Here is a 55,998-nt window from a genome sequence, read left to right as displayed (position 1 = left end):
CCGATGCCAACCACCCCGAGGAGCTGCCGTGGGGCTTCCGCTCCTTCTGCCTGATGCGCAACAAGGAATTCGCGGTGGTTGAAAACGCCAAGAATGAAGTGGTGCAGGCCGGCACCGCCTACGTGGTCATCCGCGAAACCGACCTGGTGGAGCTGGTGAAGAAAATCCGCCAGACCAGCTACCTGCTGGGCCGCGAAGTGGGCATCATTTCCTTCAACGAAACGCCCCTGAAAGAGCTGCTGAACATGACGGTGATTACCACCGACTTCGTGGCCATGGGCAAAACCGCCGCTACCCTGCTGCTGGAAAAGCAGCGCGTGAAGGTGAAGAACCCGTTCTACACCATTCGGCGCGGGTCGCTGTAGGAACGATGTAGAGACGCGACACTTCGCGTCTCGTCGTTGCTGACGTTATTATCACTGCGCAACGGTTCTGGTCGTTCAACGAGGAGACGCGAAGTATCGCGTCTCTACATCGTTCAGACCTCACCCAAACTTTCCCTCACAAACAGGAGAGACCAGAACAGTTCCCGCTAATAGGAACGGGTAATTTGTTCTACCCATTCAATACCGGACAATATTCCCCAGCCACCTATGTTCTCTGACCAACGCCTTGCCGAACTCAACCAGCCGCTGCTGGCCGACCATAAAACGAATTTCCAGCATCTCGCCGAGTCGCCGGGCTTGCGCCATGCCGACGTGGCGGCGGTGGTCAAAAAGCTGATTGATTTTCAGGTGGCCATTCCGAGTTGGGCGCTGGGCACGGGCGGCACGCGTTTTGGCCGGTTCGCGGCCGGCGGCGAGCCCGCCACGCTGGAAGACAAAATCAGCGACGTGGGCATTCTCCAGGCGCTGAACCGCTCGTCGAACTCCATCTCGCTGCACATTCCGTGGGATATTCCGCAGGACATTCCCGGCCTGCAGCAGCTGCTGAAGGAAAAAGGGCTGGTGATTGATTCGGTGAATTCCAACACCTTCCAGGACCAGAAAGACCAGCCGCAGTCCTACAAGTTCGGCTCGCTGAGCCACACCGATAAGGCCGTGCGCGAGCAGGCCATTCAGCACAACATCGACTGCGTACGCTACGGCCGCGAGCTCGACGCCAAAACGCTGACCATCTGGCTGGCCGACGGCTCCAACTTCCCCGGCCAGTCGCACCTGCGCCGCGCGTTTCTGCGCACGCAGGAGTCGCTGGCGGCCATTTACGAGGCCATGCCGAGCGACTGGACCATGCTGGTGGAATACAAGCCCTACGAGCCCAACTTCTACTCGATGGTGATTCCCGACTGGGGCACCTCGCTGGCGCTGTGCCAGGCGCTGGGCCAGCAGGCGCAAGTATTGGTTGACCTCGGCCACCACCTCCCCAACACCAACATCGAGCAGATTGTGGGCCGCCTGCGGCAGTTCGGCCGCCTGGGCGGCTTCCACTTCAACGGCTCGATGTACGGCGACGACGACCTCACCACCGGCAGCATCAAGCCCTTCCAGCTGTTCCTGATTTTCAACGAATTGGTGGATGCCGCGCTTGACCAATCGGTGCCCGCCGAGGCCGTGGCCTATATGATTGACGCCAGCCACAACGTGAAAGACCCGCTGGAAGACCTCCTGCAATCGGTCGACAACATCCTCTCGGCCTACGCCAAAGCCCTGCTCGTGGACCGCGACGCCCTGGCCGAAGCCCAGGACGCCAACGACGTGGTGCGCGCCGAGGAAATCCTGCGCGACGCCTTCCTCACCGACGTGCGCCCGCTGGTGTCGGAAGCCTACCTGCGCGCCGGCGGCGCCATCCGGCCCCTCGCGGCCTTCCGCGCCGAGGGCGTGCGCGGAAAACTCATTCAGCAACGCGGCAAGCACAGCGTATCGACCGGGCTATGAATCCGACCATTAAAAAGTCAGTCTACGCCGTTTTCGACATCGGCAAGACAAATAAGAAGCTGATTCTCTTCGACGAGGACCAGCAGATTATCAACGAAGAGCTGCACATCTGCACCGATGTGCTGGATGACGACGGCTACCCCTGCGACCACCTGCCCCGCCTCACCGAGTGGGTGCAAACGCACTGGAAGCAGCTCCGCAACCACCCGCACTACACCGTGAAGGGCGTGAACTTCACGGCCTACGGCGCCAGCTGGGTGCACCTCGGGGCCGACGGCCAGCCCATGCTGCCGCTCTACAACTACCTCAAGCCGATGCCGGCCGACATCGAGGCGCAGTTCTATGCCAGCCTGAGTCAGTCGCCGGAAGAATTCGCGGCCGACACCTGCTCGCCGCGCCTGGGTTTGCTCAATTCGGGCCTGCAGCTGTACTGGCTGAAATACGCCAAGCCGGAGAAGTACGCCCAGATTCACACCTCGCTGCACCTGCCGAACTACCTCTCCTACCTGATTTCGGGCGAGAAATTCAGCGACTTCACCTCCATCGGCTGCCATACGGCGCTGTGGGACTACAAGCGCGGCGACTATCACGAGTGGGTGTACCGCGAGGGCATCGACGAGAAGCTAGCGCCCCTCACCCGCGACTCCATCGCCTCGGTGGTCGATGGCATTATGGTGGGCGTGGGTTTGCACGACAGCACCTCCGCCGTGATGCCCTACCTGGCCGAAAATGACGAGCCCTTCGTGCTGGTATCTACCGGCACCTGGTCGGTCACCATCAACCCGTTCAACAGCAACCCGCTCACGCCGGAGCTGCTGCGCCGCGACTGCCTCAGCTTCATGACGCCACGGGGCGAGGCCACCCGCGCGGCCCGCGTATTCCTAGGCCGCGAGCACGACTATCAGGTGGAGCGCATTGCTGCCCACTTCCACGTCAAGCCCGATTTTTACCGCTCCATCGTGCTGGCCCGGCCCTACGACGAGGCTTCGGCCGATTTCCGCCCGGCCTGCATGGCCGGCACCGGCCCCTTCCCCGACCAGCCGGCCGCCGAGTGGGACCTGAGCGGCTTCCGCACCGCGTCGGACGCCTACCAGCACCTCATGCACGGGCTGATTAACATCCTGCTCGAATCCATCCACCTCGTGTGGCAGGGCGAGAAAACCATCTTCGTCGATGGCGGTTTTGCCCGTAATCCGCTCTTCATGCAGACGCTGAGCTGGAACTTCCCGAAGGCGGAAATCCGCACGCTGGAAGTGCCGCAGGCCACGGCGCTGGGTGCCCTGGTGCACCTGGAGCAGGGCGAGGCGCTGAAGAAAACCCAGCCGCTGTTTACCGATGAGGATGACATGCCATTAACGGCAGTGCGGAACGACGTTGCGCCCGTGAGCAAGTAGAATAAGCCGTCTGCGATGTAGAGACGCGACACTTCGCGTCTCCGCGTTACACGACTCTAAAACGTTAGTTGCCATAACTTAACGGCGCTAACGAGGAGACGCGAAGTGTCGCGTCTCTACACCGTTGAGGAGGAAACCGCTAGAATGAAAGTTGCCCTATTCGTCCCCTGCTACATCGACCAGTTCTACCCGCAGGTCGGCATCGCCACGCTGCAGCTGCTGGAAAAGCTGGGCGTGCAGGCGCACTTCCCAGCCCAGCAAACCTGCTGCGGCCAGCCCCTGGCCAACAGCGGCTGCGAGCGCGACGCGCTGCCCATCTACAAGCACTTCGTGGAAACGTTCAGCGACTACGACTACGTGGTGGCTCCGTCGGGGAGCTGCGTGTACCACGTCCGCAAGCACTTCGACAAGCTGGACCAGACGGCCGAGGTGCAGCACGTGCGCGGCGCGGCCTACGACCTGATTGACTTCATCAGCACGGTGCTGAAAGTGGAGGAAATTCCGGGCGCCTTTCCGCACAAAGTGGGCCTACACCTGAGCTGCCACGGCCAGCGCGGCCTGCACCAGGCCAACGAATCGGAAATGACGCCGGTGCGCGACGGCCAGCTCAGCCGCCTGCTGCGCTCCCTCGACGGCCTCGAGCTGACCAACCTCAACCGCAACGACGAGTGCTGCGGCTTCGGCGGCACCTTCTGCGTGAGCGAGGCCGGCATCTCGGCCCGCATGGGCCAGGACCGCGTGGCCGACCACGTCCGCAACGGCACGGAGGTGCTGACGGGCAGCGACATGTCGTGCCTGATGCACCTCGAAGGCATTGTGCGCCGTGCCAAGCTGCCCATCAAAGTGATGCACGCCGCCGAAATTCTGAATGGGGTGCTGGTCAATGGGTGAATGGGCGAATGGCTGAATGGGTGAATGAATTGTTTCGATTGCAAGTATCGAATTAATTCATCCTTTCGGCTCCTCGCCCGATAAACTCATTCACCTATTCAGCCATTCGCCCATTCACCTATTGTTACTATGAACCACGCCACCCGCGCCGACAAGTTTTTGCTGGATGCCGACCGCACCACCTGGCACGACGAAACCCTGTGGTTTGTGCGCGAAAAGCGCGACCGCGCCGCCTACGGCGTGCCCGAGTTTCAGGAGCTGCGCGCGCTGGCGTCCGGCATCAAAGACCACACCCTGAGCCGGCTCGACCTGTATTTGCAGGAGTTTGAAGCCGCTGCCAAGGCCAATGGCGTGCACGTACACTGGGCCGCCGACGCGGCCGAGCACAACGCCATTATTCTCGACATCATTCAGCAGCAGGGCGCCACGCGCATCGTCAAAAGCAAGTCGATGCTGACCGAGGAATGCCACCTGAACCCCTACCTGATAAAGCACGGCATTGAGGTGGTGGATACGGACTTGGGTGAGCGGATTATTCAATTTCGGGACGAGCCGCCGAGCCACATTGTGCTGCCCGCCATTCACCTGAAAAAGGAGGATGTAGGCGATACCTTTTACACGCACTTGGGTACCGATAAGGGCGAAAGCGACCCGCAACGCCTCACCGAGGCAGCACGGCAGCACCTGCGGGCCAAGTTCATTGCGGGCGAAGTGGCCATTTCGGGCGTCAATTTCGCCATTGCCGAAACGGGTGCCGTGGTGGTGTGCACCAACGAGGGCAACGCCGATTTGGGCGTGAATCTGGCCAAGGTGCACATCGCGGCGATGGGCATCGAGAAGATTATTCCGCGCCTCACGGACCTGGGCGTGTTCACGCGGCTGCTGGCGCGGAGTGCCACCGGCCAGCCGGTCACCACCTATACCTCGCATTTCGCCAGGCCGCTGCCGGGCAAGGAAATGCACATTGTCATCGTGGACAATGGCCGCACGCAGCAGCTGGGCCGGCCCGATTTCCGGGCTTCGCTGAAGTGCATCCGCTGTGGGGCCTGCATGAATACCTGCCCGGTGTACCGGCGCAGCGGCGGCCACAGCTACGATTTCACCGTGCCCGGCCCGATTGGGGCCATCCTGTCGCCCAACATCGACATGAAAAAGCACGCCTCGCTGCCGTTTGCCAGCACGCTGTGCGGCTCGTGTACCGACGTGTGCCCGGTCAAAATCGACATTCACACCCAACTTTATAAGTGGCGGCAGGTATTGGGCGAAGCCAACGAAATCCCGGCTTCGAAGAAGTGGAGCATGAAATTCATGGGCCGCGTGCTGGCCAGCACCCGCGTGTACGGCCTCGGCGGGCAGTTTGCGCGCAGGGCGCTGCGCCTGCTGCCGCACGGCCTCACCCACGCCAAATCCATGAACGCCTGGGCCGTGGCCCGCGAGCTGCCCGAAGCGCCCAAGCAAAGCTTCCGCGAGTGGTACGAGAAGCAGCCCAAACCCGCCGCGCAACCAAAAACGACCGCATGAGCACCACTTCCCGCGAACGAATTCTAGCCGCCGCCAAGGCCAACAAGCCGGAAGAGCTACCCCTGCCCACCGTGCCCGATTTCGGCGGCGAGGCCACCGTGGAGCGCTTTACGACCGTACTCACCGGCATCGGCGGCACGGTGGTGCGCATGGCGGGCCTGCATGAGCTGACGGCCACGCTCCAGCAGCTTTTCCCCGATGCGCGGCAAACGGCCTCGGCCCTGTTCGCCGCCACCGTGCGCATTGATGCCCAGACGCCCACCGCCGTGCTGGCCGATATCGACCTGGCCGTGCTGCAGGGCGAAATCGGGGTGGCCGAAAATGGCTGCGTGTGGCTGCCCGAGGCGAATATGCTCCACCGGGCGCTGCCCACCATCACCCAGCACCTGGCGCTGGTGCTCGACCAGCGCCGCCTGGTGGCCACCATGCACCAGGCCTACGCGCAGCTGCCGAACACGGGCGGCTACGGCAAATTCGTGGCGGGCCCCTCCAAAACGGCCGATATCGAGCAGTCGCTGGTGATTGGGGCGCACGGGGCGCGCAGCCTGGTGGTGCTGGTGTATTGATTTTGAAGCACGGGCAAAAAAAGAAGCGGCTTCCAAGGGAAGCCGCCTCTTCGGCGTGTTTTGTTTCACTAAAACTCACTAAAGACGCATCGTCCGAGGGTTTGGCTGAATGCGCAAACCGGACTGTTTAATCGTCATCAAACTGCTAATTATCAGCAGTATTTGAGCGCACAACCTGACGTGGCGCGCGGCAAAATCATGAAGAGAGAGGACTCCCACCCATCTTGTCTCCACCAGGCCGCGTGCCCGTCAGGTTGTTTTCACTCACAACTCAAAGTTGGGGATTGAGGACACACTAACTTTCCCGTACCTTCCTGCTCGGCGCATATTTTTCTTCTGACGCCCACCGTACTAATCCAGATGAAAAACGGGCGTCAGGGGCTGCACCACTGGTGAGCTGTCCGGATTGGTTTCCATTAAATCGGCCATGTAGGCCCACCAGCGCTGCATGATGGCGGTGGCCGGCAAGGCATCCGCCGTATGGCCCGGCAGACGCTTCTGCACGGCAAACAACCGGCCGGTTGCAGCATCCAGATAGATGGAATAATCCCGAATGCCGGCCTCGTGCAGCAAGGCGGCTAATTCGGGCCAGATGGCATCGTGGCGGCGTTGGTACTCCCCGGCTACGCCGGGCCTGAGCTGCATGGTGAAGGCTACTTCCTGCATATATAAGTAAGGGACAAGGGGATGTGCCTCATGGCGCGTTTGCGCGGGGCCAGCATCCCTAGCCGATGCCACCCCTGCCAAAAGCCCTGAAGCTGCCAAATGGCCGCAAGAAATACCGGCCGCTCCCCCCAACTCTCCTGCGCCCTTCGGCTCAGGGGCAGTTTCGCCCGCTGCTGGTAGCCGCCGCCTTACCTGCCCGGCAGATGGCGGTTGAAATGATTCTTCAGCACGTCGTTTATTTTGTTTTCCGTCAACGGCTTGTTGAGAAAACCGGCAATGTTGAGCTTTTGCACTCGCTCGACATCCTGCGGGTGGAGCGAAGTGGTGAGCATGACGATGATGATGGCCTGCTTCTCAGGCAGGGGCAGGCGGTTGTAAGCCTCAAGGAAAGCAAAGCCGTCCATGACGGGCATTTTCACGTCGAGCAGAATCAGCGCCGGGCAGTCGGGAGTAGCTTGCCGGCAATGAATCTGAAGCAGGTCCAGCGCTTCCTGGCCGTTGAGCGCGACCAGAATCTTATCGGTCACGCTCAGGCGCTTCAGCAGCAGCTGGTTGAGGTAGTTGGTCGTTTGGTCGTCATCGACCAGCAGGGCACAGGTTAGCTTTTGCATAAAAACTCAGCCGATGCGCCCAACGGCCAGGAGTGGCGCAGGATATACAGCGGTAAATGTGGAATTTATCGGGGAAAGTACACCAGAAACGTGGTTCCCACGCCCAGCTCGGAACGAACCGAAATGCGCCCGCCGGCATTTTCCACCATTTTCTTCACCATGTAAAGCCCGATGCCCGAGCCCTCCACGTGGTCGTGAAAGCGCTGAAACATGCCAAACAGCCGGCGCTTGCTGTTCGCGTCCAGGCCCAGGCCGTTGTCTTCTATCTCGAGGACGGTGAACTCCCCCTCGGCACGGGTGCGCAGGGCAATGTGCGGCGGCCGACCGGGAGAACGGTATTTCAGGCCATTGCTGAGGAGGTTGAACACTACCGAGCGCAGGTTTTTTTCGGAAAACAGCACGGTGGGGACGGCAGCGACATCCACCGTCAGCTCGGCGCCGGTGCTCTGAATCAGGGGTTCCAAATCGAGGCGCACGTCGTGTACCACCGCCGCCACCTCAACCGATGCGGTGGGGCGGCCGTGCTCTTTTTGCAGCTTGCTCACATCGGTGAGCTGCTCAATGGTGCGTTTGAAGCGGTTCACGGAATCCTGCATCAGGTGCAGCAGGGGCTGCACGGGCTCGCTCTGCACGGTGGCGGCCGGCAGCTCTACCAGCAGCGCATCGAGCAGGCCTTCGATGTTGCTGATGGGCGCTTTGAGGTCGTGCGAGGCCGTATAAATGAAATTGTCCAGGTCTACGTTGACGCGGGTAAGCTGGGCATTGTTTTCACGCAGCATTCGCTGGGCCAAATCGATACGCTCCAGCGCCAGGCGATGCTCGTGAATATCGGTGCAGGTGCCCAGCCATTGCATAATGCCGCCCATGGCGTTGCGCGAGGGCAGGGCCCGGCCCAGCATCCAGCGGTAGGTGCCGGCGTGGTCGCGGAAGCGAAACTCAATCTCGAAGGCATCGCCGGTGGCCAGGCAGTGCGCGAAGTGCAGGCTGGTGCCTTCGGCGTCGGCGGGGTGCAGGTAGAGCAGCCACTGCTCGGGCAAGGGCAGGGCGGCGGTGTGGCCGGTGTAGTCGTACCAGCGGCGGTTGAAGTAGGTGATGTCGCCCTGCTGATTGGCCGTCCAGGCAATGTGCGGGATGCCTTCGAGCATCCGATGGGCTTCGGCGGCGGCACGCTCCACCTCCTGGCGAACGGTTTCCTGCTGGCGCAGCTCTTCGTTTTTGCGGCCGATTATCCGGTTTTGCTCGGCCACCTGCGCCTCGATGGCCGTTATTTCGCGCTGTGCCGAGAGGTCGGTCACAATCACGGCCAGCACGGGGGTATCGTCGAAAACCAGCTTATTGGTGCTCACCGAAAACGGCACCAGCGGCCCGTCCTGGGTTTGCAGCGGCAGCTCACCTTTGCTCTTGCCGGTCCAGCCCTTCAGCACCAGGCCGGCCCAGTATTCCTGAAAAGCAGCGGGCACAAAGCGGTCGAAGGCACTGCCAATCACCTCGCTCAGGTCGCGGCCCAGCAGGCCGGCCAGGCAGGCATTGGCGTAGAGCACGGTGCTGTCGTCGCTGAGCAGCAGGGCCCCTTCGTTCATCTGCTCGATGAGGGTGCGGTAGCCCTCGTCGGCGCCTTGCAGGGTGAAGATGCGCGGCCCCTCGGCCCCGTGCACGGCTAGGGCATCCACGGCCCCGGTCCGAATGGCCTGAATCAGCTCGTGCGCCTCTTCCAGCTGGTAGCGCAGCTCCTCGTTTTCGCGGGCCAGGGCTTCAGTTGTCGAAATCGGGCTGCTCATGGCCCTAAAGGTCGTCAGGGTGTTGCGTTATTCCCAAGGCTTTCAGCACCCGCTCGTGGTTCGACAGGTCGCCCACCAGCCGGCGCACCAGCCCGGGCCGCCGCTTGATGAGCGTGGGCACGCCAATGAGGTCTTCCTGCTGGGCCAGCTCGGGCTGCTGGTAAATGTCCACAATCACCAGCTCATAGCGCCCCTTCAGGTGCAGCTCGCAGATGTCCTTGATGTTGCGCACGGCCCGCGTCGAGTTAGGCGTGGCCCCGGTGATGTACAGGTGCAGCAGGTACTCGGGTTCGGCGGGCTCCAGCAGGCCCGGGAGGTCCGGAAAGATTTCCATGGTCCTCGGCGGTTACTGGGCAGCGGGGCGCACGTCGAGCCCGACCAGCACCCGCTCCTCGTTCGAGAGGTCGCCGATGATTTTGCGGATGGGCTCGGGCACTTTGCGCACCAGCGTCGGAATGGCCAGAATCTGGTCGCCTTCGGCCAGCTGCGGGTGCACCAGCAGGTCGATAACCTCCAGCTTGTAGCGGCCTTTGAGGTGCTGCTCGCAGTGCTTTTTCAGGTTGGCCAGGGCCTTTACCGACTTGGGGGTCTGGCCGGCCACATACAAACGCAACTCCCAGGTTTCCGCCGGGATTTCTTCTTCGATTACTTCAGCCATGAAAAGGGGTACTGGGGCGGGTGGCCGGGGGCAACTCAGGCCTACGGATTACCGGCCGCTGGGGTTGTCAGCGGGCGGGTTTTGATTGGGTGGGTTGGCGGCGGCAATGCGCTGTTTGCCGCTTTGCAGCGTTTGCTGGCGGGTTTGCTCGTGCGTAGTTATTTGCCGCAGCTCCTCTTCCACGCTCTCAAACTCGGTGCGCAGGTTGGCAATATTGGCTTCGAGCATCCGGCGGCGGCGCTCCAGCTCGCGGTCGCGGCGCTCGGCTTCCTGGCGGGTGGCCAGGTCCTGGGCGTGCTCGGCCATCTGCTGGGTGAGGCGGCTGGCCCCGGTCACGATGCCGGAGGGTCCCAGCACCACTTCCAGCAGCTCAATGCCGTGGTCCGTCACCAGAAACTCGCGCACCTGGTTGGAATGCGCCATGCCGCGCGATTTCAGAATGCTCAGGCCCCGGTTGCGCTCGCCGATGCCTTCGAGGTCGCGCACCGAAATCCAGGTATCGACCAAGGACGATACCCCTTCTTCGGTCATTTCGCTGCGGCCCATGCCGGTGTTTACCAGCGCCGTAAACAAGGCCGTGATGTTATTCACCTTCAGGAAATCAATCAGGCGGGTGAGCATGCTGCGGACCTCGCCGAGGTTGCCCACCGAAATCAGGTTGGTGATGGGGTCGATAACCACGGCGTAGGGGTCGAACTCCTTCACCAGCTTGTGAATGGTGACGAGGTGGCGCTCCAGGCCGTTGAGCGTGGGCCGCGAGGCCTCAATGCGCAGCAGGCCCTGCTCTACCCACGGGGCCAGGTCGATGCCCACCGAGCGCATGTTGCGAATGAGCTGCTGGGGCGACTCTTCGAACACGAACAGCAGGCAGCGCTTGCCTTCGCTGCAGGTTTTGTGCGCGAAGGAAGCTCCCAGGGTGGTTTTGGCGGTGCCGGCCGTGCCGGTTATCAGCACGCTGCTGCCGTGGTAGAAGCCGCGGCGGCCAAACATCTCGTCCAGGGCCGGGATGCCGCTGGAGTCAATCTGGTCCGAAACGGTGTGGTTGAGCTGCAGGGAGGTGACGGGCAGCACCGAAATGCCGTCCTCGGTGATGAGGTAGGGGTATTCGTTGGTGCCGTGGGTGCTGCCGCGATACTTCACAATGCGCAGCCGGCGCGTGGTAATCTGGTCAATCACGCGGTTGTCGAGCAGAATCACGCAGTCCGACACGTACTCTTCCAGGCCCTGGCGGGTCAGGGTGCCATCGCCGCGCTCGGCGGTGATGATGGTGGTCACGCCCTTGTCTTTCAGCCAGCGAAACAGGCGGCGGATTTCGGAGCGCAGCACCGATTGGTTGGGGAAGCCCGAAAACAGCGACTCGATGGTGTCGAGCACTACGCGTTTGGCGCCAATGGAGTCGATGGCGTAGCCCAGGCGAATGAAAAGCCCATCCAAATCGTACTCCCCGGTTTCCTCAATCTCGGAGCGGTCAACGTGCACGTGGTCCACGCGCAGCATTTTGCGCGCTTGCAAATCGTTCAGGTCGAAGCCCAGCGAGGCCACGTTGGCGGCCAGCTCCGGGCCGGTTTCCTCAAAAGCCATGAGCACGCCCGGCTCATCGTAGTTCTGAATGCCGCGCACCAGAAACTCGATGCCCATCAGGGTTTTGCCACAGCCGGCGCTGCCGCAAATCAGCGTGGGCCGGCCCAGCGGCAGGCCGCCTTCGGTAATTTCATCCAGCCCATCGATGCCGGTTGGGGATTTGGGCAATGGGGGCAATGAGGACGTTGCAACAGGAGAATGGTCGTGCATGAAGAGGCGCTGGTGGCAGGTAAAGGTAGCTGGTGAAATAAAAATGCCCGGCAGCGTGGAAGTTGCAACCGGGCATTCAGACGCACATAAGCAGGATTCAAATCCCGGGGCAGGGCATTATCAGCGGCGGCCGGCCTCAAAATCGAGCCAGCCGGCGCGGTGCTCCTCCATCTCGGCGGGGCTGATGCCGTAGGCGGCGCAGGCTTCGTCGGTGCTCATCAGGCCCTGTTCCACGGCATTGAGCACGGCCCACACCTTCAGCTTGCGCTCGGCAAGGGCATCGGCGGCGGGCGCGGGGCGGCCGTCGGTGTCGAAGAAGTCGGGCGGTGATTGGCTCATAGCTGTTGCAAGATAGGGCGCATACCATTAACGCAGGGTGAACCCTGAACGGATTTAGCGCATCCCGACGCGGCTTATTTCCAGCGGCTGAAGAACTGGTCGAAGGCCTCGCGGTAGCCGTCGCTCACGGGCAGGGTTTCGCCGGCAATCTGCACGGTGCCGCGCCCCACGGCCTGAATATGGTTCAGGCCCACAATGTAGCTGCGGTGGATGCGCATAAACTTGCCGGAAGGCAGCTTCTCTTCCATGCTGCGCAGGCTGGTGAGCGAGAGCAGCGGCCGGGTCTGGCTGGCCAGGTGCACCTTCACGTAGTCCTTCAGGCCCTCCACGTACACGATGTCGGCCAGGGCCACGCGCACCAGCTGGTACTCCACTTTCAGATAAATGTGGTCCTGCTCCGGCTCGGCGGGGGCGGTGGGGGCCGGCGCGGCCGGCGGCGCATCGTGGGCCTGCTTCAGCTCGAAGTAGGTTTTGGCCTTGAGGGCGGCCCGCAGAAACTCCTCGTAGTTGAAGGGCTTAAGCAGGTAGTCCAGCGCATCGACGCGGAAGCCTTCGAGCGCATACTGGTTGAAGGCGGTGGTGAAGATGACGCGCGGGCCTTTTTGCAGCACCCGGGCCAGCTCCAGGCCGCTGAGGTCGGGCATCTTGATGTCGAGAAACAGCAGCTGAATCTCGGGCTGCTCGTGCAGGGCGCGCAGGGCGGCCACGGCGCTTTCGTGGCGGCCGGCCAGGCGCAGGAACGGCGTTTGCTCGATGAAGGCGCACACCAGGCCCAGGGCCAGCGGCTCGTCGTCGACGGCCATGCAGTTGATAACCAGCGGGGCTACAGATTCAGATGGAGACATACTTCGTACTCATTGGAAGGATTACGGGGAATGACCCGCACGGTGTGGGCCTGCGGGTAAAGTAAATCGAGGCGGCGCTGGGTGTTGGCCAGGCCGATGCCGCCGGGCTCGTCGTCATCGTCGGGCCGCTCGGGAAATACGGTGTTGCGCACGCACAGCTCCACGGTGTGGGCGGTGGGCTGGCGCAATTCGATGGTGATGTTGCTGGGCGCGGTGGCGCTCACACCGTGCTTGAACGCATTCTCGACGAAGGGCTGGAACAGCATGGGCGCGATGAACGGGTCGGGGCTGAGCGGGTCGGGCCGCTCGAAATGCACCTGCACCTTGTTGGTCAGGCGCAGGTGCATCAGCTCGATGTAGTCCTGCAGAAAGCTGATTTCCTGGCTGAGCCGCGTGTGGCCGGCCGGCGACTCGTAGAGCACGTAGCGCATCATGCGCGAGAGGCGGTGCAGCGCGGCGCGGGCCTGGTCGGCGTTGAGCAGCGTGAGGGCGTAGATGTTGTTGAGGGTGTTGAAGAAGAAGTGCGGATTGATTTGGGCTTTGAGCAAGCTGAGCTCGGTGGCTACCTGGCGGCGCTCCAGCTCCAGGCGGCTTTCGGCGTCGCGCTGGCTTTTTTGCATGGCCGCGAGGCTGGTAGCAATACCGAGCACCAGCAGCGTGATGAGCAGCACGCCGGTGTTGACGAGCGGGCGGCCCTCGTCGGGGCCGAGCTGCGGGTGCGGGCGCGGGCCCGACCACGGGTTGGGCGGGTTGAGCACGGCCTCGCGGGCGGTGGCCACCAGCTCGGGCACGCCCAGGCGGCTTTCTACCTGCTGATGAATGGCCAGCACCCCGGCCACGGCGCCGACGTTGAGCAGCACGTAGGCCCAGGCCTTGTGGCCGTAGAGCAGGCGCGGCGCGGCCCAGCCCACGTTCAGGTAGAACACGGCCACCAGCAAGCCGAAAACGGTGGCCTGCGTCAGCCAGAATTCGGTGGGTTTGGGGCCGGGGTAGTCGGGCTGCTGGGCCCACAGCAGCACCGCCACCAGCCCCCACACCAGGGCGTGCTGCAGCAGCGTGGAAGCCGAACGGAGTAGCGGTAAGGGCATGAAAGGCGAAAGGCTAATTGCTTCGCAAGCTACAACCCGCGCCGGAGCCGCAGGTGCGGTATCGGCCGGCGGGGCACGGGCATCGGCCAGCCGGGCATTTGGGCCGCCGGTGGGGCAAACGAGGACATTACACAAACTGCATTACCCACTTAGCCCCTCAAACCGGCCAATGGGCGACGCCCACCCGTCACTCGGCGATTGGGAGTGGAAACAGCGCATGCTACCCAACAAATTTGAGTTAACCCAGCGCCCCGGCCAAACGGCGGGCGGCTGTTTTCCCGCCCTCTTTCTGTTGCGCTGCATGGCCGCTTCTTTACTTCCACGAATTGCTTCGATGCTAACCGCCGCAGCCGTGCTGGTGGTAGTGGCGTGCCAGAAGCAGAACCCCGACCCCAACGCCACCGACCTGGCCACGCTGCAGGCCCTGCCGCTGGTGGCGCCCGCGCCGGCCACCAACGTGAGCAGCCCGGCCAAAATCGCGCTGGGCCGGGCCCTGTTCTGGGACCCGGTGCTCTCCGGCGGCCGGGACGTGAGCTGCGCCAGCTGCCACCACCCCGCCACCGGCTACGCCGACGCCCTCGACCTGAGCATCGGGGCCAACGGCCAGGGGCTGGGCACGGCCCGCCACTTCCGCGCGCCCAACGACATTCCCTTTGTCAAGCGCAACTCGCCGACGGTTCTGAATACAGCCTTCAACGGCCTGACGGCCAACGGCTCCGTCGACCCCACCACGGCCGCCATGTTCTGGGACAACCGGGCGCAGTCGCTCGAAGCGCAGTCGCTGCTGCCCATTGCCACACTGGAGGAAATGCGCGGCCACCAATGCACCGAAGCCACCGCGCTGGATTCGGTAGTGGCGCGGCTGCGGCACATTCCGGCGTATGCCACGCTGTTCAGTGCCGCTTTCGCTGAGACTACGCCCATCACGGCCACCAACATCGGCAAGGCCATTGCTTGCTTCGAGCGCACGCTGCTGGCTACCGATGCGCCGTTTGACCAGTACATGCGCGGCAACAAGGCCGCGCTGAGCTCGTTGGAAGTACAGGGCCTCAATGCCTTCGTGGCCAGTGGCTGCGCTAAGTGCCACAGCGGCCCCATGCTCAGCGACTACAAAACCCACGTGCTGGGCGTGGCCGACAACGCCAAGAACGCCGCTTCCGACGCCGGGGTGAACGGCACCTACGCTTTTCGCACGCCCAGCCTGCGCAACGTGGCCCGCACCGCGCCCTACATGCACAGCGGCACCATCCCCACCCTGCAGGGCGTGCTCAATTTCTACGACCCTGGCCGCGGCGCGCCGCCTTCAGCCAACCCGCACGTGCCCACCAGCCAGCGCGACCCGCTCTTTCCCGGCCGCGTGACCGACCCGCAGGCCATTATCGCCTTCCTGGGCACGCTCACGGCCACCAGCTACGACCGCACCGTGCCCGCCAGCGTGCCTAGCGGACTGCCCGTGGGCGGAAATATTCACTAGCCTTCCCTTCGCAAGTTTTCTGTTTTTCAACCCTTTTTCCCAAACCAATTTTTATGCGCCTGACCAATTTCCTACGCTTTGCCAGCGCCGCCGCGCTGCTGTGCTCCATGAGCAGCTTCTCGGGCTGCGAGAAAGACAACGTGGCCCCGAACGGCGGCTGCCAGTCGAAGAAAACCAACACCACGACGACCACCACCACCACAACCACCACTTCGGGCAGCAACACCCCCGGCGGGGCTAGCTAAGCGGCAGCCGTAGCCTCACCCCCGCCCTTTTTTTAGGAAACAGGCCCGCCTTTCGTTCCCACCAAGGCAGAGAACCGGTGCCCCCTCTCCCAAAGGAGAGGGGGTCAGGGGGTGAGGTGAACCGCCCGCCCCGGTCTTTATTCCTTATCTTAAAGCCATGATACTCTCCCGCTTATCCCGCCTTATGCTGCTGCTGGCCCTGCTGCTGCCGCTGGGGGCCTCGGCTACGCACATTGTGGGCGGCGAGCTGGACTTGCAGCACACCACCGGCAGCAATTATACCCTCACGCTCAACCTGTATTTCGACGCCATCAACGGCAGTGCCGGGGCGCTCGACCAAAGCCTGACGGCGGGCATCTTCGACAAAGCCACCAACCAGCGGCTGGCCCTCGTGACCCTGCCGCTCACCAGCAACACCTTTGTGCAGTACACCAACCCGGCCTGCGCCGTGGGCACCTTGAGCACCCGCAAGCTGGTGTACACCAAAGACATTGTGCTCGACGCCGCCACCTACGCCAACCCCACCGGCTACTACGTGGCCGTGGAGCGCTGCTGCCGCAACCTGAGCATCACCAACATTGTGAACCCGGGCGGGGCGGCCCAGACCTTTTACCTCGAATTTCCGGCCGTTGTCCGCTCGGGCGCGGCTTTCATTGACTCGACGCCGCGCATTTTCCCGCCGCTGGGCGACTATGCCTGCCGGGGCGAGCTGTTTTACTACGATTTCGGCGGCGTGGACCCCGACGGCGACTCGCTCAGCTACGACATGGTGACGCCGCTCAACGGCCACGCCACCGCCGCGGCCACCAACACGGCCCCGCTGCCCACGGCCGCGCCTTACATTCCCATTACCTGGAACGCGGGCCTCAGCACCAGCAACCAGATTCCGGGCGCGCCGGCGCTGGGCATCGACGCGCACACCGGCCGCCTCACGGTGCGGGCCAGCAGCCTGGGCCTGTTCGTGTTTGGGGTGCGCTGCTCGGAATACCGGCGCGGCGTGAAGATTGGCGAAACGCGGCGCGACTTCCAGCTCTACGTGCTGAACTGCCCCACCAACACCGCCCCGACGCTGCAAATGCACCTGGCCGGCAGCACCGGCAACTACCGGCCGGGCCGCGACACGCTGCGCCTGGTGCCCGGCGGCCCGCGCTGCCTTACCATCCGCTACACCGACCCCGACGCCAACTCGACGCTGACCATGACCAGCCGGCCGGTCAACTTCACGGTGCCGGCCGTCGCGTTCAGCACCACGGCCACGGGCACGGTGCGCTCGGCCACCGATACGCTGACCACCACGCTCTGTTTTCCGGAATGCACCGACACCAGGGGCAAGGTGTATCTGCTCGACCTCATCGTGGCCGACAACGGCTGCAGCCTGCCCAAGCACGACACGCTGCGCGTGGCCTTCACCGCCACCCAGCCGCCCAATGCCGCGCCGGTGCTCACCACCAGCTTCCCGCCCGCCCCGCTGCCCATCTCCGACAATGCGCCCGCCGTGGTGCGCGTGCCCATGGGCCAGCGCTACACCGCCACCCTGGCCGGCCTCGACGCCGACCGCAACGCCCTGGCCCTGAGCGCCACCGGCGCGGGCTTCGACCTGGCCGCCGTGGGCATGCAGTTCGCGGCCCAAAACGGCACGGGGCAGGCCAGCGCCACCTTCAGCTGGGAGCCCGGCTGCGATGCCGTGACGGCAGCCGGCGCGGGCGGCGGCTTGCTGGTGCACTTCGTGCTGGCCGAAACCGGGCCGTGCGTGCCGCTGCCCCAGACCCGCGCCGTGCGTTTCGAGGTGGTGCCGGTGAGCGACTCGGTGGCCTTCAAGCCGGCCAACGTCATCACGCCTAACGGCGACGGCCTGAACGACTTCCTCTACATGCCCGACCTGCCGCTGGACTTCTGCGACCGGAAGTTTGCCAGCATCCGCATCTTCTCGCGCTGGGGCCAGCAGGTGTTTTCATCCTCGGAGCGCGGCTTCCGCTGGGGCGGCATGGGCGCGGGCGGGCTGTACTACTACCTCGTCACGTATACCGATGGCCGCAAGTTCAAGGGCTGGGTGGAGGTGATTCCGTAGGAACGCGCCACGGCGCGTTCTGACGCGAGGCAAGTATTCCCGTAGGAACGCGCCATGGCGCGTTCCGGCGCGAGGCTCGTATTCCCGTACGCGCCACGGCGCGTTCCGGCGCGAGGCACGTATTTCTGTTCCGGCACCGCCGTCGCATAAAGAGCCTTTCAATACCTAAAAGAACCGTCCAACGATTGAACGCGCCGTGGCGCGTTCCTACCTTTCCGCATGCAGCCCTAATGCCGAACGCGCCGGGGCGCGTTCCGACCACATGAAACTCAAACCCAACATTGCCACCAGCGACGCCGGCTTCATCTTCAACCCGGCCACCGGCGACTCCTTCGCGGCCAACCCGCTGGCGGCCGACATTCTGGCCCGCGCCAAGGCCGGGCAGGATGCCGCCGCCATCAAGGCCGACATGCTGGAGCGCTACGACGTGGCGCCCGGCCAGCTGGAAAAGGACTGGGACGACCTGCTGGCCCAGCTGCGCGATTTCAACCTGTTAGCCTAACGCACCGTGCCTGCTTCTACCCTTCCCCGCCTCACCGTGGCCGTGACCGGCCTCAACGCCACCGACAGCCCCGGCCCGGGCGTGGCCGTCATCCGCGCCCTGCGCGAAAGCCCGGACTTTGATTTGCGCGTTATCGGGCTCAGCTACGAAGCGCTGGAGCCGGGCATCTACCTGCGCGAGCTGGTGGACAAGACCTACCAGCTGCCCTACCCCTCGGCCGGCACGGCGGCGCTGCTGGAGCGGCTGGCCCACATCCGGCAGCAGGAAGCAGTGGCGGTGCTCATTCCGAACTTCGACGCGGAGCTCTACAACTTCATCAAGCTGGGGCCGCAGCTGCGGGCGCTGGGCATCCATACCTTTCTGCCCACGCTGGCGCAGCTCGAAGCCCGCGACAAGCTTAACCTGGCCGCCTTCGGCACTGCGCACAGGCTGCGCGTGCCCGCCAGCCGCCCGCTGCACAGCGCCACGGAGCTGCTGGCCGCCGCCGAAACCCTGGGCTGGCCGCTGGTGCTGAAGGGCCGCTACTACGATGCCGCCGTGGTGCACTCGCTGGCGCAGGCCGAGCAGGCATTTGCGCGGCTGGCCGGGCAGTGGGGCGTGCCGCTGATTGCGCAGCAGTACGTGACGGGGCAGGAAATCAACATTGCCGGGCTGGGCGACGGGCACGGCCGCGCCCTGAGCGTGGTGCCCATGCGCAAGCTCACCATCACCGACCGGGGCAAGGCCTGGGCCGGCATCACGCTGGAAGATGAAACCCTGCTGGCCCTGGCCCGCCGCTTCGCGGAGGCCACCAGCTGGCGCGGCGGCTTCGAGCTGGAAATCATGCGGACGGCGACGGGCGAGCTGTTCATCATGGAAATCAACCCGCGCTTCCCGGCTTGGATATACCTCACGGCCGCCGCCGGCCAGAACCAGCCCGCCGCCCTGCTGCGCCTGGCGCTGGGCCTGCCGGTGATGGAGATGGAGGACTACGCCGTGGGCAAGATGTTCGTGCGCTACGCCTGGGACCTGATAACGGACCACACCGAGTTCCAGCAAGTGGCCGCCCTGGGCGAACTTTGAGGCTCCCCTCCTCAGCTGAGGAGGGGATGTTGCCGCAACGCGGCAACGGGGGTGGTTGACCTCGTTGAACGATACCCGCACGTTGCGGGGACGAATCGTTCCGGGTTCGTTCAACGAAGCAACCACCCCAGCTGCCGCTTCGCGTCAGCGTCCCCTCCTTGGTAAGGAGGGGAGTTATTTGCCTGCTTTCCCTGCATCCCACCCATGAAACTCCCCTACGAACGTCCGACCATCCGCAAGCTCACGGCCGGGGCGCTGAATAAGTTTGGGCCGCGCCCCGGCGTGCCGGCCGTGACGGCCCTCGACGGGGTGCCGGTGGCGGAGCTGGTGGCCCGGTTCGGCTCGCCGCTGTTTGTGCTGAGCGAGCGGCAGCTGCGGCGCAGCTACCAGGCGGCCGTGCGGGCCTTTGGCACGCGCTACCCGGCGGTGCAGCTGGCGTGGTCGTACAAGACGAACTACCTGAGCGCCGTGTGCCGCACCTTCCACCAGGAGGGCGCGTGGGCCGAGGTGGTGAGCGGCATGGAGCTGGAAAAGGCGCTGCTGAACGGCGTGCCCGGCCCGCACATCCTCTTCAACGGGCCGGGGAAGAAGCGGGCCGACCTGGAGTGCGCCTGCGCGGTCGATGCCGTGATTCACCTCGACAACGCCGACGAGCTGCACCTGCTGCTGGACGTGGCCGCCGGCCGCCCCGCCCGGCCCCGCGTGGCCCTGCGCGTGAACCTCGACGCGGGCATCTACCCGCAGTGGGACCGGTTCGGCTTCAACCTGGAGAACGGCGAGGCCTGGCAGGCGCTGGGCCGCATCGTGGCCTCGGGCCGGCTGGAGCTGGTGGGGCTGCACTGCCACATCGGCACCTACGTGCTGCAGCCGGCGGCCTACGCCACGGCGGCCGGCAAGCTGGCGGCGCTGGCCCTGCGCTGCGGGCGGGAGCTGAAAACGCCCGTTCAGTACCTCGACCTGGGGGGCGGCTTCCCTTCGACCAACACCCTGAAAGGCGCCTACCTGCCCGCCACCGACACCGTGCCCGGCCTCGATGCCTACGCCGAAGCCATTGCCGGGGCGCTGCTCTCGGCGGGCTTCCCCCCCGGCGAGCTGCCGCTGCTGGTGCTGGAAGCCGGCCGGGCGCTGGTCGATGACGCGGGCTCGCTCATCGGCACGGTACTGGCCACCAAGCGGCTGGCCGACGGCCGCCGCGCCACCATCCTCGACTTCGGCGTGAACCTGCTCTTTACCTCCTTCTGGTACGACCACCACATCAGCCCCGCCCGCCAGTTCTCCGACCAAACCGAGCCCACCGTGCTCTACGGCCCGCTGTGCATGAACATCGACCTGCTGCGCGAGAGCGTGGCCCTGCCCCTGCTCGCGCCCGGCGACCAGGTGGTGGTGCACAAAGTGGGCGCCTACAACATGAGCCAGTGGCAGCAGTTCATCAACCTGCGGCCCAACGTGGTGCTGGTGGACGAGGCCGGCCAGGTGCATCTCATCAGAGCCGCCGAGACGCTGGAGTACCTGCAGCAGCTGGAGCAGGTGCCGGCGCATCTGCAACCGTAATTACTAACGTCCTTCCCGAAAACCTCACCCCCCGGCCCCCTCTCCCGCGGAGAGGGGGAGCCAGTCACTTGTAGCACATGCTTTAGCTTGTGCCTTGATACCATCGACCTACTCCAACGCCGCACAAGCTAAAGCATGTGCTACATCTGCACCGCCTTGGTGCCCCCTCTCCCCAGGCAGAGGGAGCCGGGGGTGAGGTTAGCCGCCCGAACGATGAATACCTACTTCCGCGCCGTCCTACACAGCTACAGCATGCTGTTCTTCTCGCAGCATCGCGGGCTGGGCGGGTTGTTGCTGCTGGTGTCGTTTGCGCACCCGCTGGTGGGCGCGGCGGGGCTGGCCAGCACGGCGGTGGCGGTGGCCGGGGCCCGGCTGGGCGGCTTCAACCGGGAGTGGACCGATGCCGGGGCCTACAGCTTCAACTCCCTGCTGACGGGGCTGGCGCTGGCCTCGTTCTACGCGCCGGGGCCGGCACTGGCGGGGCTGGTGCTGGTGGGCGCGGGCGTGGCCCTGCTGCTGAGCGTGGCGCTGGGTGGCTGGCTGAGCGGGCGCGGGCTGCCGGCCCTGTCGCTGCCCTTCGTGGGCACGGTGTGGGCCCTGATGCTCGGCAGCGCGACCCTGCTGCACCTGCCGCCGGCCGAGGCCGGCATCTACTGGCTGAACGAGGCCTACGCGCTGGGCGGCCCCCGGCTGGTGGCCGTGGCGCAGTGGGTGGGCGACTGGCCCTGGCCGCCGCTGCTGGCCACCTACCTGCGGGCGCTGGGCTCGGTGCTGTTTCAGGACAATGCGCTGGCCGGGCTGCTGGTGGCGGTGGGGCTGCTGTGGCACTCGCGCATTGCGTTTTCGCTGTCGGTGCTGGGCTACCTGGGGGCGTATGGGCTGCTGTGGCTGACGGGGCCGGCCGGCAGCGGGCCGCTGGAATACAACCTGGGGGCCAACTACATGGTGGCAGCCGTGGCGGTGGGCAGCGTGTTCGTCATCCCTTCGGCGGCCAGCTACGGCTGGGCCCTGCTGAGCGTGCCCGTGACGGTGGTGGCGCTGGCCGGCGTCACCACGGTGCTCAACACCTTCGGGCTGCCGGCCCTGTCGCTGCCCTACTGCGCCACGGCGCTGCTGTTCCTGTATGTGCTGCTGCTGCGCGAGCGGCCGGGCGCGGGCCTGGTCCTCACGCCCGTGCAGCGCTACTCGCCCGAGCGCAACCTCTACGCCTACACCACCGACCGCGTGCGCCTGGCCCACCAGGGCACGGTGGCCTTCACCCTGCCCTTTCTGGGCAGCTGGACGTGCACGCAGGGCTACGCCAGCGGCGGCCCCACGCACCTCGGCGACTGGAGCCAGGCGCTGGACTTTGTGGTGGCCGATGCCGATGGCCAAACCTACCACGGCACCGGCCTCGCCCTGAGCGACTACTACGCCTACAACAAGCCCGTGCTGGCCCCCGCCGATGGCGTGGTGGAGGAGGTCATTCAGCACATCGAAGACAATGCCATTGGCGAAGTGAACACCCGCGAGAACTGGGGCAACACCGTTGTTATTCGCCACGCGCCCGGCCTCTATTCCCAGCTTTCGCACCTGCGGGCCCACTCCGTGCCCGTGAAACCCGGCGACTACGTGCGGCGCGGCGAGGTGGTGGGCACCTGCGGCAGCTCGGGCCGCTCGCCGGAGCCGCACCTTCACTTTCAGGTGCAGGCCACGCCCTACGTGGGGTCGCGCACGGTGGCTTGGCCGCTGGCGTATTTCATGGCCCAGGGCGGCGCGGCAACGCCTGCCGGCAATGCCGAAACAGCTGCCGGCTTCATTGAATCCTTATCCGGCATCGCCCAAACCACTGCCGGCGTCGGTCAAACCCGTGCCGGCTCCGCCCAAACGGCGCCCGGCTCCGCTCAAACGCTCCCCGGCAAGCCCGCAAAGCCGCAGCTGCGCCACTTCAGCGTGCCCGTGGCGGGCGAAACCGTGAGCCCGCCCGCCTTCAACCACACCCTCCGCCAGGCCCTGCGCCTGCCGCCCGGCTACGCCCTGGACGTGCGCGATGCCGACGCGCCCGAGGCCCCGGCCCAGCGCTGGGAAGTATTCACCGATGCCTACAACCTGCCCTACCTGCGCTGCCAGGCCACCGGGGCCGTGGCCTACTTCGGGGGTGATGAGTCGGTGTTCTACTTCACGGCGTTTTACGGGTCCGAGGCTTCCTGGCTCTACCTCTTGTACCAGGCCGCCTACCGGGTGCCGCTGGTGAGCCTGCCGGGCCAGCTCACCCACGATGCCTTCCCGCTCTCCATCGTGCGCAACGCGGCCCTGACCTGGGCGCAGGATGTGCTGGCCCCGTTCTACCGCTTCATCAAGCCCACGTTTGCCCTGGAATGGGCCGGCGATGCCGAAGCCGCCTGGCCCGGCCGGCCGGTGCGCCTGCGCAGCCGCGTGCGCGTGGGCTACTTCGGCAGGGAGCACACGGAGCAAACCGCCGAGCTCACCTTCCGCGACGGCCGGCTGGCCGCCCTGCACGTGCAGCGGGCGGCCCAGGCCATAACCCTGACCTGCTCAGTAGCCGGCGCATGATGAAACACCTTCGCTGCCTTCTGCTCCTGTCCCTGCTCCTGCTAAGCGCCGCCGCCCGCGCCCAGCAGCCCGATTTCCAAGCCACCGACAGCCTGATTCACGCCCTCGCCAACCAGTACCGCTGGGCCGAGCTCGATTCCGTGGGCCGCGCCCAGCTGCGCCTGGGCACCGACTACCCCGCCCTGCGCCGCCGCCTGGGCCAGGCCGCCCTCGCCCTCGACCGCCCGGCCGCGGCCATCAACCACTACGGCCGGGCCCTGCGCGAAAACCCGCTCGACACCACCGCCCGCTACGGCCTAGCCCTGGCCTACCTCGGGCTGAACCAGCCCAACCCCGCGGCCCTGCTGGGGCGCGGCCTGCCCGATTCGCTGCGCCGCCCGCTGCACCTCAACGGCTTCCAGCTCATCAGCCGGGTCGAGGTGGAGGGCAGCGCCCAGTTTCCCAATACCATTCACCGGGGCACGGCGGGCTTCTTCCGGCTGGGGCTGGGCACCCGCCTCAGCCCGCGCTTCACCCTCGGCCAGAACCTGAGCTTCTTCGGGCAGGACATTGAGCTGCCCGGCTTTCAGCAGCGGCGGCGCGGCGAAAGCTACCCCGTGCGCCAGACCCAGTACCACGCCCTGCTGGGCACCCAGCTGGCCCCGCGCTGGCGCGTGCTGCTCGGCTACCACTACCTCAACAGCGACTTTGGCCGCACCGAGAACACCCACAACTACCTCGCCTACGCCGCCCTGGCCTATGCCCGCCCCTACTGGGCCATTCAGCTCGGCCAGTACGCCGGCCAGCTCACCGACACCGCCCGCTACCAGGCCGACCTGCGCCTGACCCTCTACCCGCTGGGCAGCCTGCGGCTCTACGGTTTCGGGCAGGCCAGCGTGGTGCGCTCGGGCGGGCGCAGCTTTCCGCACGGGCTGCTGGGCGCGGGCGGGCGGCTGCACCGCCGCGTGTGGCTCGAAGCCTACGGGGGCGCGGGGCAGGTGCCGGTACTGGCTGAGCTCGACGGGCTTTATGTTTACAACCTTTTCGACCCCCTGCGCGCTCGTGCCGGAGCCGGCCTGCTACTTTTGCTGCCCCGGCAGCTCTCGCTTCGCCTCGGCTACGGGGCCGAGCGCCGCCGCGATGCCATCTCCGGCAGCCGCTATACCTTGCAATCCCTAAGTACCGCCCTCGCATGGACCTGGTAAAGCTGACCTTTGCTACTGCCGCCCTGGTGTACGCCACGCCGGCCGCCGCCCAGGCTCCGGACCAGGCGGCGGCCTTCGCCACCAGCTACGCCGCGGAGGCCAAAGCCGACTACGGCGATGCCATCGCCCCCATCAGGTCCATCTACACCGGCACCTACGAGCAGAACCTGCGCCTGGGCTGGCTCTATTTCCTGGCCAAAAACTACACCGCCGCCGCCGCCCACTACCAGAAGGCCGTGGAGCAGCGCCCCTACGCCATCGAGCCCAAGTTCGGCCTCATCAAGCCCCTCAACGCGCTGGGCCAGATTGAGAAGATGCTCAGTACCTACGAAACCATCCTCAAAATCGACCCCCAGAACACCCAGGCCAACTACTGGACCGGCGTCATCTTCCTCAACCGCAAAACCTACGCCCAGGCCGCCCGCTACTTCGAGCGCGTCGTCAACCTCTACCCGTTCGACTACGATTCCACCATCTCGCTGGCCTGGGCCTACCTCAACCTCAACAAGAAAGCCGAAGCCCGCGCCCTCTACACCAAGGCCCTGCTCATTCGGCCCGGCGATGCCGCCGCCACCGCCGGCCTCAAGCGCCTCTAAATAAGTAAGCCGCGCCCGGCGTAGGGCGGCGCGGCGCGCCACAGCGCCCGCCGGCAGCCAACGGCGCGGCAGACAGTGGCCGCGCTCTTTATCTGGTGGCGAATGTGTCTGCGCTCATCGACTTTTTAAACCATACCGTCGATTACCTGTCCCACAACCGGACATTCATTCCCATCTTCGGAACACCAAGCAAATCTTTTTTCTGTCCCGTTTATTTGTTCTACCTTTTCTTCAATCTCATCATCCCATTGCCACATGACTGATGCCCCCGGCTCCGTCAAGCTTGCTCGTTTTTCGTTCGATATGCCCAATAGTGGCTGTGCTGTTACCCCCGATGTTCTTTTGCCGGCGCCAGATACAACCGGGCTGCGCTTTGCCGACCGGGCCACGGGCGGCCAGTTTGTACTAGGGCAGAATTACCCCAACCCGCACAATGGCGAAACCACCGTGCCCTTCACGCTGGTCAACCCGGCCGATGTGCGCCTCGACATCCTCGACCTGGCCGGCCGCAAGGTGGCCGGTGTGGTGCGTAAGGGCCGCAGCCCCGGCCCCCAAAGCATCAAGCTAAATCTGACCGGCCTCGGCCTGCCGCCCGGCGATTACGTATATGAGCTGCAGGTTACGACCCGGCACGGCGTGTACCGCCAGTCGCGGCTGATGACCACCGAATAGAAAACCGAGCAGCCCGGATAACTACCGTGCCACTCCGAGGCTGACCGCTGCAACGGTCAGCCTCTTTTTTTTTGGGCCAAAGCAAGCAGGCAGCCAACTCCGCCAGGCAAGTTCTTTCAGAGAAGGCGGCGGCAGCCGTACTTTCGCTGCCGGAGCCGCCGCGCCGGTGGCCACCTCGCTCTGCTGCTTTCACATCCCACCGCGGCCCTGCCGCACAACTTTTTTTTATGGCTGACCAAACCCTTACCGGCCTGCGCGCCGGTGTGCTGCACGGCGACGAAGTGCAGGCCCTTTTCAAAAATGCCAAAGCCAACGGCTACGCCCTGCCCGCCGTGAACGTGACCGGCACCAACACCGTGAACGGCGTGCTCGAAACCGCCAAGGCGGTGAACTCGCCGGTGATGATTCAGTTTTCGAACGGCGGCGCGCAATTCTTCGCCGGCAAGTCGGTGCCGAACGACAAGCAGCAGGCCAGCATTGCGGGCGGCATTTCGGGGGCGCACCACGTGCACCTCATGGCCGCGCTCTACGACGTGCCCGTGGTGCTGCACACCGACCACGCCGCCAAAAAGCTCCTGCCCTGGATTGACGGCCTGCTCGATGCCGGTGAGAAATACTACGCCCAGCACGGCCAGCCATTGTTCAGCTCGCACATGCTCGACTTGTCGGAGGAGCCGATTGAGGAGAACATCGAAATCTGCAAGCGCTACCTCGAGCGCATGGCCAAAATTGGCATGACGCTGGAGATTGAGCTCGGCGTGACCGGCGGCGAGGAAGACGGCGTGGACAACTCCGACGTGGATTCCTCGAAGCTCTACACCCAGCCCGAGGAAGTGGCCTACGCCTACGAGCAGCTGAGCGAAATCAGCCCGCGCTTCACCATCGCGGCCGCGTTCGGCAACGTGCACGGCGTGTACAAGCCCGGCAACGTGAAGCTGCAGCCCAAAATCCTGCACAACTCGCAGGAATTCCTGCGCCAGAAGCACAACATCGAAGAGGCGCTGCCCATCGACTTCGTGTTCCACGGTGGCTCGGGCTCGTCGCAGGAGGAAATCCGCGAGGCCATCAGCTACGGCGCCATCAAGATGAACATCGACACCGACCTGCAGTGGGCGTTCTGGGAAGGCATCAAGAACTACTACGTGAAAAACGAAGGCTTCCTGCAGGGCCAGATTGGCAACCCCACCGGCGCCGACTCGCCCAACAAGAAATACTACGACCCGCGCGTGTGGCTGCGCAAAGGCGAAGAAACCTTCGTGGCGCGCCTGAAACAGGCTTTTGAGGATTTGAACTGCATCAACCGCCGCTACTAGCGCTGCGCCTTCGGCTTCGCTTAATGAAGAATGAGGAGTGAGGAATGAAGAATTGAGCGCACATTTGCTCGTTCTTCATTCCTCATTCTTCATTAAGCGCCAGCGTAATGTACCAGCCCAGCTTCACCCGCTACCAGGACATGACCTACCGCCGCTGCGGCCGTAGCGGCCTGAAACTGCCGGCCCTCTCGCTGGGCCTGTGGCACAACTTCGGCGGCGTGGACGTGCTCGAAAACGGCCGCGCCATCCTGCGCCGGGCCTTCGACCGGGGCATCACGCACTTCGACCTGGCCAACAACTACGGCCCGCCGCCCGGCTCGGCCGAAACGAATTTCGGGCGCATCCTGCGCGAGGATTTCGCCGCCCACCGCGACGAGCTCATTATCTCGACCAAGGCCGGCTACACCATGTGGGACGGCCCCTACGGCGACTGGGGCTCGAAGAAATACCTGGTTTCCAGCCTCGACCAGAGCCTGCGGCGCCTGGGCCTCGAATACGTGGACATCTTCTACCACCACCGCCCCGACCCCGACACGCCCCTGGCCGAAACCATGGCCGCGCTCGACCTTATCGTGCGCCAGGGCAAGGCGCTCTACATCGGCCTGAGTAACTACCGCCCCGCCGAAGCGGCCGAAGCCTTCGGGCTGCTGCGCCAGCTGGGCACGCCCTGCCTCATCCACCAGCCCAAGTATTCGATGTTCGAGCGCTGGGTGGAAGGCGACCTGCTCGACCTGCTGGCCGACGAAGGCGTGGGCTGCATCCCCTTTTCGCCCCTAGCGCAAGGGTTATTGACCAATAAATACCTGCACGGCATTCCCGACGACTCGCGCGTGGCCAAAGGCGTGGGCTTTCTGAAGGAAAGCAACCTCACGCCCGAGCGCCTTTCGCAGGTCCGTCGCCTCAACGACCTCGCCCAAACCCGCAATCAAAGCCTCGCCCAAATGGCGCTTTCCTGGCTGCTAAAAGATGAACGGGTAACCTCCGTTCTCATCGGTGCCAGCAAACCCGAGCAACTGGACGACTCCTTGCGCTGCCTGGAAAACCTGGCGTTCAGCGCGGAGGAACTGGCGGGAATAGAGGGAATTTTAAAAAGCTAGGAAGACGCAAATAAAACGTCATGCTGAGCGCAGTCGAAGCATCTCTACCACAATACTAAAATTGATTAGTTACGCGGTAGAGATGCTTCGACTGCGCTCAGCATGACGTTCTGCTTTATCCTTATTCCTATTTCCCAATCGAGCCAATCTTGGGCTGAATCTGGATGATGAAACGCTTATTCAGCGCCTCCTGGCTGCCGGTGTAGCGCCCGGCCCCGCGGAAGCCGCTGCCGGCGGCCACCACTTCCAGGTTGGCGGGAAAACGCAGGCCGGCCTGCTCCCAGAGGCGAATCACGCTCAGGGCGCGGCTGTAGCTGAGCTGGCGCACGGCGGGGCCGTCGAGGTTGTGCGGGTCGTTGGCGGGGTAGCGCAGGTCTTTGGCGGCGCGGCCCTCCACCACGATGAGGTACTGCACCTTGTCGTCGTTTTTTATCGACTGCATCTGGCTGAGCAGGAAGCGGCCGGCTTTCACCAGCGGGGCCTGCGCGTCGTAGGGCAGCACGTCGCTCTTGGGGGCGAAGGTGACCGGGAATTTCAGCTCGTAGCGCTTGTAGGTGGCGTTGTACTCGAAGTAGTTGCTTTCGAGCCGTTTGAGCGCCGCCTTTATTTCGTCGAGCTTGCGCTTTTCCTGCACCTGCACTTTCAGGTCGTAGATGAGCTTGTCGTTGTCGCGCTGCTTGTCTTTGAACAGCTTGTAGCTGAGCACGAACAGCACGAGCATGGTCAGGAACAAGGCCGTCATAAGGTCCACGTAGCTGGGCCAGAAGAAGTCCTTGTCTTTGCTCATGGTGGTTGGTTAATCAGAACGATGTAAGAATTATTAGCACGTCATGCTGAGCGCAGCCGAAGCATCTCTACCGCAGTAGTAATTATTTACTCTCGCGGTAGAGATGCCTCGGCTGCGCTCAGCATGACGTTCTTTTGGGGTTCAATAGTCACTCATTTCTTCCCCAACAGCGTGCGCTGAAACCAGTTGGGTTTGGTCAGTTCTTCCAGCACCTTGTTGGTGCGGTCCACCTGCTTCAGCAGTTCCTGCTGAAGCTGCGAATCGACCAGCAGGCGGCCTTCGAGGCGTTGCATGGCCTGGGCCGTTTGCTGCGCCTGGCGCTCCTGCAGCGCGTTGAGGTCCTTCTGCTGGGCCGGAAGCTGGGTGAAGGGGTTGAGGTACTCGGTGATTTTCTGGTAGATGTTGTCCTGGTTGAGGCGGCGGAAGTGCTGCTGCCACTGCTCGTGGGCGGCGCTGGCCTCCTTTTGCAGCTCCTGCAAGCGGCCGTCGAGCTCGGCATCCATGCGGTGCACGCCCTCGCTCACGCCCTGGCGGATTTGCGCGCCCAAATCGGCCAGCAGTTTGCCGTGCTGGCTGAAGAAGGCCACCTGCTGGCGCAGGGCATCGTCGTGCTGCTGCAGGTACTGCGGCACGCTGGCCAGCCCTTGCTCCAGCGCCGTGAGGCGGTTGAGCAGCGCGCCGATGGTCTGGGCAGCCTCGTTGCTGTTGTTAACGGTGGTGTTGAGCGCCTGCTGGTAGCCCAGGAATTTATCAAACGTCTGGGCACTCTCGTCCACCCTATCGAACACCTTGATGGTGGCGTTGGCCAGCTCCGAGTAGCCGATTTTCTCCAGCTGCTCAAGGAAGCGTTTCTGGATGCTCACGTTCTCCGTGATGCTGGCGATGAGTGGTGTGAACTCGTGAATCTTACTAAAAAAGTCGTTCTGAATCTGGCTGAAAAACTCGGCGTTGAACGAGTCGAGCACGGCTTTCAGGTTGCTCATGCCTGCCTGCATGTCGGAGTTCAGCTTGGGCAGCAGGGCCTTCTGTAGGAAGGTGTAATAGGCGTTTTTGTGGCGGTCGCGCACGGCGCGGGCCTGCTTCAGCAGCTGGTTGCCGGCCAGCGTGAAGGCCAGCCCGAACAGGCTGCCAATCATAGCGATAAGCACGCCACCGAGGAAGTGCTGCACGTCGCCGTTGCTGAACGAGGTATCCGTATTCGGGTTGGCCGTGGCGTCGGCAAACGGGTTGCCCACCAGCGACACCAGCCCGATAATGGCGCCGGTGAACGTGCCCAGCAGGCCCAGGTAGAGCGGCGTGGTTATCTGGGCCTGAATCTCGTCGTCCAGCGCTTCGGCGTGGCGTTCCGAGATGTCTTTCAGAATGCCGAAATCGGCCGCCGCGCCGCGGTTATTCAGCAGGTATTCGTTGGTGTCGGTGATAATCTGGCCGAACTCGGGCGAGGCGTCGCGGGTGATGAGGGCGTCGTACTGCACCTCAAAGTTTTTCTCGGGCTGCGCGGCGGTGTAGGGAATGGGCTGCACGCCCACCGCACCCGCCACCGGGTACATGTTGTTAATCTGCCCGATAAGCTGGCGGTTGCGAAGGAATACCACCGCCTGCCACGCCACCAGGGCCAGAATCAACAGAATTTCGAGTAAGAGCATAGCACAGATTTACAGCGAAGGTATCGCCCTAACGGCAACCTCACCCCCGACCCCTCTCCCGCGGAGAGGGGAGCCAAATGTCAGCGGCCGAACCGGTGCCCCCTCTCCGCGGGAGAGGGGGTCAGGGGGTGAGGTTTCGGCTCAGGGCTTAGCTCAGTGCGATTTCGGCTTTCTGCACCACGTGCCAGGCATCGTCGCGCTTTTCCAGCTTGCCGGCCGACAGGTTTTTGATGGCCGTGAACTGCTCCGTCGGCGGCAGCTCAAACTGAAAAAACTCCTTCAATTCCCGCACGCCGTTGCCGATAATGCGCGACTGGTCGGCTTGCGGGCTGAACGAGAACTGCGCCGTGGTGGCCTCCACTGAAGGCAGCGTGATGAGCACCGGCATCTGCGGCAGCGGGTTGGGGCTGAGCTTGCGGTGCTCGATGCTGGGCACGTCGGGGGCCGGGCCGTAGTAGTGTACCGGGCCAGTGGCAGGCGGTTCTGCGGGAGCCCCGGCAGCCGATGTTTCGGGCACAACGGGCACCTCACCCGCCGCAATCAGCTCCTGAATGGCGGGCGGCGTGGACGTTGGCGCAGCCCACTCGATGGTCTGGCCAGGCTCCAGGGGCTGGTCAGTAGGAAGGGCGGGCACGGGCGGTTGCGTTGGGTTCATAGCGGCGGGGCGGTGGGGCACCGTCCAGTCCTGCATGGATTGGTCGGCAGAATTTTTACGGGTTTGATTGCCTGACTTTCCTTTGTTTCCCGAAGATTTTGATGAAGATTTCGAATCGGCGGCGGGACGCGGCTCACGGCCCTGCAGCTGGCTCATCGACTTGGCCGATGCGCCCCTCACTACATTCCCGGCCGGAGCAGCGGGTGGTGCGGCACCAGGCACTTTCGGCACGTTTGCCGCTGGCTTCTTCACAACCGGCTCAGTGGCCGAAACCGGTTCGGGCAGCGCGACGCGACGACCAGTCGACGAAGATTTCCGGCTCCGCAGCCGCGCTACCAACATGCCCAGTACAATGCCAATCAACAGCACCCCCAGCATCCATGGCCAGCTAGAAGCCGGAGCCGCCGGAGCCGGAGCCGGAACAACTTCCGCCACCGAAGCCTTCTTCGGCCCAACGGGAGCTGCCGCCGGAGCAGCGCCGGAATCGGCAGCGGGCGGCCCCGTGGGCTGCGTGGCCATCACCGGCCCTGGCTGCGCGGCCGGCTGCGCAAGCACTACCGGCCCGCTGCCCAGCGCCAGCAGGAGCAGCACCGCCCACTGCCCACGTCGGCTAGTTGAGCGGCTGCGCGTCATGAAGCACCTTGGATAGCTCATACAGGGCGTTTTTGAACGGCAGGAAGAACAGGGTTTCGGGCACGGTGTCGCCGTCACGAAGCACGTCGGCGTACTGCTGGCGATAGAGATTGAAGGAGTCGCCGAGGCTGCGCTCCAGCGTGTTCATTACCAGGCCGGGGTCGTTTTTCACGCCCAGGTCGGCCTGCACGCGCTTCAGCTCGGGGTCTTCGAGCAGCAGCTTGAGGCAGGCGCGGGCGTTGGCCAGTACCGACTGCTTGATTTCGTCGGTCACGGCCGTGGCTTCGAGGTGGTGTTCGCCTTTATCGGCTTGCGGGTTTTCGGGGTCGGGCAGGCCGCCGACGGGGCGCACCATGGGCGGGTCCTGGGGCATCTGGCCGGTGGCGAGCACGCCGCCGTTGGCAGTGGTTTGCTTGGGGTCGTCGGCCAGCTTGATGCGGAAATCGGCCGGTACGGGCTGCCCGGTGGCTTTCTCCATGATGAGGCGGGCCAGCTTTTCCACCGGCTGCAGGTTGGCGCCGGCCGCCAGCAGGCGCACGTAGAGGCTGCCGCGCCCGGTGAAGCACAGGTAGCGCGGCAGCTGCTGGCCGTTGGCCACCGTCACCTGCGCCACGTGGTAAATCAGGGCGCCGAAGTGCAGGTAGAACAGTACCCGCAGGTGTTCGGCCCGCAGCAGCCGCTCGCTGAAGCCCAGCAACTGGTCGTAGTTGAACAGGAAGCTGGCCACGTCCTCCGAGCCGAAGTTGTCGGTGCTTTCGGCCACCAGCACGTATTCGCGGGCCCGGCGGGCGGCGGGGCTCAGCACCGCGCTCTGCACCCCGGCCACCCCGAAACGCACGAGGCCGTTGTCTTTCGAGCCGCGCACTTCGGCGCCGCCGTCGCCCCACAGGTCGTTGCCGGCAAAGCGGAACGAGGTGCTCAGCACCGGCTTGCGGTCAGCGTAGAGCAGCACGTCGGTGGTGCCGCCGCCGATGTCGATGAAGGCCGCGTTTTCGCCCGGTCCCAGCGTCACGATGTTGCGGCGGGTGAGGTAGTAGTACGGCGCCGTCGATTCCACCATGCAGGGCATGGAGTTGCTGGTGTGGAAAACGCTATGGAACAGCGTATCCCACTCGCGCTGGTACAGGTTGCGCTGGTAGGTCGAGAAGCTCAGCGGGGCAAACCAGGTGATTTGCGTGGCCGCGAGGTTGCCGCCGTTCAGGGCGACTTTGGCGCGGCACAGCAGCAGGATTTCCTTGAAAAACGCCCGCACGCGGTTGGTATTGGCGATGTTCAGCGAGTTGTCCCACTTCAGATTGGTGTGGTAGTTGGGCCGGCGCTGCTCCTCGGTGATGATGCCGAATGCCACGTTGATGTTGCCGAGCACGCTCAGCTCCTGGGTGGCATAATTGGCCGCCTCATAGGTGGCAGTGCGGGCCGGGAAGGCGTAGGGCGAGCTGTCGGCGCCAATAATCGGCGGCACGAACTCACGCTCCTGGTACTGCTGCCAGCGCTTGATTTGCACGAAGTTAGCCGGGTCGTCGTCGATGCCCCGGTACAGGCGCTCGTACACGGTGCGGTCGGGCTCGGCGGTGGCTTTCTTAAGCAGGGCCACGGGCGAGTCGGCCACGCCGAAGCTGAACGGCTTGGGCTCCTGGCCGGGGCTGTCCTGCATGGCCACGTGGGTGTTGGTGGTGCCGAAGTCGATGGCAAAACGGTACTCCTTCGTGCCCTGGCGCTGCTCGGGCCAGCGCGGGATGATGAGCGCGCGGCCCTCGGCCGGGGCCGGGTTCAGCACTTCGAGGTAGTCGAAATGGGTGCCGCGCACCTCGTAGTAGGTGCTGCCCTCGTCCTGGCTGGTTTTGGGAGTGCGCTCGTAGCGGGTGGCGCTCTGGTCGGTGCCGGTTTCGCTCAGCTGGTGGCCGCCTGCCCAGAATTTCAGGTCGACTTTCTTAGTCACCATGCTGGGGTCGATGTTGTTGGCATCCACCAGCATCACCTTGTAGAAGTCGTTGTACTGCGGCGCGTCGGTCACCTTCACGAAGGGGAACACCGACAGCGCCACGTTGGTCACGCGCAGCTGGCCCACGCCCTCGCCCTGGGGGTTGGGGTAGTAGGCGCGCTCGTAGTCCACGTAGTCGCCGCCGCTCACCGGCACCCGCAGCTTCACCCGGATGCAGGCCGATTCCAGCTCCAGCGTCAGGTGCTCGGCCAAATCGGTCTGCGTAAAATAGTCGAAATACAGCGGCTTGATGGGCAGCAGCGGCCAGTTGCTGGGCTTGTAGCCGGGCGCGATTTTCAGGTTGCCGCAGAAGAACTTGGCTTCGTCCACCTCGTAGGGCACGGCCAGCAGGGTTTCTTCCAGCAAGTCGTTCACCGTCAGGTACGGGTACGGCAGCTCCGGGCCGGGCAGGGTGCGCTCCTTCAGCGGGCGGGCGTCGGCGGCGGGCACGGTGGCCCCACTGTCGGCAAACAGGGTTTCGTTGTAATACTTCTTGCCCACGGCCTTCAACCCCGGGCGCAGCACGATGGGCAGCGGCCCCGCCACCCCCGCCCGCGTGGGCCGGATGAACAGGTCGGAGCCGCGTACGGTACCCTCGTCGGGGCGCACGCGCAGCAGCACGCCGGCCACGTCAATCTGGTTGTTGGAAGCGTCGGTGAGGATGGGGAAGTTGCTCAGGCTGGCGGTGCCGTCCATGGCCCACTTCTGCAGCTGGCCCCGGTCGAGGGTGTCGCGCACCAGCGGGGCCATGGCCGTCAGGGCCGGGTCGCCCACGAACTCCTGGTACACGTAGTCGCGGAAGGCGGCTTCACGATTGGCCAGTGGCACGTATTGGTTATCAAAATAATAGCCCCCACCCTGCGGGCGCTGCACCGGCAGCGGCTTCACATTCGGGGCCGGGAAAAACAGCGTGAGCGGCGAGGTACCGCCGATGAGCTGCGGCACGCCGTTGGCGCCGGGGAAGTAGATGAGGTGCATCTCGGTCAGCTTCGCAAAGCGGCCGTCGAGGTACAGGGCCAGCACGTCGGCCAGCGGGCGGGTGGCGGGGTTCTGGCGCAGCTTGGCCAGCTCCTCGTCCTTGCGCCAGGCCCGGATTTGCAGGCGCTGGCTGGCCAGCTTGCGCTGGTGGAAGTTGAAGACCATCTCCCACACGTCCCAGAAGTGGCTGACGAGCTGGTGGTACACCGAGTCCTGGGCCGCGCCGCCCTGCGTCACAAAGCGCAGCGCGGTTTCGACCAGGTGCATGCGGGCGAAGGGCGAGGGAATCGAAACCGCCACCTTGGCGGCGCGGCCGCCTTGCGGGTCGAGCAGGCGCTCCACTTCGTGGGGGCCGATTTTACCAGTCGGCCCCCAGCCCTCGTGGGTGCTGGAGCCGGTGTCGTGTAATCGCAGGATTTTAGCCATTGGATGAGTTGCGAGAGGAGCGGCCGGGTCACCTCACCCCCGGCCCCTCTCCCGAGGAGAGGGGAGCCACGGCGGCGCGATGATATTGGCCGAAAAAGGCCTCTGATGTTATTTCAAGTTTGTTTTAAGCAGAGTTTCGTCAGGCTCCCCCTCTCCGCGGGAGAGGGGATTGGGGGGTGAGGTGACCCGTTAGGAATACTGCAGCTTCTTGTCCAGAATCTCGCCCGTCGCGTCCTCAAACGCCTTTACCACCCAGCGCAGCGCCTCGTTCTCCGTCGGGTTGCTCAGCGTGGCTTTGCCCACGGCTTTGGTCAGCTCGTCGCGGAAATAGCCGGGGGTGATGCCTTTGCTGAAAATGCCGGTTTCCACGGTTTTGTCGGCCACCATTCTGTTAAAATCAGCTTCGTCGGCGCGCAGGGCGGTGTAGCGGCGCTGGTTCACGCCCAGTTCGCGGAGCCACTCGTTGTATTCGCCGAAAAAGTCCGTCAGCTCGCGCAGGGCGCGGTTGTTGCGCAGCTGGGCCGCGAGGTCGCCGGCCTCGTAGTAAGGGGCTTTGGCATCGCCAGGGGTATGCTGGAGGAAGTAGCGGGCGAAGTAGTGCAGCTGGATGAGTGGGCGGGCCACTTCCTGGCGCAGGTCGGTGGGCAGCTGGCCGAAATCGATGTCGGGGCTGTCGGCTTTCAGGCCGTACTCGTGGTAGAGCGGCTGGTGGCCATCGAGCTGGTTGTCGGGCACTTCCATGAAGTGCGGCACGGCCAGGGCGCCCAGCAGCTCGAGCAGGTGGGCCTGGTTGCGCTGCTCGGCCCGGCCGGGGTGGTTGGCCAGCGGCTGGCCGGGCTGGTCGCCGAGGTAGTACATGGCTTCGAGCCCCTGCAGGTTGTCGGCGTAGTACGAGAGGGCCGTTTTGGTCTTCGTAATGAAGGTGTTCGAGTCGATGAAGTCCTGGCCGCCGGCTTTCTCATCGGCCGAAGGGTCGGCGAGCTTGAAGTAGGGCAGCATTACCAGCGCGCCGGCCTTGAGGCGGCGGCGGATTTCGGGGTGGGCCAGCGGGGAATTGGCGTCGCGCAGGTTTTTCACCAGCAGCGGGAAGCCGGCCGCGCCCGTCCCGCCAAAAATCGAGCTGATGAAAAACGCCCGGTCGCCGTCCTGCAGGCTCTGGGCGAGGTAGCGCATTTCCTTGCTCTGCACCACGGCATTCAGCACCACCGAGCCCACGTTGGGCGAGCCGCGGAAGCCCACGTCGAGGTTGGCGGCGAGGCTGTCCTGGGTGAACAGCAAATCGACCAGGCCCTGGGTTTCCACCGAGAGGTCGTTGTATTTGAGGTAGTCGCGGAAGGGCTGGCTGATGCCGCCGAAGTCATACACGAACGAGTCGCGCAGCTCCTCGCCGCCGCCGCTGGTGTTGAGGTGGGCCAGCGTGTTCAGGGGTTGGCTGAAGAAGCCGGTTTTTTCCTTCTGGCCATCGCCGTACAGGGCCTCGTGGATGCGGGCGTAGCGCTTGAGCAGCGCCACGGTGCGCGTTACGTCGCCGTTCTGGGTGTCGGGGTCGATGAGGACGGGCACTACCTGGTCGCAGTTGGGGATGCGCACGCCCGCGGCCAGCAGCATGGTGAGGGAGCGCAGCACGCGGGCCCCGGTGCCGCCCACGGCGAAGATGAATAGCTTCATTTTTAATGATTAATGGTTAGTGATTAATGGTTAATAGTGAACGGTAAATGAGTCGTGAGCAGGGCCAAATCAACACCTGCTATTAATCATTAACCGTTAATCATTACCCATTAACTAAAATGGCCCCACGAACGGCGTGGTGCGTGCGTAGGTGCTCCAGCGCTTCAGCAGCACCGAAAAGAGCAGGAACCACAGGGCGGCCACAATCATATTCACGACCATGAAATAGCCCAGATAGCTGCTTACCTCCGCGCCGTGGCCTTTGCTGAGGCTGTTGGCCAAGAACACGCCCAGGCCGGCGGCCAGCGCCAGCGTGGCGGCCCAGTGCGGCGTGCGGAACATGCCAGTGCGCAGCGCCGAGTTGAACACGTAGTAAAACGCCAGCACCAGCAGCAGGCTCACGCCCAGCGTGCTCCAGCCCACGAGCGAAAACAGGTCCGTTTTGTAGAGGCCGTAGTCGGCCGGGCGCTGGCTCTGGAAGATGGAAATCAGGGCCGAGTATAGGCTGGTGAAGAAGGTTTGCATAGAGGAGGGTGAGATGTGAGACTATGAGACATGGGACTATGGGAAGCGAGGGGAAAGCGAAAAGAATGGCTGTCTTTTATCTCACTTCCCGAAGTCTCGTGTCTCAAGTTATTTATCGTTTTTGAGCGGAAGCTGAACCGTAAATACGGCCGGCAGCGTGGTTGGATACGATTGCCGCACGCCGGTCAGAATCTGGTCGAGGCCAAACGTGCGGGGGGCGGGCGTATTGTCGTTGGTGGTGCTCCAGGCCGAAACCCAGTCCGGCGTTTCCGGGGCGGGCAGGCTCACGGTGAGCGTGGCGGTGGGGGCCGCCAGCTTGCTCACCCGCAGGCGCACCACATGGGTGTAGGGCGCCAGCACCGGCTGGCCGCTCTGCTCCTCATCGGTGAGCGGGCGCACCGAGTTGGGCAGCAGGCTGGCCTGGCCGTTGGGGAGGCGCACTTGCAGATGTTGGGCCAAAAACGCCGGCTGCTGCCAAGCGGCGGGTAATTCCTTCAAATCCAGCCCCACCGAAAAGTCCACCGGGTCGTCCGAAGGGTTCAGGGTCAGGCCGTTGTTTTCGGCATACACGGTGCCGCCACTCGACTTTAATTTCGGGTCGGTGAGCTTGGTGAGCAGCGGGGCATGGGCCGGCGTTTTGGTTTTCAGGCCGAAAAACGCCTGTTGGGCCGGCGCATTCCGAAACACCTCGGCGGCGTAGCGCGCCACCTGCGCGGGCGGCCCGATTACCCACACGTAGTACGGCACCTTCTCGCCGTTCAGGGTGCGTTTCTGCACCGGCGTTTTCACGGCCGGGAAGTAGCTGCCGTAAAAATGCGAGGTTTCGCCAAACACGGCCACGGCCAGCTGCTGCCGGCTCACGGGCGCGATGGACGTGCGAATGAGGTTCGGCAGCTGCGAGAAATCAGACTTGCGGGCCGGACCATAGATGAAGTCCGAAATCACCACGCTCACCTCCTCCCCCGCTTTGGGGCGGTTGAGAATGCCTTCGAGCATCTGCGGCAGCTCGGTGCCGAGGGCGGCCTGGCTCACCTCGCCCTGCACCACGTCGCGCAGCTCCTCGAACTTCACGGGGCGCGGCGCGGCGTTTTCGCAGAGGTAATACTTGCGCCCGGCCACGGCGCCGTTCACCTGCGTTTCGGTGATGAGCGCGCCGATGCGCTGCTGGAATTCGGTGGCCGGCTTATCGGCCCCGCCGCGCGGCACGAAGCCCTTCATGCCGCCCGAATACTCCAGAAAAACGCTCACGTGCAGCGGCGCAGCTTCGGGTGCGGCGGGCGTTTCGGCGGTAGCTTTGGGGCCTTTGGCGGGCTTGCTGGCGGTGGTTTCGGTCGGCTCCGAGCCGCAGGCTGCCAGCAGCGAAAGCGCCCCCAAAAGCACGCTGGCCAGCCCGAAACGATGAAAAAGACGCGGCGCGGGCACGCCCACGGAAACGGAATTCGGCATAGAGGAAACGCTAGGCAAGGTTTTGGGGCGAAGTATAGGCATTACGCAGCGAACTACCAGCCGGCCGAAAACCACGGCCATTTAAACGCGCCCCGCGCCCTGCTATTACACGCCCGCCGGCCAATGACCCACTTTTCGGGCCTGCGCTGCATCTCAAACCAAGCCCGATAACGCGGCGCAACCGGCTTTTCAGTCAACGTTTCCGGCCGCCCTCCTGTTATAAAGCCGGGTGTGGATTGGCGGCCCCAACCCCGAACCGTACCTTTGCGCCAACGGCCTCCTACGTTGTGGCCGCTTCAAAGCCGACGCCCGGTTAAAGGCACTTATTACCCTTATGTCCACACCCATTTCCACCGATATCTGCATCATCGGGGCCGGCCCGGTCGGCTTGTTTGCAGTATTTGAGGCGGGCTTGCTCAAGCTCCGCTGCCACGTTGTTGATGCCCTGCCGCAGCCCGGCGGGCAGTTGTCGGAAATTTATCCGAAGAAGCCGATTTACGACATTCCGGGCTTTCCCGAAGTGCTGGCCGGCGACTTGGTCGATAATCTGATGAAGCAGATTGAGCCCTTCCACCCCACCTTCACGCTGGGCGAACGGGTTGAGCATTTCAAAAAGCTCGACGACGGCTCCTTCCAGCTCTTCACCACCGACGGCACCGAAATTCACTGCAAAGCCGTGGCCATCGCCGGCGGCCTGGGCTCGTTCGAGCCCCGCAAGCCGGCCGTCGAAAACCTGGAGCATTTCGAGGGCGGCAAAGGCGTGCACTACATGGTGCGCGACCCCGAGCACTTCCGCGACAAGAAAATTGTCATCGCCGGCGGCGGCGACTCGGCCCTCGACTGGACCAACTTCCTCGCCAACGTGGCCTCCGACGTTACGCTCGTGCACCGCGGCACCACCTTCCGCGGCGCCGCCGACTCGGCCGAGAAAGTGCAGAAGCTGGCCGAAGCCGGCAAAATCAAGCTCGTGCTCAGCTCCAACGTCACGCACCTGCACGGCAACGGCGAGCTGAAGGAAGTCACCATCACCGGCAACAACGGCCAGGCCGAAACCGTCCCGCTCGACTGCTTCATTCCGCTGTTCGGCCTCACGCCCAAGCTCGGCCCCATCGGCGAGTGGGGCCTGGAAATCGAGAACGATGCCGTGAAAGTGGACACCCTGGACTACAGCACCTCGCTGCCCGGCGTGTACGCCATCGGCGACATCAACACGTACCCCGGCAAGCTGAAACTCATCCTCTGCGGCTTCCACGAAGCCGCGCTCATGTGCCAGGGCGCGTTCAAGTACATTTTCCCCGACAAGAAGTACACCCTGAAATACACAACGGTCAACGGGGCACCATCCATGTGAATGCGTGAATGGGTGAATGAGTGAATGACTCCGATAGTCGTTACTTACTCACCGCCCATTCACTCATTCACTCATTTACCCATTCACGCATTGGAAAACGACATCCGCGTTTACGTCGAGGAAGCCCCCGGCCAGCGCACCGAACTCACCGGCCCTACCGACATGGGCCTCAGCCTGATGGAGCTGCTGAAAGCCAGCGGCTACGACATTCAGGCCACCTGCGGCGGCATGGCCCTCTGCGCCACCTGCCACGTGGAGGTGCTGGCCGGCCCCGCCCTGCCCGAGCCCGAAGACGCCGAGCTTGATATGCTCGAAACCCTGCCCGTGGTCCACGAAGGCTCCCGCCTGAGCTGCCAGATTCGCCTTACGCCCCGCACCGACGGGCTGGTGGTGCGCCTCGTTCCGACGGGCGCGTAGGACACCGCCTGTCAGAGCGAGGCAATCCGTCTCGTTCTCCGCGCTCAACTGCACTAAGCAAAAAGCCCCGATTCTGACTGGAATCGGGGCTTTTGCGTTAAAGACAGCGTTAGCTCGTCGCAGGGCTGGTCGCGCCCGGGACTCGCATTGCGGCGCGGCGCTGGCAACGACAGCCGATTACCCGGCGGCAGCCAGGCGCTCCCGCATCCGCTGTTTAGCGGCTTCGGACAAGGCCAAATCCGAGCCGGCCCGGCTGGCTGCCGCCGCCCGCGCCCACTCGGCAATCAGCACGGTTTGCTTGGCGTAGCGGTTGCAATAGGGGCAGTAGCGCAGGTGCAGCCACAGGCTGGCGGGCATCGATTTGCCGGCCGGCTGGTCGGCCTGCTGTTCCAGCAGCAGGGTGGCGTTCTGGCAGGTAATAAGACGTAGCATAGCGAATAGTTAGTTTTTTCCGAGGCCGTGCTTTTCGAGGCAGCGGCGCAGCTGCAGCTTGGCCCGGTGAATGATAACCCAATAATTGGCCGAGCTCAAACCCAGCTCCTGACAAATTTCTTCGGCCGATAATTCCTCCACGAAGCGCATGGCGAACACGGCTCCCTGCTGCGGCGGCAGCCGCTCCTGGCAGCGCTGCAGAATCTCGTGCAGCTCCTGCTGCTCCAGAGCGGCATCGGCATTGAGCCAGCTCACGGGGGTTTGGGCGTCGGCCCAGTGGCCATTCTCGGGGTTAAAGAAATCGGCTTCCGTGGGCCCGCCTTCTCCGATTTCATCCAGCCCGACGCGGGTGACGCGGGCCTGGCGCCGGTAGTGGTCGATGATTTTGCGGCGCAGAATAACGAACAGCCAGGTGCGCTCCGACGCCTCGGCCCGAAAGGTGGCCAGGCCGTCGAGGGCGCTCAGGAAGGTTTCCTGCACCAGCTCTTCGGCGGTTTCGGCATCGGAAACGCGGCTCAGGGCAAAGCGGTACAGCTCGTCGCCGTAGCGGTCGGGCCACTGGGCCGGAATGGGAATGGAGGGGGTCATGTGGGGCGACAGCGCTAGACTGGCAAAGGCCGCACTACAAGATTACGCCAGCCTTGCGAAAGAAAGCAACGCCGCAACGCTACAGTGCCGCCGCCGCCACGCCCACAATGCGGCGCGAGGCCACCTCCTGCACCAGCACCACGGCCCGCAGGTTGGGTCGCTTCCAGGCGGCATTGAGCGGCACCCTGGTACTGGCTGCGAACGTGCCATCGGCACCGATTTTGCCCAGCGGAATCAGCTGCCGCACCACGGCGGCATGGCGCAGCAGACGGCCCGCATTTTCGCCCCGCCCCACCTGCGAGGCCAGGCCGCTTTCGGTAATGGCCAGCACCACTTCGGCCGCCGCCGTACCGGCCGGCACGCTGGCCACGCGCACCTGCGTCGCGCCCTCGCTGGCGCTCACAGACACGGCTGCCTGCGGGGTCTTGGCCGCTTTGGCCACGGCTTGGGCCAGCTCGCCGGTGCGGCTGCCCACCAGCTCGTAGCGGCCGTTCACCACCGCCTGCGGCGTGTAGGAGCCCGTGCCGAAGCCCGTCGCGTACTGCCGCTGGCGCTCGGTGTAGGCCGCCGAGGAAAAGCCGTCCTTCCAGCCCAGCCGGTTCCAATAGTCGACGTGCTCGCCCAGGGCAATAACCTCCACGCCGGGCACCGATTGGGCCGCTTCCAGCTCGCGCAGGGCGGCATCGGCCGCCGGGCAGCTGGAGCAGCCTTCGGAAGTGAACAGCTCGACCACCACCGGCACCCGCACGGGCAGCGAAACCGCCGGCCGGGGCGGCGCGAATGTTGCCAGGCTGCCCGCCAGGGGCAGCGCCAGCCAGAAAAAGGCTTTCATATACGAAACGAAAAAAGGAACAGAAAACGAAGCGCAGCCAACTCAAAAACCGCTACCCCGCCAGACGCGCTGCTCCCGTGCGCCTTACAAGCGCCCACGAAAAAGCCCTTACCGCAAGGGCGGCAAGGGCTTTACTGGTCAGTCCGTTTCGGCGGCGGTGGCTTAGTGGGGCACGTTGGCCGTGGCCATTACCTCGGGCATGAGGTTGAACATCTCCAGCACGATGCGCCAGCCGGCATCGGCTTCGCGGCGCCAGATGCGCAGGTAGGTGCCGTTTTCTTCGGGGTGCTTGCCGCTGGCCGGGCGGTGCAGCGAGCCCACCACGTAGCCCAGGTCGCCGGCGGCAGCCAGGTAGCCGGTGCTGGCCACGAAGAGGTAGCCGCCGTCGAGGTTTTTCATATTGGCCACGGCCGCTGCGCCGTGCATCATCGACAGGCCGGGGCGGTAGAGGCGGGCTTCGGCGCTCAGGCTTTGCTGGTAGGCCGCGCCGGGCTTCATGAGCTCGGCGGCGGCAAACTTGCTGTCCACGTCGAGCACGATGTTGGACGGCGCGGTGCTGGGCACGGCCACGGCGGGCATGAGCTTGGGCTGCGGCACTTCGGCCGGCTGCGCGGGGGCAGCCCCGATGCGCTCAATGGTCATGTTCACGGCAAATTTCCAGCGGCCATCCAGCTGCTTGCGCCACACGGTGACGTATTCGCCGGCCAGGTCGGGGCGGCCGTTCTGCAGCTGCGTCCAGGGGCCGGTGGTGTAGCCCAGCTCGCCCGACTGGGCGGCATCGGCCAGCACGGGGTACCAGGTCATTTTGCGGCCGGGCTTGCTGGGGCGGGCGCGCCACACGTTCTGGGCGTTGGCCAGCTTGCCGTTGTCGGTGGCCAGCGAGGTAGGGGTGCTGTTGGCGAGCAACGCGGCTTCGGTGCTGGTTTGGGTGGCCTGGGCGGCAAAAGCCGCTTCGGCGGCCACCACCTGCTGCACCAATTTGGACTGCGCCTGGGCGGCGGCCGGTATCAATAAGGCGACCGTAGCGCCGATAGTCAAGTAATTCTTCATAATATACTAGCAAAATTGATTCCTGCTACTAAGGTAGGTGCTACGGTATAATTATACTTTCGGTGCAAAACGAAATTCCCGTCTTCGTGCCGAACTTGCGGCCGGATTGGCCCCTTCGGGCCGGTTTTGAATCCTCCTTCTTTCAGGGCTCGCCGCCCTTCGCCTTGCTTTTATGAAACTAGCCGACCTCACCGCCCGCGCCCGCCGCATTCGCCTGGTACTCACCGACTGCGACGGCGTCCTCACCGATGGCGGGGTGTACTACTCGGAGCGCGGCGAGGAAATGAAGCGCTTCAATATCCGCGACGGCATGGGCGTGGAGCGCCTGCGCAACCACGGCATTGCCACCGGCATCATGACGGGCGAGGTTTCGCCTTCCGTTCGCACGCGCGCCGCCAAGCTGAAAATTGAGGAGCTGCACCTCGGCATCAAGGACAAGGCCACCTGCCTGCACGAGATTCTGGCCCGCACCGGCCTCACGGCCGAGGAAGTGGCCTTCATCGGCGACGACACCAACGACCTGGAAATTCTGGCGCTGGTGGGCTTTTCGGCCTGCCCCGGCGATGCCACGTCGTTTGCCCGCGCCGCGGCTCATTTTCATTGCCAGACGGCCGGCGGCCACGGCTGCTTCCGCGAGCTGGCCGAGTTCATCATTGCCGCGCAGGCTGGATAGGCCGGGGCCGGCTTTTCCTACTCCGGCAGCAGCCCTTGCCGCGCGGCCAGCTTGATAAGCGCGGCGGTGTTGCGGGTCTGGGTTTTCTCCATGATGTTCTGGCGGTGGGTTTCGATGGTGCGCTTGCTGGTGAACAGGCGCCCGGCAATCTCGGCATTGGTGAGGCCCTCGGCCACCAGGCTCAGCACCTCCATCTCGCGCTTGCTCAGGCCCAGCGCCAGGCGGGCGGCCGCGCCGTCGGGCATGGGCTTATCGGTGTAGAGGCGGCCCAGCAGCGCCAGCCCAATGGCCGAGCACAGAAACGGCCGGCCGGCCGCCACGGTGCCCAGCCCGTGCAGCAATTCCGAAAGCAGGGAGCTTTTGAGCACGTAGCCGTGCGCGCCCAGGTCGAAGGCGCGGGCCACGTAGTGCTCGTTGGTGAGCTCGCCCCGGGCCAGGATGCGCAGCTGCGGGTATTGCTCGCGCAGCGTGGGCAGCGCGGCCAGCACGTCGGGGCCGGGCAGGGTCAAATCGAGTAGCACTACCGTGGGCACCACGGCGGCGGCCACGGCCAGCAGCTCGGCGCTGCCGCCTGCTTCGCCCACTACCTCCAGGCCCACTGCTGCTCCAAGCCCGATACGTAATGCCTGTCGCGTAGCACTGTCACTGTCGGTAAGTAGCAGTCGAATCATATTATCAAGTGGTAGAGCAGGAAATGGATGCAGTGGCTAACCCGGGCGCTAACCAAAATAATAACTTTTAAGATTCCAAAACTACCATTATGGGGAAGCTCAACTGTGGAATCAGCAATAAAAGCCGTATTAATTCCTTAAAAAGCGGCAGTCCGGCGGCCCGATAGCGTAGAAATACGGAGAGGCGAAACTCGTATACCTATTCAGCCCAACCTTGTTGCCGGCTGGCCGTTTCGACTATCTTACTCTCCCCCTAGCTATGACTCGCATAATACTTGCTGACGACCACGCCATCCTGCGCGATGGCATCCGGGCGCTCCTCTCTGCCGAACCCGACCTTGATGTGGTGGGCGAGGCCAGCAACGGAGCCGAAGTGCTTGCCATGCTCGAAACCACGCCCGCCGACGTGGTGCTCATGGATGTGCAGATGCCCGTGCTGGATGGCTTTGCCACCATGCCCGAGCTGCGGCAGCGCTTTCCCGAGGTGCGGGTGCTGGTGCTCACCATGCTCGACCACGAAAACTACGTTGCCCGCATGCTGGAAGCCGGGGCCATGGGCTACGTGCTCAAGAACGCGGCCATCAGCGAAATCACGCACGCCATCCGGACGGTATCGACGGGCAGCCCTTTTCTGTGTACCGAAATTGGGCTTAACATGCTGTACAAGGCCGTGGCGCAGTCCAGCAGCCAGTCTCAGGACGAAGCCGCCCACGCCGGGGCCGACCTCACGGCCCGCGAGCTGGAGGTGCTCAAGCTCATTGCCGAGGGCCTCACCAATGCGGAAATCTCCGACAAGCTCTTCACCAGCAAGCGCACCATCGAAACCCACCGCCAGAACATCATCGCCAAGACCCAGGCCAAGAACACGGCCGCCCTCATCAAGCTGGCCGTGAGCCGGGGGCTGATTTCGTGATGGTTAATGATTAACGGTTAGTGGATAATTCGGCTGTCAATTCCATCATTGACCACTAACCGTTCACCCCCACCCATTAATTCAGCATGCCGCCGATGGTGCCGATGGTGAGGGCCACGATGGCCGTGTTGAACAGGAAGGCAATGAGCCCGTGCAGCAGCGCCGTGCCCCGAATGGTGCGGCTGCTGATGCCGATGTCGGCGGTTTGGGCGGTCATGCCTATCACGAAGGAGAAGTAGGCAAAGTCGAGGTAATTGGGCTCCAGCGGGGGCTCGCCATCGGCTTTGCTGGCGTCGTCGGGGAAGGTGAGGCCGCCGCAGTCGTGGCCCTGGTCGTTGGTGTCGTAGTAGGAATGGGCGTAGCGGAGCGTGAACACGCAGTGCACCAGCGTCCAGGCCAGGGCCACGGCCCCGATGCCCAGGCTCAGGTGCAGGGCTTTGGCTTGCTGGGGCAGGCTTTTGAGGGTGCCGAGCAGGCCCACCACGGCCACCAGGCTGGCCAGTGCCCCGGCAATGACAACCGTGGAAGCGGCGGCACGGGTGAAGTCCTCACTGGCCGCCACGCGGCGAATGTCTTCCACATCGGCCAGGCGCATGTTCAGCACCAGCAGGCTGAGGGTGACCAGGGCAAAGCCGTCCCAGCCGGCCACGGCGCGGGTCAGCCAGCCCATCCCGACCGGCGAGAGCCCGGCAACCAGCGCGCCGGCCGTCAGGCCCAGGCCCAGCCGCCACGGCAGGCTCAGAAAGCGGCTGAAGAAGGAAGCTTGCAAACGGGTGGCTGGGCTGGGCGTGGGCATAGGGGCAAGGTAGTACCGACGGGCCGGCGGCGGGCCCGGCAACGGATATTCCGTTTCTTTGCCGGCATGAACGCAGCCCCTCTTTCCGGCCTCTACGCGCCCTCCCTCGCCCTCGTTACCGACCTCTATCAGCTCACCATGGCCTATGGCTACTGGCAACAGGGCCTGCAGGACCGCGAGGCGGTATTTCACCTCTACTTCCGCAAGGCCCCGTTTCAGGGCGGCTACGCGGTGGCGGCCGGCCTAGCCCTGGCCGTGGACTGGGTGGAAAACCTGAAATTCTCGGACGATGACCTCGCCTACCTCGGCAGCCTGCGCGGCAGCAAGGGCACGGCCATGTTCCCCCCGGAGTTTCTGAACTACCTGCGGGAGCTGAAGTTCACCTGCGACATCGACGCCATTGCCGAAGGCACGGTGGTGTTCGGCAACGAGCCGCTGCTGCGGGTGCGCGGCCCGCTGCTGCAGGCCCAGCTGCTGGAAACGGCCCTGCTCACGCTCATCAATTTCCAGACCCTGGTGGCCACCAAGGCCGCCCGCATCCGCGAAGCGGCCGGGCCGGCGGACCAGATTCTGGAGTTTGGCCTGCGCCGCGCCCAGGGCTTCGACGGGGGCCTGGGGGCCAGCCGGGCGGCCTTTTTGGGCGGGGCCGATGCGACCTCCAACGTGCTGGCGGGCCAGCGCTACGGCATTCCGGTGCGGGGCACGCACGCCCACAGCTGGGTGATGTCGTTTGCCGATGAGGGGACGGCGTTTTCGGCGTATGCCAAGGCGTTTCCCGACGACTCGGTGTTTCTCGTCGATACCTACGACACCATTGAGGGCGTGCGGCAGGCCATTAAAGTAGCTCGCGAGATGCGCGCCAACGGCCACGAGCTGGCCGGCATCCGGCTCGATTCGGGCGACCTGGCCTACCTCAGCCGGGAGGCGCGGGCGGTGCTCGACGAAGCGGGCTTTACCAACACGCGCATCGTGGCCAGCAACGATTTGGAGGAAAACCTCATCACCAGCCTCAAGCAGCAGGGCGCCCGCATCGACACCTGGGGCGTGGGCACGCAGCTCGTGACGGCCTACAACCAGGCCGCGCTGGGGGGCGTGTACAAGCTGGCCGCGCTGCGCAAGGCCGACGACTCGGGCTGGGACTTCACCATCAAGCTCTCGGAGCAGGTGGCCAAAACCAGCATCCCGGGCATTTTGCAGGTGCGCCGCTACCTGAACGAGTACGGCAAGCCCCGGGCCGACATGCTCTACAACACCGCCGAGCCCCTACCCGACACCATTACGCTGGTCGACCCGCTCGACATCACGCGCCGCCTCGCCATCAAGCCCGAAACCAAATTCCGCGAGCTGCTGGAGCCGGTATTCCGCGCCGGCCAGCGGGTGCTGGAGCTGCCCACGCTGGCCGAAAGCCGCGCCCACGCCCAGCGCGAGGTGCAGAGCCTCGACCCCAGCATCCGCCGCTTCCTCAACCCCCACACCTTCCCGGTGGGCCTCGAAAAAGGCCTCTACGACTACCGCACGCAGCTTATTCTGGACAAGCGCCCGGTGCGCCCGGCGTAGGGAGAAACAGGACAAATTGTAAACGCCCGTCATGCAGAGCGCAGCGAAGCATCTTGCCCGCCACCATTAATCCTGTTGATTGGATTGCGTTGAGCGGTAAAGATGCTTCGCTGCGCTCTGCATGACAGGCGTTTTACGGGCTTTCTCCCCCTGCCCTACCGTCCCTACTCCACCGGCCGGGCCGGCGGCACCTCGCAGCGGCCGATGGCCAGCAGCCAGTCTTCGCCCCAGCGGGTGAGGCGGTAGATGCGGCGCGGGCCCTCGTAGGCCCAGCGGAGCAGGCCGGCGCGCACCAGCCCGGTGGTGGCGCGGCCACCTGCCACGCGCTCCACGTTGGCGGCATCGGCCAGGTTGCGGGCCGTGAGGGCTTCGTGGGCAAAGAACCGGTAGAGCATCCGGGCCTGCACGGTACGGCCGCGTTGGTTGCGGCCCGGTACCAATGGCGCCAGCGCGACAAGCAGGCGCTGCATCACCTGTTCGGGCGCGTAGGAGTCGGCCTGGGTCAGGGCGGGCTGGTCGCGGCGGGCAATGCGTTCGGCCAGCCCACTGAGCAGGGCCTCCGCGTTGGGGTCTGGCATTGGATTCATGGGGAGCAGGGCCCGAAAGGCGGACCGGCGCCCTAAGCTACAGCACAAAGCACTACCGATTGCACCATTTCCTGGCGTAGTTGCGCCAATACCAACTCAGGATGGGTCATAACATCTTTCCGATGCCCCCATTCTTATAGTAAGATGCACCATTACACACTGTGACTGTTCCAACAACGACAACCATTTGCACCATAACACAAGCGCGCTGTGCGATAATTCCATATCAGTTGCGCCATAACTCCCGCCGGATGCACCACAACTGCCAGCCGCTGGGCTATGCCTGCCCGCCGCTACGCGTAGCGCAGTTCGCCCGCGCTCACGCGCAGCGTCACGCCGGGCTCGGCGGTGAGGCGGCCGGCTACTTGCGCATCGTAGCCGCTGGCTTGCAGCGAGGCCACTACGGCAGCGGCGCTGGCTTCTTCCGTCACCACCAGCATACCGGTGCCCATGTTCCAGTAGAGGTAGGCCGTTTCGGCGCTGATGTCGCCAATTTCGCAAAGGCGCTGCATGGCGGGCAGGGGCGCAAACAGGTTGTCGAGCACCGCGCCGAGGCCGTTTTTCAGCACCCGCGAGAAGTTGTCGGCCACGCCGCCGCCCGTGATGTGGGCCACGCCGTGCAGCGGCAACCCGGCATCGAGCAGGGCCGAAATGCCGGGCGAATATATGAGCGAGGGCGCGAGCATGGCCTCGCCCCAGGTCTTTGGCGCTGCGCTTAATGAGGAATGAGGAGTGAGGAATGAGGAATTCTCAGTTTTCCCCAATTCTTCATTCTTCATTCCTAATTCTTCATTAAGCGCAGCGTCAGTGCCGTCGTAAGCGGCCTCGTGCCAGTTCTCGCCGAAGAGGCGCGTCAGCGTCTTGCGGGCCAGCGAGTAGCCGTTGGAGCGGAACGAGGGCGAGCGCAGGGCCACCACCGCGTGGCCGGCCTGGGCCGTTTTGCCGCTCAGGGGCTGGGCCAGGCTAGGGTGCAGCACCCCAATGGCCGTGGAGCACCAGTTGAAGTTCATTTTGGCGCCCGGCCAGCCGCCGATGCGGTTGCCCAGCTCCGCGATTTCGCCGCCCGTGATGGCCACCTGAGCGAAGTTGGCGGCATCGTGCAGGCCGCGCATCATCTGGTCCACCACGTCGTAGTCGAGGTGGTTCACGTCGATGATGTTGGAGAGGTTGGTGGGCACGAAGCCGGCGGCGATGAGGTCGTCGGCCGTCATGGCAATGAGGTCGTAGCCGAGGGTATCGTACTTGTTCAGGCGCTCGGCCACTTCAATCTTGGTCCCGATGCCGTCGGAGCTGATGCCGAGGCGCTCCTGGCCGAAGCGGATTTCGTTGGAGAAGCCGCCGTCGAGGTCCTGGGCGGGCTCGCCGGGCTTGCCTGCGCGGTTGGCAAAGGTTTTTTTCGCCCAGCTGTAGGCGTTGCGCGAGGCAGCGTTGCCTTCTTCGATGGAGTAGCCGGCGGGGTTTTCGGGGGTGTTGCTCATCTGGAGAACCTCACCCCCCGGCCCCCTCTCCTTGGGGAGAGGGGGAGCCGAGAAGGCGCGGGTGAGTTTAATTCTTGGTTGGAATGTCTTGATAATTCGTCTGGCTCCCCTCTCCTGGGGAGAGGGGCCGGGGGTGAGGTTCCCCGCGTCAGGCTTAATGCTTAATGCTCCGTCGGCTCGGGCGCTTTGGAGCTTACCGACTTCTTGTCCTTCTTCTTGTCATTGCGGTGGCTGGCGCGCTCCTCCTGAATGTGGCGCAGGTAGTGCGTCACGTCGCCCGTCGGGTACTTGCCCGAGAAGCAGGCGAAGCAGCTGCCGCCGTGGCCGCGCTCCTCCGAAAACAGCTCGTACAAGTCCTGCAAATCCTGGTAAATCACCTTGTCGGCCTCGATGTAGCGGCAGATTTCGTCCTCCGTGTAGTTGGCCGCAATCAGCTCGGTGCTCATGGCCATGTCGATGCCGTAAATGCAGGGCGACACGATGGGCGGGGCGCTCGAAATGAAGTACACTTCGGTGGCGCCGGCCTCGCGCAGCAGCCGCACGATGCGGCGCGAGGTGGTGCCGCGCACGATGCTGTCGTCCACCACGGCCACCTTTTTGCCCTGCACAAACTCCCGAATGGGGTTCAGCTTTTTCTTCACCACGTCCTCGCGCCCGGCCTGGGTGGGCACAATGAAGGAGCGGCCCATGTGGTTGTTTTTCACCAGCGCCCGGCGGTAGGGCACCCCAATGGCCTCGGCCAGCCCGGAGGCCGAGAAGTAGCCCGAGGAGGGCACGTCAATCACCATATCGGGCTTGATGCCGGCATTGACCAGCTTGCGGGCAATGATTTTGCCCAGCCGCACCCGCTCCCGCGCCACCAGCCGGCCGTGAATCACGGAGTCTTCGCGGGCGAAGTAAATCTGCTCGAACACGCAGAAATTCTTCGGCAGCTCGGGCTGGTTTTTGCGGTGCACCTGGTAGTTGTTGTCGATGAAAATGGCCTGGCCGGGGCCCACGTTTTCAATAAACTCGAAGTCCAAGTAGTCGAAGCAGGTGCTTTCCGACACGAAGGCGTAGACCGGCCCAGCCGGCGTGTTGCGGCGCCCCAGCGCCAGCGGCCGAATGCCCAGCGGGTCGGTGAAGGCCAGCAGGCCATGCCCGGCAATGACGGTGATGGTGGCGTAAGCGCCTTCCACCAGCTCCTGCGTCGTCTCCACGGCATCGAAGATGTCCACCACCGAAATATGGTCCAGGTCTTTCACGCGCAGCTCCGAGGCGAAGGTGTACATGATGAGCTCCAGGTCGTTGGTGGTTTTGGGCAGCACGTGGTACTTATCGTGCAGGCGCTTGGCCACGTCGCGGAAGTTGATGACGTTGCCGTTGTGCACCATGGCCAGCCCGAAGGGGTAGCTGGTGGTGAAGGGCTGGGCCAGGTCGGAGTCGTTGGCGCCCTGGGTGGTGTAGCGCACGTGCCCGATGCCGATGTTGCCCTTGAGCTTCTTCACGTGCTTGGGCTTGAACACGTCGTTGACGAGGCCCTGGCCCTTGCAGAGGTGAAACGAGTCGTCGAACGTGGCGATGCCGGCCGCATCCTGCCCGCGGTGCTGCAGGGCGGTGAGGCCAATTATCATGTCGCCTACGACGTTATCGGGACCGTGAAAACCTACTATTCCGCACATGGGGTGGAGGGAATTATGAATTAAAAATTATGAGTTATGAATTGGTGGTCATGAACTAGAAACGACGACTGGCACACGGCGCAGGAGCATTCGTAATTCATAATTTATAATTCATAATTAAGCCCGCGAGGGCATTGGCGTACAACTCGTGCTCCACGGCCAGGCCGCGCCGCTCGACTTCGGCCAGCGTATCGGCCCCGCGCAAATTCACGGTTTGCTGCGCGAGGACGGGGCCGGTATCGAGGCCTTCGTCAACCAGATGCACGGTGATTTTGGTTTCGGGCAGCCGGTTGTCGAACGCCCACTCGTAGGCGTGCAGGCCCTGGTGCTGATGGGTGTCAGCGGGGTGAATGTTGATGATGCGGCCCGCAAACGGCTGAATAAAGGCCGGCGAGAGAATGCGCATGTAGCCCGCCAGCACCACCAAATCGGGCTGGTACTGCTGCAGCAGCTGGGCCGCTTCGGCATCAAATGTTTCGCGCTTGCGGCCTTGGCTGGGCAGCGAGGCCACGGGGCAGCCCTGCTCGGCGGCAAAGGCCAGGCCGGGCGCATCGGGCTTGTTGCTGAACACCACCACCACCTCGGCCAGGTCTTTCAGGATGCCGGTTTTGGTGGCTTCCAGCAGCGCCAGCATGTTGGAGCCCCGGCCCGAAAGCAGGATGGCCAGGCGGGCCCGTCTCCCCTCCTGCCCTTCTCCAAACGAGAGGGCCGACTGCTTGAATTGCTCAAAAGAGGCGAGGAGCTTCATCAGTTTCAGTTGGGCTTCCGGTCTCAATTTACAACGGCAGCGGTTAGCACCGGCGCGGGGCGCTGGGCAATGTCGGGGCGGAAGTAGGCGCCTTCGAACGTGACGCGGGCACAGGCTTCGTAGGCGCGGGCGGTGGCTTCTTCCAAATCCTGGCCGTGGGCCGACAGCACGAGCACCCGGCCGCCGTTGGTGACCAGCTCGCCGGCTTCGTTGCGCTTGGTGGCCCCGTGGAAGGCGCGCACGCCGGCCGGCAGATTGTCGAGGCCGGTGATGGGGAAGCCAGTCGGGAACTTCGGCGCCGGGTAGCCACCCGAGGCCAGCACTACGCCTACGAAGGCGCCGGGGCGCTGCTTCACGCCTTGCTGGGCAAGGGTGCCGTTGAGCGTGGCTTCGATGAGGGTGAGCAGGCTGCTGTCCAGCGCCGGCAGCAGCACTTCGGCTTCGGGGTCGCCGAGGCGCACGTTGTATTCCAGCAGTTTGGGGCCGGTGGGCGTGAGCATGATGCCGAAGTAGAGGAAGCCCCGGAACTCGAACTGCTCGTTTTGCAGCCCGCGCAGGGTGGGGTCCACGATGTCGCGGCGGATGGCGGCCAGCACATTGGCATCGGCGAAGGGCACGGGGCAGTAGGCGCCCATGCCGCCGGTGTTGGGGCCGAGGTCGCCGGCCAGCAGCTGCTTGTGGTCCTGCGAGGTAGCCAGCAGGCGGATGGTGCGGCCGTCCGTCAGGCCGATGATGCTGATTTCGGGGCCGGTCAGCTTCTCTTCGAGCAGGAAGCTGAACCAACCCGAGTAGCTCGTCTGCAGGTCGTCGAAAGCCGCCTCGGCTTCTGCCGGCGACGAGCACACGTACACGCCCTTGCCGGCGGCCAGCCCGTCGTATTTCACCACCACGTGCCCGCCCAGCTCGGCGGCTTTGGCGCGGGCAGCGGCAATGTTGTCGCTCCGGAACGGCCAGGCCTGCGCCGTGGCCACGCCGTGGCGGCGCATGAATTCCTTGCTCCACACCTTCGAGCTTTCCAGCCGCGCCGCCGAGCGGGTCGGGCCGAAAACTTTGATGTCGGAACCGGCAAAGAAGTCGGTGATGCCGGCCGCCAGCGGTGCCTCCGGCCCCACCACAATCAGCCTGGAATCGTGCGCCTGAGCGAAGGCTTTCACCGCCTCAAAATCCAATGGATTGAAGCCCAGCTGGCTGTTGGGGATGCCGGCGTTGCCGGGCAGCACGTGCACGGTGGCCCCGTCGCGGGTCAGCTTTTCGGCCAGGGCGTGCTCGCGGGCACCGGAGCCGAGGAGGAGAAGGGTTTGGGAGTCAGTCAAGGGAGTAAGGGCTTAGGCGGGCGCCGGGAGCTAGCTAATGTCTTCGATGGAAATAATCTGTCCGTTCTCAATCTGAAAAACGGATTTGCCCTGCAGCTGCAAGGTATCGCCCGGCTGCAGGCCGTTGGGGAAAGCAATAGCGGCAACGGCCTTATAGTCAATGGCAACTTCGACCTGCCGGCCGTTCACCTGCCAATCAGTGACGCGCTGCTCACGCTCGGAGAAATACTGCGTGGCTTGCGCTGCCTGCCGACGGAAAGCCTCTTTGCCGTTCGTGGTCAGGCTCACCTCGCCATTGGAAACGTTGCGAAACACCACATCCTCGTGCAAGGGTGCCAGCATGCCGGCTACATCGAAGCGGTTGTACGCGGCGATGTAGGCTTCAACAAGTTGCTTGGGCGCGGTGGTTTCCATTTGGTAATTGGTTAGAGCAAGCCGGCCTGCGCGAGATTGGCCAGCAGGCGGGCGCGCACATCCTCGCTGTCGGCGGTGGGCAGGGGCGCACCGGTGATGCGCTCGTAGATGTCGAGGTAGCGGCGGCTGGCTTCGCTGGTCACCTCGGGCGTGAGGGCGCGGGGGTACTGGCCATCTTCTTTGTTGGCAATCAGCCACTGACGCACGTACTCTTTGTCCATCTGCTCCGCCGACTCGGGGTTGCGGGCGTAGTCCTCGGCGCTCCAGAAGCGCGACGAATCCGGCGTGTGCATCTCGTCGATGAGAATCAACTCGCCGTTCAGCAGGCCGAACTCATATTTGGTATCGACCAGAATGATGCCCTTGGCGGCCAGCAGTTCCGAGCCTGCTTTGAACAGCGCCAGGGATTTTTCCTTCATCTGGTCGTACAGCTCCTGGCTCACCCAACCTTCGCTCACGAGGTTTTCGGGGGTGATTTCGCGGTCCGATTCTTCCTTCGTGGTAGGCGTCACGATGGGTTCGGGAAACTGCTGGTGCTTGGTGAGGCCGTCAGGCACGGCCACGCCCGAGAACGTGCGCTGCCCGGCCTGGTAGCCGCGCCACATCGAACCGGTGAGGTAGTGGCGCACCACCATTTCCACCTTAATGGGCTTTGCCTCCTTCACCAGCATGGCGTTGGCATCCACCAGCTTAATGACGTGGTTTGGGATGATGTCCCGGGTTTTTTCGAACCAGAAATTAGCCAGACCATTCAACACCGCCCCTTTGTAGGGAATGGCCGTTTCCAGCACGCTGTCGAACGCCGAAAGGCGGTCGGTCACGACAATTAGGCGGTCGCCGCTGGGTGCGCGCAGGCTGTCGCGCACTTTGCCGCGGTGCAGCAGCGGAAGTTGGGGAGAAGCGAAGTGGGTGAGAGTGTTCATTTAGCTACGTTTCGGGAGAGCCTAATTTTGGTTGGCGAGTTGCACGGCGGGCACCGTAGCGGCATTCTTTTGGGCAATGTGCGCCACAATATTCTTGAAGATTTGCAGGCCCTCGCCTTCCTCCGAAGCGGCGGGGTTCTGGCGGCGGCGACGGGCCCAGTCGGGGTGGTTGTAGGCGGCCAAAAATGCCTCCGGGTGCGGCATCAGGCCGAACACCTGCCCGGTGGGGTCGGTGAGGCCGGCGCAGTTCAGGTCGGCGCCGTTGGGGTTGAGTGGGTATTGGCTGGTGCCGTCGCCGTTGGCGTCGATGTAGCTCAGGCAGTTCAGCCCGGCCGCTTCGATGGCGGCGCGGGTGGCGTCATTCGGAATGACCAACCGGCCTTCGCCGTGGCGCACGGGCACTTCCAGCTGGTCGATGCCTTTGAGGAAGGGCGTGTTCGAGGCGGGGTTCACGCGGAGCGTCACCCACCGGTCTTCGTAGCGGCCGCTGGCGTTGTGGGTCAGCGTCAC

Annotated in this window: 54 protein-coding genes (2 of these 54 running past the window's edge); 24 read left to right on the top strand and 30 right to left on the bottom strand. The window is 64.2% G+C overall.

Features of this window, described 5'->3' with window-relative positions; translation table 11 throughout:
* From ACYVHT_RS07715 to ACYVHT_RS07690, 6 genes are all read left to right on the top strand, one after another.
* Positions 1-365, top strand: the 3' end of a protein-coding gene (locus tag ACYVHT_RS07715) for a GntR family transcriptional regulator (protein ID WP_460549719.1). It extends 679 nt beyond the left edge of the window; only the last 365 of its 1,044 coding nucleotides appear in the window; its start codon lies off the left edge, out of view; the stop codon is at positions 363-365.
* Between the two features lie 228 nt (positions 366-593).
* Positions 594-1,874, top strand: coding sequence for a TIM barrel protein (locus ACYVHT_RS07710; protein WP_460549717.1), 1,281 nt, complete (start codon positions 594-596; stop codon positions 1,872-1,874).
* Positions 1,871-3,268 (top strand): FGGY-family carbohydrate kinase, encoded by a 1,398-nt coding sequence (locus ACYVHT_RS07705; protein WP_460549715.1) that lies wholly within the window; start codon positions 1,871-1,873, stop codon positions 3,266-3,268. Before ACYVHT_RS07710 ends, ACYVHT_RS07705 begins: the two co-directional genes overlap by 4 nt.
* Before the next feature lie 144 nt (positions 3,269-3,412).
* On the top strand, positions 3,413-4,159 hold the full coding sequence (locus ACYVHT_RS07700) for a (Fe-S)-binding protein (protein WP_460549713.1): 747 nt from the start codon (positions 3,413-3,415) through the stop codon (positions 4,157-4,159).
* 129 nt (positions 4,160-4,288) lie between these two features.
* Positions 4,289-5,680, top strand: a complete 1,392-nt coding sequence (locus tag ACYVHT_RS07695) for a lactate utilization protein B (protein WP_460549711.1) — start codon at positions 4,289-4,291, stop codon at positions 5,678-5,680.
* A complete protein-coding gene (locus ACYVHT_RS07690; RefSeq protein WP_460549709.1) occupies positions 5,677-6,246 on the top strand; it encodes a LutC/YkgG family protein in 570 nt (189 codons plus the stop codon). The genes ACYVHT_RS07695 and ACYVHT_RS07690 overlap by 4 nt, the downstream gene beginning before the upstream one ends.
* 351 nt (positions 6,247-6,597) lie before the next feature.
* On the opposite strand, the gene rhaM is transcribed toward ACYVHT_RS07690, so the two are convergent.
* The 9 genes from rhaM to ACYVHT_RS07645 form a co-directional block, all read right to left on the bottom strand.
* Positions 6,598-6,912 carry an L-rhamnose mutarotase gene (rhaM, locus tag ACYVHT_RS07685; protein ID WP_460549707.1) on the bottom strand — a complete coding sequence of 105 codons (315 nt, stop codon included), beginning with the start codon at positions 6,910-6,912 and terminating at the stop codon, positions 6,598-6,600.
* Between the two features lie 188 nt (positions 6,913-7,100).
* Positions 7,101-7,523, bottom strand: a complete 423-nt coding sequence (locus tag ACYVHT_RS07680) for a response regulator (RefSeq protein WP_460549705.1) — start codon at positions 7,521-7,523, stop codon at positions 7,101-7,103.
* 65 nt (positions 7,524-7,588) lie between these two features.
* Positions 7,589-9,301 (bottom strand): sensor histidine kinase, encoded by a 1,713-nt coding sequence (locus tag ACYVHT_RS07675; RefSeq protein ID WP_460549703.1) that lies wholly within the window; start codon positions 9,299-9,301, stop codon positions 7,589-7,591.
* A 4-nt stretch (positions 9,302-9,305) separates the two neighbouring features.
* Positions 9,306-9,635, bottom strand: a complete 330-nt coding sequence (locus tag ACYVHT_RS07670; RefSeq protein ID WP_460549702.1) for a circadian clock KaiB family protein — start codon at positions 9,633-9,635, stop codon at positions 9,306-9,308.
* A 12-nt stretch (positions 9,636-9,647) separates the two neighbouring features.
* Positions 9,648-9,959 (bottom strand): thioredoxin domain-containing protein, encoded by a 312-nt coding sequence (gene kaiB, locus ACYVHT_RS07665; protein WP_460549700.1) that lies wholly within the window; start codon positions 9,957-9,959, stop codon positions 9,648-9,650.
* Positions 9,960-10,007: 48 nt separating this feature from the next.
* Complete coding sequence (gene kaiC / locus ACYVHT_RS07660) at positions 10,008-11,708, bottom strand: KaiC family protein (RefSeq protein WP_460549698.1); 1,701 nt, start codon at positions 11,706-11,708, stop codon at positions 10,008-10,010.
* A gap of 162 nt (positions 11,709-11,870) precedes the next feature.
* Positions 11,871-12,089 (bottom strand): DUF1153 domain-containing protein, encoded by a 219-nt coding sequence (locus ACYVHT_RS07655; RefSeq protein ID WP_460549696.1) that lies wholly within the window; start codon positions 12,087-12,089, stop codon positions 11,871-11,873.
* 74 nt (positions 12,090-12,163) lie between these two features.
* On the bottom strand, positions 12,164-12,934 hold the full coding sequence (locus tag ACYVHT_RS07650; RefSeq protein WP_460549694.1) for a LytR/AlgR family response regulator transcription factor: 771 nt from the start codon (positions 12,932-12,934) through the stop codon (positions 12,164-12,166).
* A complete protein-coding gene (locus tag ACYVHT_RS07645) occupies positions 12,913-14,022 on the bottom strand; it encodes a sensor histidine kinase (protein WP_460549692.1) in 1,110 nt (369 codons plus the stop codon). The genes ACYVHT_RS07650 and ACYVHT_RS07645 overlap by 22 nt, the downstream gene beginning before the upstream one ends.
* Before the next feature lie 334 nt (positions 14,023-14,356).
* Here ACYVHT_RS07645 and ACYVHT_RS07640 point away from each other — a divergent pair, with 334 nt between their 5' ends.
* The 12 genes from ACYVHT_RS07640 (at position 14,357) to mgrA (ending at position 28,339) form a co-directional block, all read left to right on the top strand.
* Complete coding sequence (locus ACYVHT_RS07640; protein WP_460549690.1) at positions 14,357-15,496, top strand: cytochrome-c peroxidase; 1,140 nt, start codon at positions 14,357-14,359, stop codon at positions 15,494-15,496.
* 53 nt (positions 15,497-15,549) lie between these two features.
* Positions 15,550-15,741: a hypothetical protein gene (locus ACYVHT_RS07635; RefSeq protein WP_460549688.1), complete on the top strand. Its 192-nt coding sequence runs from the start codon at positions 15,550-15,552 to the stop codon at positions 15,739-15,741.
* Between the two features lie 157 nt (positions 15,742-15,898).
* Complete coding sequence (locus tag ACYVHT_RS07630; protein WP_460549686.1) at positions 15,899-17,809, top strand: T9SS type B sorting domain-containing protein; 1,911 nt, start codon at positions 15,899-15,901, stop codon at positions 17,807-17,809.
* A gap of 262 nt (positions 17,810-18,071) precedes the next feature.
* Positions 18,072-18,311 carry a PqqD family protein gene (locus ACYVHT_RS07625; protein ID WP_460549684.1) on the top strand — a complete coding sequence of 80 codons (240 nt, stop codon included), beginning with the start codon at positions 18,072-18,074 and terminating at the stop codon, positions 18,309-18,311.
* Between the two features lie 6 nt (positions 18,312-18,317).
* On the top strand, positions 18,318-19,373 hold the full coding sequence (locus ACYVHT_RS07620) for an ATP-grasp domain-containing protein (RefSeq protein ID WP_460549682.1): 1,056 nt from the start codon (positions 18,318-18,320) through the stop codon (positions 19,371-19,373).
* A gap of 204 nt (positions 19,374-19,577) precedes the next feature.
* Positions 19,578-20,924, top strand: coding sequence for a type III PLP-dependent enzyme domain-containing protein (locus ACYVHT_RS07615; protein WP_460549679.1), 1,347 nt, complete (start codon positions 19,578-19,580; stop codon positions 20,922-20,924).
* Between the two features lie 213 nt (positions 20,925-21,137).
* Positions 21,138-23,477 carry an urea transporter gene (locus tag ACYVHT_RS07610; protein ID WP_460549676.1) on the top strand — a complete coding sequence of 780 codons (2,340 nt, stop codon included), beginning with the start codon at positions 21,138-21,140 and terminating at the stop codon, positions 23,475-23,477.
* Positions 23,474-24,661, top strand: coding sequence for a hypothetical protein (locus ACYVHT_RS07605; RefSeq protein ID WP_460549673.1), 1,188 nt, complete (start codon positions 23,474-23,476; stop codon positions 24,659-24,661). Before ACYVHT_RS07610 ends, ACYVHT_RS07605 begins: the two co-directional genes overlap by 4 nt.
* Positions 24,649-25,257 carry a tetratricopeptide repeat protein gene (locus ACYVHT_RS07600; RefSeq protein WP_460549670.1) on the top strand — a complete coding sequence of 203 codons (609 nt, stop codon included), beginning with the start codon at positions 24,649-24,651 and terminating at the stop codon, positions 25,255-25,257. The genes ACYVHT_RS07605 and ACYVHT_RS07600 overlap by 13 nt, the downstream gene beginning before the upstream one ends.
* Positions 25,258-25,512: 255 nt before the next feature.
* Positions 25,513-25,929, top strand: coding sequence for a hypothetical protein (locus tag ACYVHT_RS07595; protein ID WP_460549667.1), 417 nt, complete (start codon positions 25,513-25,515; stop codon positions 25,927-25,929).
* A 227-nt stretch (positions 25,930-26,156) separates the two neighbouring features.
* A complete protein-coding gene (gene fbaA / locus ACYVHT_RS07590; RefSeq protein ID WP_460549664.1) occupies positions 26,157-27,242 on the top strand; it encodes a class II fructose-bisphosphate aldolase in 1,086 nt (361 codons plus the stop codon).
* Positions 27,243-27,349: 107 nt separating this feature from the next.
* A complete protein-coding gene (mgrA, locus tag ACYVHT_RS07585; RefSeq protein WP_460549661.1) occupies positions 27,350-28,339 on the top strand; it encodes an aldo-keto reductase family protein in 990 nt (329 codons plus the stop codon).
* A gap of 127 nt (positions 28,340-28,466) precedes the next feature.
* On the opposite strand, the gene ACYVHT_RS07580 is transcribed toward mgrA, so the two are convergent.
* The 3 genes from ACYVHT_RS07580 to ACYVHT_RS07570 form a co-directional block, all read right to left on the bottom strand.
* Positions 28,467-29,126, bottom strand: coding sequence for a hypothetical protein (locus ACYVHT_RS07580; protein ID WP_460549658.1), 660 nt, complete (start codon positions 29,124-29,126; stop codon positions 28,467-28,469).
* A 152-nt stretch (positions 29,127-29,278) separates the two neighbouring features.
* Entirely contained in the window at positions 29,279-30,772 is a 1,494-nt protein-coding gene (locus ACYVHT_RS07575; protein ID WP_460549655.1) for a hypothetical protein, read from the bottom strand.
* Positions 30,773-30,920: 148 nt separating this feature from the next.
* Positions 30,921-31,427: a hypothetical protein gene (locus ACYVHT_RS07570; protein ID WP_460549653.1), complete on the bottom strand. Its 507-nt coding sequence runs from the start codon at positions 31,425-31,427 to the stop codon at positions 30,921-30,923.
* 67 nt (positions 31,428-31,494) lie between these two features.
* Here ACYVHT_RS07570 and ACYVHT_RS07565 point away from each other — a divergent pair, with 67 nt between their 5' ends.
* Positions 31,495-32,076 carry a hypothetical protein gene (locus ACYVHT_RS07565; protein WP_460549650.1) on the top strand — a complete coding sequence of 194 codons (582 nt, stop codon included), beginning with the start codon at positions 31,495-31,497 and terminating at the stop codon, positions 32,074-32,076.
* Here ACYVHT_RS07565 and ACYVHT_RS07560 read toward each other — a convergent pair.
* From ACYVHT_RS07560 to ACYVHT_RS07545, 4 genes are all read right to left on the bottom strand, one after another.
* Positions 32,038-35,445, bottom strand: a complete 3,408-nt coding sequence (locus tag ACYVHT_RS07560) for a hypothetical protein (RefSeq protein WP_460549647.1) — start codon at positions 35,443-35,445, stop codon at positions 32,038-32,040. The genes ACYVHT_RS07565 and ACYVHT_RS07560 overlap by 39 nt on opposite strands.
* Before the next feature lie 189 nt (positions 35,446-35,634).
* Complete coding sequence (locus ACYVHT_RS07555) at positions 35,635-37,113, bottom strand: hypothetical protein (RefSeq protein ID WP_460549643.1); 1,479 nt, start codon at positions 37,111-37,113, stop codon at positions 35,635-35,637.
* A 114-nt stretch (positions 37,114-37,227) separates the two neighbouring features.
* A complete protein-coding gene (locus tag ACYVHT_RS07550) occupies positions 37,228-37,638 on the bottom strand; it encodes a hypothetical protein (protein WP_460549641.1) in 411 nt (136 codons plus the stop codon).
* 108 nt (positions 37,639-37,746) lie between these two features.
* On the bottom strand, positions 37,747-39,084 hold the full coding sequence (locus tag ACYVHT_RS07545; RefSeq protein ID WP_460549638.1) for a hypothetical protein: 1,338 nt from the start codon (positions 39,082-39,084) through the stop codon (positions 37,747-37,749).
* Positions 39,085-39,418: 334 nt separating this feature from the next.
* Between ACYVHT_RS07545 and ACYVHT_RS07540 the strand changes: the two genes are divergently transcribed.
* Positions 39,419-40,435: an NAD(P)/FAD-dependent oxidoreductase gene (locus tag ACYVHT_RS07540; RefSeq protein WP_460549635.1), complete on the top strand. Its 1,017-nt coding sequence runs from the start codon at positions 39,419-39,421 to the stop codon at positions 40,433-40,435.
* Positions 40,436-40,525: 90 nt separating this feature from the next.
* Positions 40,526-40,852, top strand: a complete 327-nt coding sequence (locus tag ACYVHT_RS07535; protein ID WP_460549632.1) for a 2Fe-2S iron-sulfur cluster-binding family protein — start codon at positions 40,526-40,528, stop codon at positions 40,850-40,852.
* Positions 40,853-41,029: 177 nt separating this feature from the next.
* On the opposite strand, the gene ACYVHT_RS07530 is transcribed toward ACYVHT_RS07535, so the two are convergent.
* The 4 genes from ACYVHT_RS07530 to ACYVHT_RS07515 all read right to left on the bottom strand — a co-directional run bounded on the left by ACYVHT_RS07530 (position 41,030) and on the right by ACYVHT_RS07515 (position 43,754).
* Positions 41,030-41,284 (bottom strand): hypothetical protein, encoded by a 255-nt coding sequence (locus tag ACYVHT_RS07530; RefSeq protein WP_460549629.1) that lies wholly within the window; start codon positions 41,282-41,284, stop codon positions 41,030-41,032.
* A 9-nt stretch (positions 41,285-41,293) separates the two neighbouring features.
* Positions 41,294-41,872, bottom strand: a complete 579-nt coding sequence (locus ACYVHT_RS07525) for a sigma-70 family RNA polymerase sigma factor (RefSeq protein WP_460549626.1) — start codon at positions 41,870-41,872, stop codon at positions 41,294-41,296.
* Positions 41,873-41,951: 79 nt separating this feature from the next.
* Entirely contained in the window at positions 41,952-42,704 is a 753-nt protein-coding gene (locus ACYVHT_RS07520) for a DUF1223 domain-containing protein (protein WP_460549623.1), read from the bottom strand.
* Positions 42,705-42,866: 162 nt separating this feature from the next.
* Entirely contained in the window at positions 42,867-43,754 is an 888-nt protein-coding gene (locus tag ACYVHT_RS07515; RefSeq protein ID WP_460549620.1) for a YybH family protein, read from the bottom strand.
* Positions 43,755-43,926: 172 nt separating this feature from the next.
* Here ACYVHT_RS07515 and ACYVHT_RS07510 point away from each other — a divergent pair, with 172 nt between their 5' ends.
* The gene (locus ACYVHT_RS07510; protein WP_460549617.1) at positions 43,927-44,427 is read left to right on the top strand and encodes a KdsC family phosphatase; all 501 of its coding nucleotides are present in this window, start codon (positions 43,927-43,929) and stop codon (positions 44,425-44,427) included.
* Positions 44,428-44,444: 17 nt separating this feature from the next.
* Here ACYVHT_RS07510 and ACYVHT_RS07505 read toward each other — a convergent pair whose 3' ends face one another.
* Positions 44,445-45,098 carry a LuxR C-terminal-related transcriptional regulator gene (locus ACYVHT_RS07505; protein ID WP_460549614.1) on the bottom strand — a complete coding sequence of 218 codons (654 nt, stop codon included), beginning with the start codon at positions 45,096-45,098 and terminating at the stop codon, positions 44,445-44,447.
* 259 nt (positions 45,099-45,357) lie between these two features.
* Here ACYVHT_RS07505 and ACYVHT_RS07500 point away from each other — a divergent pair, with 259 nt between their 5' ends.
* Positions 45,358-46,011: a response regulator transcription factor gene (locus ACYVHT_RS07500; RefSeq protein WP_460549611.1), complete on the top strand. Its 654-nt coding sequence runs from the start codon at positions 45,358-45,360 to the stop codon at positions 46,009-46,011.
* 76 nt (positions 46,012-46,087) lie between these two features.
* On the opposite strand, the gene ACYVHT_RS07495 is transcribed toward ACYVHT_RS07500, so the two are convergent.
* Positions 46,088-46,807 (bottom strand): DUF1345 domain-containing protein, encoded by a 720-nt coding sequence (locus tag ACYVHT_RS07495; protein ID WP_460549608.1) that lies wholly within the window; start codon positions 46,805-46,807, stop codon positions 46,088-46,090.
* A 66-nt stretch (positions 46,808-46,873) separates the two neighbouring features.
* Between ACYVHT_RS07495 and ACYVHT_RS07490 the strand changes: the two genes are divergently transcribed.
* A complete protein-coding gene (locus tag ACYVHT_RS07490) occupies positions 46,874-48,364 on the top strand; it encodes a nicotinate phosphoribosyltransferase (protein WP_460549605.1) in 1,491 nt (496 codons plus the stop codon).
* A gap of 164 nt (positions 48,365-48,528) precedes the next feature.
* Here ACYVHT_RS07490 and ACYVHT_RS07485 read toward each other — a convergent pair whose 3' ends face one another.
* The 8 genes from ACYVHT_RS07485 to ACYVHT_RS07450 all read right to left on the bottom strand — a co-directional run.
* Complete coding sequence (locus ACYVHT_RS07485; protein ID WP_460549602.1) at positions 48,529-48,942, bottom strand: hypothetical protein; 414 nt, start codon at positions 48,940-48,942, stop codon at positions 48,529-48,531.
* Between the two features lie 302 nt (positions 48,943-49,244).
* Positions 49,245-50,429 carry a phosphoribosylformylglycinamidine cyclo-ligase gene (locus ACYVHT_RS07480; protein WP_460549599.1) on the bottom strand — a complete coding sequence of 395 codons (1,185 nt, stop codon included), beginning with the start codon at positions 50,427-50,429 and terminating at the stop codon, positions 49,245-49,247.
* 161 nt (positions 50,430-50,590) lie between these two features.
* Positions 50,591-52,090, bottom strand: a complete 1,500-nt coding sequence (purF, locus tag ACYVHT_RS07475) for an amidophosphoribosyltransferase (RefSeq protein ID WP_460549596.1) — start codon at positions 52,088-52,090, stop codon at positions 50,591-50,593.
* Between the two features lie 97 nt (positions 52,091-52,187).
* Positions 52,188-52,838, bottom strand: coding sequence for a phosphoribosylglycinamide formyltransferase (purN, locus tag ACYVHT_RS07470; RefSeq protein WP_460549593.1), 651 nt, complete (start codon positions 52,836-52,838; stop codon positions 52,188-52,190).
* 23 nt (positions 52,839-52,861) lie between these two features.
* On the bottom strand, positions 52,862-54,151 hold the full coding sequence (purD, locus tag ACYVHT_RS07465; RefSeq protein WP_460549591.1) for a phosphoribosylamine--glycine ligase: 1,290 nt from the start codon (positions 54,149-54,151) through the stop codon (positions 52,862-52,864).
* A gap of 30 nt (positions 54,152-54,181) precedes the next feature.
* The gene (locus ACYVHT_RS07460) at positions 54,182-54,565 is read right to left on the bottom strand and encodes a nuclear transport factor 2 family protein (RefSeq protein ID WP_460549588.1); all 384 of its coding nucleotides are present in this window, start codon (positions 54,563-54,565) and stop codon (positions 54,182-54,184) included.
* Positions 54,566-54,576: 11 nt separating this feature from the next.
* Positions 54,577-55,488 carry a phosphoribosylaminoimidazolesuccinocarboxamide synthase gene (locus tag ACYVHT_RS07455; protein ID WP_460549586.1) on the bottom strand — a complete coding sequence of 304 codons (912 nt, stop codon included), beginning with the start codon at positions 55,486-55,488 and terminating at the stop codon, positions 54,577-54,579.
* Between the two features lie 21 nt (positions 55,489-55,509).
* A protein-coding gene (locus tag ACYVHT_RS07450; protein ID WP_460549584.1) for a phosphoribosylformylglycinamidine synthase subunit PurQ crosses the window boundary here: on the bottom strand, positions 55,510-55,998 show its 3' portion. It continues 447 nt past the right edge of the window; 489 of the gene's 936 nt are visible here — the last part of the coding sequence; its start codon lies beyond the right edge, outside the window; the stop codon is at positions 55,510-55,512.

Source organism: Hymenobacter daeguensis (assembly GCF_054780555.1).
Note: the sequence above shows the minus strand (reverse complement) of the source record. Positions and strands in the feature narration are given on the sequence as shown.

Excerpts from the sequence above, each read along its gene's own strand:
- ACYVHT_RS07710 (WP_460549717.1), top strand. The coding sequence starts at position 594 with ATGTTCTCTGACCAACGCCTTGCCGAACTCAACCAGCCGCTGCTGGCC.
- ACYVHT_RS07705 (WP_460549715.1), top strand. The coding sequence starts at position 1,871 with ATGAATCCGACCATTAAAAAGTCAGTCTACGCCGTTTTCGACATCGGC.
- ACYVHT_RS07700 (WP_460549713.1), top strand. The coding sequence starts at position 3,413 with ATGAAAGTTGCCCTATTCGTCCCCTGCTACATCGACCAGTTCTACCCG.
- ACYVHT_RS07695 (WP_460549711.1), top strand. The coding sequence starts at position 4,289 with ATGAACCACGCCACCCGCGCCGACAAGTTTTTGCTGGATGCCGACCGC.
- ACYVHT_RS07690 (WP_460549709.1), top strand. The coding sequence starts at position 5,677 with ATGAGCACCACTTCCCGCGAACGAATTCTAGCCGCCGCCAAGGCCAAC.
- rhaM (WP_460549707.1), bottom strand. The coding sequence starts at position 6,912 with ATGCAGGAAGTAGCCTTCACCATGCAGCTCAGGCCCGGCGTAGCCGGG.
- ACYVHT_RS07680 (WP_460549705.1), bottom strand. The coding sequence starts at position 7,523 with ATGCAAAAGCTAACCTGTGCCCTGCTGGTCGATGACGACCAAACGACC.
- ACYVHT_RS07675 (WP_460549703.1), bottom strand. The coding sequence starts at position 9,301 with ATGAGCAGCCCGATTTCGACAACTGAAGCCCTGGCCCGCGAAAACGAG.
- ACYVHT_RS07670 (WP_460549702.1), bottom strand. The coding sequence starts at position 9,635 with ATGGAAATCTTTCCGGACCTCCCGGGCCTGCTGGAGCCCGCCGAACCC.
- kaiB (WP_460549700.1), bottom strand. The coding sequence starts at position 9,959 with ATGGCTGAAGTAATCGAAGAAGAAATCCCGGCGGAAACCTGGGAGTTG.
- ACYVHT_RS07655 (WP_460549696.1), bottom strand. The coding sequence starts at position 12,089 with ATGAGCCAATCACCGCCCGACTTCTTCGACACCGACGGCCGCCCCGCG.
- ACYVHT_RS07650 (WP_460549694.1), bottom strand. The coding sequence starts at position 12,934 with ATGTCTCCATCTGAATCTGTAGCCCCGCTGGTTATCAACTGCATGGCC.
- ACYVHT_RS07645 (WP_460549692.1), bottom strand. The coding sequence starts at position 14,022 with ATGCCCTTACCGCTACTCCGTTCGGCTTCCACGCTGCTGCAGCACGCC.
- ACYVHT_RS07640 (WP_460549690.1), top strand. The coding sequence starts at position 14,357 with ATGCTAACCGCCGCAGCCGTGCTGGTGGTAGTGGCGTGCCAGAAGCAG.
- ACYVHT_RS07635 (WP_460549688.1), top strand. The coding sequence starts at position 15,550 with ATGCGCCTGACCAATTTCCTACGCTTTGCCAGCGCCGCCGCGCTGCTG.
- ACYVHT_RS07630 (WP_460549686.1), top strand. The coding sequence starts at position 15,899 with ATGATACTCTCCCGCTTATCCCGCCTTATGCTGCTGCTGGCCCTGCTG.
- ACYVHT_RS07625 (WP_460549684.1), top strand. The coding sequence starts at position 18,072 with ATGAAACTCAAACCCAACATTGCCACCAGCGACGCCGGCTTCATCTTC.
- ACYVHT_RS07615 (WP_460549679.1), top strand. The coding sequence starts at position 19,578 with ATGAAACTCCCCTACGAACGTCCGACCATCCGCAAGCTCACGGCCGGG.
- ACYVHT_RS07610 (WP_460549676.1), top strand. The coding sequence starts at position 21,138 with ATGAATACCTACTTCCGCGCCGTCCTACACAGCTACAGCATGCTGTTC.
- ACYVHT_RS07605 (WP_460549673.1), top strand. The coding sequence starts at position 23,474 with ATGATGAAACACCTTCGCTGCCTTCTGCTCCTGTCCCTGCTCCTGCTA.
- ACYVHT_RS07600 (WP_460549670.1), top strand. The coding sequence starts at position 24,649 with ATGGACCTGGTAAAGCTGACCTTTGCTACTGCCGCCCTGGTGTACGCC.
- ACYVHT_RS07595 (WP_460549667.1), top strand. The coding sequence starts at position 25,513 with ATGACTGATGCCCCCGGCTCCGTCAAGCTTGCTCGTTTTTCGTTCGAT.
- fbaA (WP_460549664.1), top strand. The coding sequence starts at position 26,157 with ATGGCTGACCAAACCCTTACCGGCCTGCGCGCCGGTGTGCTGCACGGC.
- mgrA (WP_460549661.1), top strand. The coding sequence starts at position 27,350 with ATGTACCAGCCCAGCTTCACCCGCTACCAGGACATGACCTACCGCCGC.
- ACYVHT_RS07580 (WP_460549658.1), bottom strand. The coding sequence starts at position 29,126 with ATGAGCAAAGACAAGGACTTCTTCTGGCCCAGCTACGTGGACCTTATG.
- ACYVHT_RS07575 (WP_460549655.1), bottom strand. The coding sequence starts at position 30,772 with ATGCTCTTACTCGAAATTCTGTTGATTCTGGCCCTGGTGGCGTGGCAG.
- ACYVHT_RS07570 (WP_460549653.1), bottom strand. The coding sequence starts at position 31,427 with ATGAACCCAACGCAACCGCCCGTGCCCGCCCTTCCTACTGACCAGCCC.
- ACYVHT_RS07560 (WP_460549647.1), bottom strand. The coding sequence starts at position 35,445 with ATGGCTAAAATCCTGCGATTACACGACACCGGCTCCAGCACCCACGAG.
- ACYVHT_RS07555 (WP_460549643.1), bottom strand. The coding sequence starts at position 37,113 with ATGAAGCTATTCATCTTCGCCGTGGGCGGCACCGGGGCCCGCGTGCTG.
- ACYVHT_RS07550 (WP_460549641.1), bottom strand. The coding sequence starts at position 37,638 with ATGCAAACCTTCTTCACCAGCCTATACTCGGCCCTGATTTCCATCTTC.
- ACYVHT_RS07545 (WP_460549638.1), bottom strand. The coding sequence starts at position 39,084 with ATGCCGAATTCCGTTTCCGTGGGCGTGCCCGCGCCGCGTCTTTTTCAT.
- ACYVHT_RS07540 (WP_460549635.1), top strand. The coding sequence starts at position 39,419 with ATGTCCACACCCATTTCCACCGATATCTGCATCATCGGGGCCGGCCCG.
- ACYVHT_RS07530 (WP_460549629.1), bottom strand. The coding sequence starts at position 41,284 with ATGCTACGTCTTATTACCTGCCAGAACGCCACCCTGCTGCTGGAACAG.
- ACYVHT_RS07525 (WP_460549626.1), bottom strand. The coding sequence starts at position 41,872 with ATGACCCCCTCCATTCCCATTCCGGCCCAGTGGCCCGACCGCTACGGC.
- ACYVHT_RS07520 (WP_460549623.1), bottom strand. The coding sequence starts at position 42,704 with ATGAAAGCCTTTTTCTGGCTGGCGCTGCCCCTGGCGGGCAGCCTGGCA.
- ACYVHT_RS07515 (WP_460549620.1), bottom strand. The coding sequence starts at position 43,754 with ATGAAGAATTACTTGACTATCGGCGCTACGGTCGCCTTATTGATACCG.
- ACYVHT_RS07510 (WP_460549617.1), top strand. The coding sequence starts at position 43,927 with ATGAAACTAGCCGACCTCACCGCCCGCGCCCGCCGCATTCGCCTGGTA.
- ACYVHT_RS07505 (WP_460549614.1), bottom strand. The coding sequence starts at position 45,098 with ATGATTCGACTGCTACTTACCGACAGTGACAGTGCTACGCGACAGGCA.
- ACYVHT_RS07500 (WP_460549611.1), top strand. The coding sequence starts at position 45,358 with ATGACTCGCATAATACTTGCTGACGACCACGCCATCCTGCGCGATGGC.
- ACYVHT_RS07495 (WP_460549608.1), bottom strand. The coding sequence starts at position 46,807 with ATGCCCACGCCCAGCCCAGCCACCCGTTTGCAAGCTTCCTTCTTCAGC.
- ACYVHT_RS07490 (WP_460549605.1), top strand. The coding sequence starts at position 46,874 with ATGAACGCAGCCCCTCTTTCCGGCCTCTACGCGCCCTCCCTCGCCCTC.
- ACYVHT_RS07485 (WP_460549602.1), bottom strand. The coding sequence starts at position 48,942 with ATGCCAGACCCCAACGCGGAGGCCCTGCTCAGTGGGCTGGCCGAACGC.
- ACYVHT_RS07480 (WP_460549599.1), bottom strand. The coding sequence starts at position 50,429 with ATGAGCAACACCCCCGAAAACCCCGCCGGCTACTCCATCGAAGAAGGC.
- purF (WP_460549596.1), bottom strand. The coding sequence starts at position 52,090 with ATGTGCGGAATAGTAGGTTTTCACGGTCCCGATAACGTCGTAGGCGAC.
- purN (WP_460549593.1), bottom strand. The coding sequence starts at position 52,838 with ATGAAGCTCCTCGCCTCTTTTGAGCAATTCAAGCAGTCGGCCCTCTCG.
- ACYVHT_RS07460 (WP_460549588.1), bottom strand. The coding sequence starts at position 54,565 with ATGGAAACCACCGCGCCCAAGCAACTTGTTGAAGCCTACATCGCCGCG.
- ACYVHT_RS07455 (WP_460549586.1), bottom strand. The coding sequence starts at position 55,488 with ATGAACACTCTCACCCACTTCGCTTCTCCCCAACTTCCGCTGCTGCAC.